Origin of the sequence: Streptomyces sp. NPDC094448 (assembly GCF_044763775.1) — a bacterium.
Lineage (GTDB): Bacteria > Actinomycetota > Actinomycetes > Streptomycetales > Streptomycetaceae > Streptomyces.
Genome location: NZ_JBIWGU010000015.1, coordinates 1 through 55,552, shown reverse-complemented (window position 1 = coordinate 55,552; position 55,552 = coordinate 1). Strand labels below are relative to the sequence as shown.

Genomic DNA, 55,552 nt, shown 5'->3' with positions numbered 1-55,552 from the left:
GCCGCGACGGGTCGGACTCCGTACCCCGGTGGGCACCGGTCCGGCCCCGGGACTGCCACCGGCCCGCACCCGGGACACCCGGGGTCAGGCCGGTGGCGGCCGGTCAGCCCAGGTTCGGGATGCGCCAGTCGATCGGCTCATGGCCCTGCGCCGCGACCGCCTCGTTGATCTGCGTGAACGGCTGGGATCCGAAGAACTTCTTGGCCGACAGCGGGGACGGGTGCGCGCCCTTCACGACCACGTGCCGGCCCTCGTCGATCAGCGGGAGCTTCTTCTGCGCGTAATTCCCCCAGAGGACGAAGACCGCGGGATCGGGCCGCTCGGCCACGGCCCGGATGACCGCGTCCGTCACCTTCTCCCAGCCCTTGCCCTTGTGGGAATTGGCCTCGCCGGCCCGGACCGTCAGCACGGCGTTGAGCAGCAGCACCCCCTGCTCGGCCCAGGGCATCAGATAGCCGTTGTCCGGGACGGGGAGGCCCAGCTCCGCCGCCATCTCCTTGTAGATGTTCCGCAGGGACGGCGGGATCTTGACGCCCGGCCGGACCGAGAAGCACAGCCCGTGGCCCTGCCCCTCGCCGTGGTAGGGGTCCTGGCCGAGGATGAGGACCTTGACCTTCTCGTACGGAGTGGCCTCCAGGGCGGCGAAGACCTCCTCACGGGGCGGGTAGACCGGCCCCCGGGCCCGCTCCTCCTCGACGAACTCGGTCAGCTCCTTGAAATAGGGCTTCTGCAGCTCGTCGCCGAGGACGCCGCGCCAGGACTCGGGCAGCAGGTCGGTGTCGGTCACGTCAAGAACCTCCGGAATGCGTTGCGTTGCCGAACACAGAACCTACCGGGACCCACTGACAACGGGTCCGGCCGCCCGGTGTTCACCACCCGGTGTTCACCGTCCGCCACCCCGGCGACTCACCACTTGCCCTTGCGGAACAGCTCCCAGACCTGCATCACGGTCTGCGGGTCGAGCGCCCGCTCGGCACCGCCGATCTCCGCCGTGGTGGCGAGGTACAGCTTGCCCTGCCAGAGCGGCAGCAGCCGGACGTCGGCGGCCAGGATCTGCTGGGCCCGGTGGAACTGGCGGGCGACCGCGCCCCGGTCGACCTCCTGCCGCGACTGCGGCAGCAGCTCCTCGGTGATCTCCGCGTTCCGGTACGGCGTGTTCAGGGCGTTCCGCTCACCGACGAAGGGGGCGATGAAGTTGTCCGGGTCGGGGAAGTCGGGGAACCAGCCGCGCCCGAAGACCGGGTACTGCCCGGCCGAGTACCCCTTCTGGAATTCGGCCCACGGCTTGCCCCGTACGGTCACCCGGAACAGCCCCGAGGTGTCGAGCTGCTTCTTGATCTCGGCGAACTCGGCCTCCGTCGCCGAACCGTAGCGGTCGGTGGCGTACCACAGCTCCAGCGGAACGGGCTCGTCGATCCCCGCATCCTTCAGGATCTTCCGGGCCTTGGCCCGGTCCGGCTCGCCGTAGACGTCGAAGAACTGGCCGGTATGTCCGGCGATCCCCTTGGGGACCATCGAGTAGAGCGGTTCGGCCGTGCCGCGGTAGACCGTGCGCACGAGTCTGCCCCGGTCGATGAGCTGGGCTATCGCCCGGCGTACGGCGAGCTTCCCGGCCACCGGGTCGTCGGCGTTGAAGACCAGGTAGCGGATGTCCGCACCGACCGACTCCACCAGCCGGAGATTCTTGTGCCGGGGCAGCCCCTCCTGGAAGGCGGCGACCTCCGGCGCGGTCAGCCCGCGGTAGGTCACGTCGATCTTCCGGTCCTCCAGGGCCTTGACCATCGAGGCCGAGTCCTTGAAGTACCGGATGGTCACGGAATCGTTCCTGCGCTGGGCGAACCCCTGGTACGAACCGTTCCTGCCCAGCTCGGCCCGGTCCCCTTTGGCGTACTTCTTGAGGACGTAAGGCCCCGATCCGGTGAGCTTTCCGTCGGTGCGCAGCCCGTCGGCGGGGTACTCGCCCGGCGGGACCAGCGAGAGCGCGGGCGTGGCCAGGATGAACGGGAAGGTGGCGTCGGGGACCCTCAGCCGGAAGGTCACACTCCGGCTCCCGCTGGTCTCCACCGAGGCCAGGGAGCCCAGCAGCGCCTGCGGGCCCTGCTTCGAGTTGATCGTACGGATCCGGTCCACCGTGTGCTTGACGGCCCTGGCGTCCAGCTTCTCCCCGTTGGAGAAGGTCAGGTCCTTGCGGAGTTCGCAGGTGTACGTCCTGTTGGCCGCGTCGCTGAACTTGCATTCCGCGGCGTCGGGCTGCGGGGTCGTGCTCCCGGTCGGAAAGCTGAGCAGCGTCTGGAAGACGTTCCGGTACAGCTCCCAGGAGCCGTCGTAGGCCGCGGCCGGGTCGAGCGTCGACGGTTCGCTGACCGTTCCGACGGTGACGTTCCCCTTGCCGTCGGCCTCGGCATCGGTGAACACGCCGCATCCCGCGAGCAGGGAGATGGACGCCAGGGCCCCGGCGCCTCGCAGAGAGTTCCGGTAGAACACGTGCGCACGCTCCTCTTTCGGCCGTGATCCGGCGGACCCTGCCGCAGTGCCCCACCGGGGTCGGATCCGGATCCCGGCAGGGCACTTGATCGGTCGGCGCCGCTCGGCGCGAGGTACCTCAATGCACTCCGGCTGTGAGGAAGATACCTCCGTCGACCACGAGCGTCTGCCCTGTGATCCAGTCCGATTGCGAAGAAGTGAGAAAAGCTGCCGCGCCGCCGATGTCCTCGGGCACACCGAGCCTGCCGAGGGGGTACTCCGCGGCCGCCTCGGCCTCCCGGCCCTCGTACAGCGCCCGCGCGAACTGCGTTCTGACGACGGCCGGTGCGATGGCGTTGACCCGGACCCCGGGGGCGAACTCGTGGGCGAGCTGGACGGTCAGATTGACCATGGCCGCCTTGCTCATCCCGTACGCGCCGACGAACGGCGAGGGGGCGAGCCCGGCGACGGACGAGATATTGACGATCGCCCCGCCGTGCTCGCGCTGCCAGGCGTGCCAGGTCTGCTGGGCGAAGCCGAGTGCGGAGATCACATTGGTGTCGTACACCTTGCGGACGACCCCGAGGTCCACGTCCGCGAGCGGTCCGTAGACCGGGTTGGTGCCCGCATTGTTGACGAGGAAGTCGATCCGGCCGAAGGCCTCCATGGTGCGGGCCACGGCCGTGGCCCGGTGTTCCTCGTCATGGGCCTTGCCCGCGACGGCGATCACCCGGTCCGGGCCGAGCCGCGCCACGGCGTCCCGCAGCGCGTCCTCGCCCCGGCCGGTGATGCAGACCCGGTCGCCGCGCGCGACCAGCGCCTCGGCGACCGCGTATCCGATGCCCCGGCTGGCGCCGGTGACCAGGGCGACCCGTCCGCTGCCGGCCGCCGGTTCCTTCGTCGTCCCGCTCTCCACGATCCGCCCCCGTCAGTCGAGCGGTCCGCCGGCCACGTACAGCACCTGGCCCGAGACGAAGCCCGTATCGTCGGCGGCGAAGTAGGCGATGGCCCCGGCGACGTCCTCGGGCCGGCCGACGCGCTGGACCGGGATCTGTGTGGCCGCGGCCGCCTGGAAGTCCTCGAAGTCCATGCCGACCCGGGCGGCGGTCTGCGCGGTCATCTCGGTGGCGATGAAGCCGGGGGCGACGGCGTTCGCGGTGATGCCGAACTTGCCCAGCTCCTTGGCGAGGGTCTTGGTGAACCCCTGGAGTCCGGCTTTCACCGCGGAGTAGTTGGCCTGGCCCCGGTTGCCGAGGGCCGACGAGGACGACAGCGAGACGATCCGCCCGAAACCGGCGTCCACCATATGCTTCTGGCACGCCCGCGCCATCAGGAAGGCGCCCTTGAGGTGCACGTTCATCACCGTGTCCCAGTCGGACTCGGTCATTTTGAAGAGCAGGTTGTCCCGTAGGACGCCTGCGTTGTTGACGAGGACGACCGGCGGACCGAGTTCGGCGGCGATCCGTTCGACGGCCGCCTCGACCGCGGCGGCGTCGGAGACGTCGCAGCCGACGGCGAGCGCCCGGCCGCCGGCCGAGGTGATCTTCTCGACGGTCTCGGCGCACGCGGCTTCGTCGAGGTCGAGTACGGCGACGGCGCGGCCGTCGGCCGCCAGCCTGACCGCGGTGGCCGCGCCGATGCCGCGTGCGGCTCCGGTCACGACGGCTACGCGCTGCTCGGTGGTGGACATGCTGCTTCTCCTCGCCCTGGGTGGGGGCTCGCCCGGGATGTCCCGGACCGGGTTCCGTCCCCTGTCCGAGGTGCACGACGCCCGGGTGAGCGACCGCTTAGTACCATTCCGCAGACGTGACGCTAGAAGCAGCGGCACCCGGTGTCAACGGTCCCCCGGGGGGTGCGGCGCACGGCCGGGTGCCCGTCGGCCCCGGGTCGGCTCACCGCACCAGCAGCTCGTGGAGGCGCGCCAGTTCGGCCGCGGGGTCGGCGGTCAGGCCCGTATGCACCGGGCCCGGCTGGACGACCGTGGAACGGGGCGCCACCAGCCAGCGGAACCGGCGGCCAGCATCGTCCCCCGCGGCCTGACCGGCGCCCGCGCCGCCGCCGCAGACGCCTTCGACGGCGTGCAGGGCCGCGCGTACCCCCGTCGTATCGGCCTCCGGGTCGAGGGCCTTCAGCTTCACCTCGTCCAGATGGGTGAGCGCGCCGACGAAGGACCGGGCCCGGCAGTACAGCACCACGCCCGCGTTGAAGTACTCCCCGCGCTCGACCCGCGGGACCACCCTCAGCAGCGCGTACTCGAAGACGACCCGCCCGCTCATGCGTCCGCGCCTTCCGTGCCGGTGCCCGCCGGGCGCTCGCCGCCCCCGGCGACCGGGAGCCGGCCGACCAGCCAGCCGGGCGCCTGCGAGGGACGGGGTTTCGAGGGTTCGTTCAACGTGATCCGTTCGTGGATGGTCGCCGCGCGCGGCAGCAGGGCGGCCACATAGGCGCGGCGCAGCTCGTCCGTGGTGTCGAAGCCGGGCTCGTCGACCAGCCATTCGTCCGGCACCTCGGCCGTGACCTCGGTCAGCAGCTCCTCGGTGACCAGAGGGGCGAGTTCGGCGGCGGCCGCCGCGACGTCCGGCCGGAAGGGGGCGAGGGCGTGGTCGGAGGCGTCGTACGGCTTGGCGGCGGACGCGGCGGCTCCCGGCCAGTTGTGGTGCCAGATCATGGTCGCGCCGTGGTCGATGAGCCAGAGGTCGCCGTGCCACACCAGCATATTGGGGTTGCGCCACGACCGGTCGACGTTGTTGATCAGGGCGTCGAACCAGACGACCCGGCCGGCCTCGGCCGGGCCCACCTCGTAGGCCAGCGGGTCGAAGCCGATGGACCCGGGCAGGTAGTCCATGCCCAGATTGAGCCCGCCGCTGGCCTTGAGCAGCTCCTGCACCTCCTGGTCCGGTTCGCCGAGCCCGATGACCGGGTCGAGCTGGACGGTGACCAGCTCGGGGATCCGCAGTCCGAGCCGGCGCGCAAGCTGCCCGCAGACGACTTCGGCCACCAGCGTCTTACGGCCCTGCCCGGCGCCGGTGAACTTGACGACATAGGTGCCGAGATCGTCGGCCTCGACGATCCCGGGGAGGGAGCCGCCCTCCCTGAGGGGTGTGACATAGCGGGTTGCGGTGACTTCGGTCAGCATCCGGCCAGGCTATACGGCACGATGCCGCCACCGCCGGGGCAGGAAGGGGGGGCGCGAGGGGACGTAGTGGTCGGCGAGGCCGCACAGCAGGGCGTCGGCCGCGCCGACCGGGTTGCCACCAGCCGGATGACCATCACCGGCGTCCGCCTCCGGGGACCGGACCAGCGGACCGGACCAGGGCCCGTCTGCGCGGAGACATCACAGCTCGCCCGGACGGGAAGCCATCCGCCCATGAGATCTCAGCCGCAACCCCGGTTCCCCATGCCGTTCCCGTCCCGTCTCAACCCCCACCTCGACCGGGCCCGTACCCGGGCCGGGGCATGGGCCCACCGCATGGGCATGTTCGACCCGGAGTACGGCGCCCGGCCGGGGCGGTGGAGCGAGCGGACGTTCGAACAGGCCGACTTTCCGCTGTTCATCGCCCTGACCCACCCGGACGCCGAGGCCGACGAACTCGACCTGGTCACCGCGTGGCACCTCGCGCTCTGGTTCCTCGACGATCTGTTCCTGCCTCTCCACCGCCACGACCACGCGTCGGACGTGGCACAGGTCGACCGGCTGATGACGTTCCTGCCCTTGGACGGGTTCACCCGACTGCCGCGACCGGGCACTCCCGTGGAACGGGCCTTCGCCGAACTGTGGCCGCGTACGGCCGCCACCATGGGCCCGGCCTGGCGCGAGCGGTTCATCGGCAGCGTACGGAGCTTCCTGGACGGGATGCTGTGGGAACTGGCCCATGTCGACCATGCCGTCACCGACCTGGTCGAGTACCTGGGCGCCCGCCGTGACTTCGGGGGCCTGCGGTTCACGGCCGTGCTGATGGAGCACGCCAACGGCGAGCTGCACCCGGGCCTGCTCTGCGACCGCGAGGTGCGCACCGCCGTGGACGCCTTCGTGGACGCGGTCAGCCTGCACAACGACATCGTGTCCTACGACCGGGAGCGAGGGGAGGGCACCGTGGGCAACAACGGCGTGGAGGTCGCCCGCCGTTCCCTCGGGCTGGGCCTGGCCGACGCGACCGCCCTCGTCAACGACCTGCTGACCGCCAGGGTCAACACCCTGGCCCGGGCAGGGGCGGCCGTGCCGCCCGGGGCGCGGCCGTTCGTCGCATCGCTCCAGGAAGCGCTGGCGGGATCGTACCGCTGGCACGAGCGGACCGGCCGCTTCCGGCAGCCACCGGACAGGGTCCCGGCCCCAGCCTGGGGAGCGCCCCAGGGCCTGGGCACCTCCGCGGTCCGTCTCTTCCAGCACGCTCCCCGGAACTGACGTCGCGCACGGACGCCGACCCCAGGCGCAGACACCCCGGTAATCCGACCGCGCAGCGGACTTGCAGCAGGGGATGCCCGGTTCACGAAATCGGGCATCCCCTGGACCATTGATGACTCCACTGTCACCCACTGTCCGCACCGCCGAGAGGCCACCGGCACGATCACCAGGCACAACAGCACACAGCCACGACGAACGCGCCCGGCCATAGCGCAGCCAAGCCCCCGCGTACGCCAGGCGGAACAGTCGGCTGCGCATCTCTTCCCTGCCTCCGCCCTCATCAACGGCGGGGTCGACCCCCCGGAGCCCTCCCGGCGGACGGCGCAGACTCCGGGCCGGGAGTCTCACGGAGCCACGGCCCCGGTGACCGGCGAAGCCCTTATTGCACATAGTTCGCAACTACACTTGGTTTGCGAAACCAGTGTGAGGGAGTGGCCATGTCCGAGGAGCGCATCGTGCTTGGCATCGAGTCGTCGTGCGACGAGACCGGCGCGGGCATCGTTACCGGCGGCAGACTGCTGGCCCATGTCGTGGCGTCGAGCATGGACGAGCACGCACGTTTCGGCGGTGTGGTGCCGGAGATCGCCGCCCGGGCCCATCTCCAGTCCTTCAATCCGGTGGTACGGGAGGCACTGGACCAGGCGGGACTGCACCTTTCCGATATCGACGCGGTCGCCGTGACGACCGGGCCGGGCCTGTCGGGCGCGCTCCAAGTCGGCCTCGCAGGCGCGAAGGGCCTCGCCTATGCGGCGGGCGTCCCGCTGTACGGGGTGCACCATCTCGCCGGACATGTGGCCGCGGACACCCTGGAGCACGGTCCGCTGCCCGACCCCTGCATGGTCCTGATCGTGTCGGGCGGGCACACCTCGCTGCTGCTGGTGCGGGATCTCGTCCGGGACCCGATCATCCATCTGGGTGACACTGTGGACGATGCGGCGGGTGAGTGCTTCGACAAGGTGGCGCGGGTCTTCGGGCTGCCGTATCCGGGCGGACCGGCCATCGACCGGGCTGCCCGGGAGGGCAATCCCTGCGCGGTCGCCTTCCCCCGCCCGCTGACCGGCCCGCGGGACGACTCGTACGCCTTCTCCTTCTCCGGGCTGAAGACCGCCGCCGCCCGCTGGGCCGAGAAGCACCGGCTCGACGGCACCGAACTGCCGGTGGCCGACGGCGCCGCCTCGCTCCAGGAGGCGGTCGCGGACGTCCTGACCCGTAAGGCGCTGGCCGCCTGCCGGGCCTACGGGGTCGCCACCCTTGTGGTGGTCGGCGGGGTCGCGGCGAACTCCCGGGTCCGGGCCCTGGCCGAGGAGCGGTGCGCGGCGGCCGGGGTGGAGCTGCGGGTGCCGCCGCTGACCCTGTGCACGGACAACGGCGCCATGATCGCGGCCGTTGGCGATCTCCTCGTCCGCGCCGGTGCCCCGCCTGCGCAGCTCAACGTCTCCATCGACCCCTCCGCCCCATTGGAGTACGCGGCCCTGCACCCCGTCGCCGAGTCTGCGGTACGCGCCGGATGAACGCCCCGTCCGTACGCCGGGTGCCGCCGGGCGAGCTGCTCGGACACCAGGCGGACCTGGAGCAGGTGTACACGGAAGCCTTCGCCGGACCGCCGTGGTACGAGGACGCGGGCCGGGCGTCGGATTTCGTGCGACGGCTGTCCGACGATGTCTCCCGGCCGGGTTTCGTGGCAGCGCTGGGCTTCGACGGCGATGGCGTGATCGGGCTCGCGACCGCTTGGACGACGCCATCGGTCTTCCCGGCGAACCGCTGCTATCCGGAGATAGCAGCGGCCCTGGGCACGGACTGCACGATGCGATGGCTGTGCGGCAGCCGGGAGGTCGACGAACTGGCGCTGGCCGGAGCGGCCCGGGGCCGGGGCACGGGCGCCGCGCTGCTCGAAGCGGTGACGGCTGACGCACCGGAGGGCCGGTGCTGGCTGCTGACCTCCGTACGGGCCCGGCAAGCCCTCGGCCTCTACCGGCGCCTGGGCTGGGCACAGGCCACTCATCCGGCACCCGGGGGCACCGGTCTCGTGGTCTTCCTCGGGCCTGCGCATCCGGACCGTGCGGCTGTCCCTCTCCCCCTCTGACCTTCCTCCGAGCGGCCGGGGCCCTCCCTTGCGTACCGCCGATATCCGCTCCCGCTTCCTGGGCTTCTTCGCCGCCCGGGGCCGTACCGTCGTCCCCGGTGCGCCGCTGCCCACCCCGGACCCGACGCTCCTCTTCGTCAATGCGGCATGGTTCCCTTCAAGCCGTATCCGACCGGCGAACAGGCCCCGCCGTGGCCGCGGGCGACCAGCGCACCGGCCCCGGTGGCGTCCGCCGCCGCCCCCGGCCGGTCGGCCGTCCTGGTCCCGGCCGTCAACAGGGCCGCCGGGACCTCGGGTCAGCATGCGGCCACCCCGGTCAAGCGGCTGCTCGCCGGGCGCGGTGGCGGCTCGGCGGACATCGCCCAGGGCGGCGGCACCGGCGGGCCGGGTCAGCGAGGTGCCGGCCGGCCTGCCCCACCCTGCTATCGGAGAGATGACACCGCCGGCAGAGGGAGCCGGCCGGCCGCATGCCAGTGGGATCAGCCGTCTTCCCACAGGCGTTCAGCCGTGCCGGAACTCCGGGGACCGCTTCTCGGCGAAGGCGTCCATGCCCTCCTTCTGGTCGGCGGTGGCGAACACCGCGTGGAAGAGCCGCCGCTCGAAGCGCACGCCTTCGGTGAGACTTGTCTCGAAGGACCGGTTGACGGCTTCCTTGGCCATCATGGCGACCGGAAGGGACATCTCCGCGACGGTCCGGGCAACCGCGCGGGCCTCGGTGAGGAGGTCGTCTGCAGGAACGGTCCGGGAGACGAGCCCGGCGCGCTCCGCCTCGGCGGCGTCCATGGTGCGGCCGGTCAGGCACAGTTCCATGGCTTTGGCCTTGCCGATCGCGCGGGTGAGGCGCTGGGAGCCGCCGATGCCTGGGATGACGCCGAGTTTGATCTCGGGCTGGCCGAAAACGGCCGTGTCGGCCGCGAGGAGGATGTCGCAGAGCATGGCGAGTTCGCAGCCGCCGCCGAGGGCGTAGCCGGAGACGGCCGCGATGGTGGGGGTGCGGAGCCGGCCGAGGCGGTCCCAGGCGGTGAACCAGTCGCTGAGGTACATGTCCATGTAGCTCTGGGGGCGCATCTCCTTGATGTCGGCGCCGGCCGCGAATGCCTTCGCGGAGCCGGTGATCACGATGCAGCCGATGCCCGGGTCGCGGTCGAGTTCCTCGGTCGCGGCCACGACCTCGTTCATGACGGTGAGGTTGAGGGCGTTGAGGGCCTTCGGGCGGTTGAGGGTGAGCAGCGCCACCCGGCCGGTGCGTTCCAGCAGGATCGTCTCGTACGGCGTGCTCATGCAGTGGCCCCGTTCTGTGCGCCGAGGGTACGAAGAGTGCGGACGATGGCGGAGAAGTCCAGATCGGCGCCCTCACCGGCGGCGAAGGCGGCGTACAGTTCGGCGGCCCTGCTGCCGAGCGGGGCTGCGACCCCGCCGGCCGCCAGGGCGTTTGCGGCGAGGCCGAGGTCCTTGGCCATGAGGGAGGCGGCGAAGCCGGGTCGGTAGTCGCGGTTGGCAGGGCTGGCCGGGACGGGCCCGGGGACGGGACAGTTGACGGTCAAGGCCCAGCACTGGCCCGACGCGGCGGAGGCGACGTCGAACAGGGCTTGATGGGAGAGCCCGAGGGACTCCCCGAGGACGAACGCCTCGCTGACGGCGATCATGGAGACGCCGAGGATCATGTTGTTGCAGATCTTCGCCGCCTGCCCGGCTCCCGCGCCTCCGCAGTGGACGACGCGTTTCCCCATGGCGGAGAGGACCGGTTCGGCCTCGGCGAACTCGGGTGCGCCGCCCCCGGCCATAAAGGTCAGGGTGGCGGCTTCGGCTCCGACGACGCCCCCGGAGACCGGTACGTCCAGGGCGCGGTGGCCGGCTGCCGTGGCGGCTTCGTGGGCGGTCCGGGCGTCGGCGACGTCGATGGTGGAGCAGTCGATGAAGAGGGTGCCGGGCCGGGCGGCGGCCAGCACTCCTTCGTCCCGGTACAGGGCGAGGACATGGTGTCCGGCGGGCAGCATGGTGATCACGATGTCCGCGTGGGCCGCGGCGTCGACGGCGGATGCCGCTCTCCCGGCTCCGGCTGCGACGGCCGCGTCCAGCGAGGCGGACACGAGGTCGTAGCCGATGACATGGTGTCCGGCCCGGACGAGGTTGGCGGCCATCGGGCCGCCCATGCGACCGAGTCCGATGAAGGCGATGACGCTGTTCACCAGGGCACCTCCTGAAGGGGGCCGTGGGCGGCGAGGCGCAGTTCGCGCTCGCCGAGGGGGGCGAAGAACCGGTCGACGTCATGCGTGCCGACCTCTTCGAGGGTGGGCGGGTGCCACCGGGGGGCACGGTCCTTGTCGATGACCTGGGCCCGGATTCCCTCCGCGAGGTCGGGGTGGGTCAGGGCGGCGCAGGAGACCCGGTACTCCTGTTCCAGTACGCGCTCCAGGGGGCCGAGCAGGCGTGCCCCCCGGAGGGCGGCGAGGGTCACCTTGAGTGCGGTCGGGGCCTTTGTCCTCAGGGTCCTGGCGGCTTCCCGGGCGGCGGGATCAGCGTGTGCTGTCAGCCGCTCGACGATCTCCTCCACCGTATCCGCGGTGTAGCAGGTGTCGATCCACGCCCGCCGGGCTCCGAGCTCACCGGGCGGTGCCGGGCGGACATGGCGGGTGAGCACCTCGTGTACGGAGGCGTGCGCGAGGCCGGCGAGGAGGGCCGGCAGGGCATGTGAGGGGACGTAGTGGTCGGCGAGGCCGCACAGCAGGGCGTCGGCCGCGCCGACCGGGGTTCCGGTCAGGGCGAGGTGGGTGCCGAGTTCACCGGGGGCGAGTCCCAGGAGGTAGGTGCCTCCGACGTCGGGCACGAAGCCGATGCCGGTCTCGGGCATGGCGATCCGGGAGCGTTCGGTGACGATCCGTACGGTGCCGTGGGCGGAGATGCCGACGCCGCCGCCCATGACGATGCCGTCCATCAGGGCGACGTACGGTTTCGGGTAGCGGGCGATCCGGACGTTGAGCCGGTACTCGTCGCGCCAGAAGTCGGCCGAGGCGGTGCCACCCGATACCGCGTCCCGGTGGATGGCGCGGATGTCTCCTCCGGCACACAGGCCCCGCTCTCCCGCGCCGGTGATGACGATCGTCTCCACGGCCGGGTCCTTCTCCCAGCGGTCGAGAGCGTCGGCCAGGGTTCGGACCATGTCGTGAGTGAGGGCATTGAGGGCCCTGGGGCGGTTGAGGGTGAGGTGGGCGGCGCGGCCTTCGGTACGCAGGAGGACGGGGTCGTCGTTCGGGGAGGTGGTCATCGGACCGCCTCGGTGATGCCCCGGGCCACGATGAGGCGCATGATCTCGTTCGTTCCTTCCAGGATCCGGTGGACCCGCAGGTCTCGGACGATCTTCTCGATGCCGTACTCGCTGAGGTAGCCGTAGCCGCCGTGGAGCTGAAGCGCGCGGTCGGCGACGGAGTAGCCGGTGTCGGTGGCGAATCGCTTGGCCATCGCGCAGAGCTGTGGCGCCCGGGGGTCGTCCCGGTCCAGGGCGTGGGCGGCTTGGCGGACGAGGGCGCGGGCCGCGGCGAGTTCGGTGGCCATGTCGGCGAGGCGGAACTGAAGCGCCTGGGCGTCGATGAGTCTCGTTCCGAACGCCTCCCGGTCGGCGAGGTGGGCGATGCTGCGGTCCAGCGCGGTCTGTCCGCCGCCGAGGGAGCAGGCGGCGATGCCGAGACGTCCGCCGTTGAGTCCGTTCATGGCGATGCGGAAGCCGTCGCCCTCGGCGCCGAGCCTGCGGTCGGCGGGCACCTGTACGCCGTCGAGGACGACCTGCCGGGTGGGCTGGGCGTTCCAGCCCATCTTGTGTTCGTTGGGCCCGAAGGAGAGTCCGGGGTCGTCCTTCTCTACGACGAAGGCGGAGATCCCGCCGGGTCCGCCCCCGCCGGTGCGGGCCATCACGATGTAGACGTCAGTGGCGCCGGCTCCGGAGATGAACTGCTTCACCCCGGTGAGCGTGTAGCCGTCCCCGTCCCGTTCGGCACGGGTGGTCAGGGCGGCAGCGTCGGAACCCGTGCCCGGCTCGGTGAGGCAGTAGCTGCCCAGGGTGCCGGCGGTGCACAGGGAAGGGAGCCAGCGGGTCCGCTGGGTGTCGTCGCCGTATCGGTCGATCATCCAGGCGACCATGTTGTGGATGGACAGGTACCCGGCAATGGACGGACAGCCGATGGCCAGCACTTCGAAGATCAGCACACCGTCGCTGCGGGTCAGTCCGGAGCCGCCGTGGTCCTCCCTGACATAGATTCCGCCGAGACCGAGTGCGGCGGCCTTGCGCAGGGCGTCGACGGGGAAGTATTTGTCCCGGTCCCAGGCGACGGCGTGCGGGGCAAGATGTTTCTGGGCGAAGTCGAGGGTGACCTCGGCGAGGGCGAGCTGGTCGCCGGTGAGGGTCCGGTCCCTGGTGAGGGTGGTCGTGGTCATGGCCGTCACCCCATGGTCGGGATCGTGAAGCTCGCGCCTTCCTTGACCCCCGAGGGCCAGCGGGAGGTCACGGTCTTGGCGCGGGTACAGAAGCGGATGGCATCCGGTCCGTGCTGGCCGAGGTCGCCGAAGCCGGACCGCTTCCAGCCGCCGAAGGTGTGGTACGCGACGGGGACCGGGATGGGTACGTTGACGCCGACCATGCCGGTGTCGACCCGGCGGGTGAAGTCGCGGGCGGTGTCCCCGTCGCGGGTGAAGATCGCGACTCCGTTGCCGTAGGGATGCTCGCTCGGCAGTCGCAGGGCGTCCTCGTAGCCGGCGGCGCGGACCACCGACAGCACCGGGCCGAAAATCTCCTCTCGGTAGATCCTCATCGACGGTGAGACCCGGTCGAAGAGGGAGGCGCCGGCGAAGAACCCGTCCTCGTGGCCCTCCAGGGTGAAACCCCGCCCGTCGACGACGAGTTCGGCGCCCTCATCGACTCCGGTGTCCACAGAGCGGCGGACCCGGTCGAGTGCGTCCCGGCTGACGAGCGGGCCGAAGTCCGCGGCGGGGTCGTCGGAGCGGCCGATCCGCAGGGTTCCGACCCGTTCCTTGAGACGGGCGACGAGCGCGTCGGCGGTCTCCTCGCCCACGGGTACGGCCACCGAGATGGCCATGCAGCGTTCCCCGGCCGAGCCGTATCCGGCGCCGATGAGGGCATCGACGGCCTGGTCGAGGTCGGCGTCGGGCATCACGATCATGTGGTTCTTGGCGCCGCCGAAGCACTGGGCCCGTTTCCCCCGGGCGGCGGCGGTGGCGTAGACATGGGCCGCTACGGGGGTGGATCCCACGAAGCCCAGGGCCTGCACCCGGGAGTCCTCCAGGAGCGTGTCCACGGCGTCTTTGGCTCCATTGACGACGTTGAACACCCCGGGCGGCAGTCCCGCCTCCAGGAAGAGCTCGGCGAGCCGGAGCGGGACCGAGGGGTCGCGCTCCGAGGGCTTGAGGATGAACGAGTTACCGCAGGCAAGGGCCGGTGCGGCCTGCCACAGCGGGATCATCGCCGGGAAGTTGAACGGCGTGATGCCCGCGATGACCCCGAGCGGAGCCCGAAGTGAGTGGACGTCGATGCCGGTGCCGGCGCTGTCGGTGAAGTCCCCCTTCAGCAGGTGGGGGATGCCGACGGCGAACTCCACCACGTCCAGTCCCCGCTGGAGGTCCCCCTGTGCGTCGGCGATCGTCTTCCCGTGCTCGGCGGAGAGCAGCCGGGCGAGGGCCTCGCGCTCGCCCTCCACAAGCTGGAGGAACCGCATCAGCACCCGGGCCCGCCGCTGCGGGTTCCAGGCACCCCACTCAGTCTGCGCCCGGGCGGCGTCGGCAACGGCCGCGCGGACCTCGTCCCGCCCGGCCAGGGGCACCTTCGCCTGGACCTGTCCGGTATTGGGGTCGTACACGTCGGCATAGAGTCCGGAGGTGCCGGGAGTTCGCTTGCCGCCGGTGAAGTGTGTCAGTTCACGGACCATGGAAGCCTGCTCTCGTCAGGTGGATCCGGGGATGGCACGGCGGAGCCGCGTCACGACGCCGCTCGGGCGGTGGTGGCGGGATCAGCCGTGAACGCGCAGACGGAGGCCGCGAGGGCTAATCACCGGTCACAGAGCGCGCGTGCTTCGCCGGATCAACAGGGCCATGGATACGGACCGTTGCCATGCGTGTCTGCTCCATCCTCGTGGACAACACGGAACAAACCCACGGCCGGTATCCTGACTCCCGGATCTCCGCACGCGTTCCGGCCTTCCCGACGGTCCTCCCGTCAGTGGCTCATCTCGCTGGAGCGCGCACTCCCCGGTCACAGTGGCGGGACCGTGCCGGATTCACACCGGCTTCCCTGCACCGCGGGTACTGCCTCCGACGATATAGTTGGACGTCCTAGCAAGTCCACCCCGCCACTCCCCCGGGGGACGTAAGGTCTGGCCATGCGTATCGTCTCGCTCCTTCCGGCCGCGACCGACATCGTCGCCGCACTGGGCCTCGCGGGTGATCTCGTGGGGCGTACCCATGAGTGCGACTGGCCTCCCGAGGACGTGGCGCCCGTACCCGTCGTCACCGCCGCGGAATTCTCCGCGGATGCGCTGACCAGCCGGGAGATCTCGGATGCGGTGGGCGGATCCCGGCACTCCGGCTCGTCGCTCTACAGCCTGGACACCGACGCGCTCGCCGGGCTCGCCCCCGATGTGATCCTCACCCAGGACCTCTGCGATGTATGCGCCGTCTCCTACACCTCGGTCTCGCGGGCGGTCCGCCTGATGGAGGGCGAGGCCCGCGTCCTCAGCCTCGAACCCCGGACCCTGGACGATGTCCTGGAATGCCTGGTCCGGGTGGGGGAACTCCTCGGAGTCGAGAGCGCGGCACGGCTGCGTCATACGGAGCTTTCCGCCCGGCTGGCGGCGGTACGCGAGGCGACGGCGGGCCGTCGCCGCCCGCGGGTCGTGGCCATCGAGTGGCTGGACCCGCTCTGGCCGGCCGGCCACTGGGTCCCCGAGCAGATCACCCACGCGGGCGGACTGCCCCTCCTGGCGGCGCCCGGCGAGCACACCAAGCCGATGACGTGGCAGGACGTGGTCGCCGCCCGGCCCGAGGTTCTCCTTCTTCTGCCGTGCGGCTTCAGCCCGGAGCGCACGGAGCGGGGGCGGGAACTGCTGACGGCGCTGCCGGGCTGGGCGGAGCTGCCCGCCGTACGCGGAGACGAGGTCTGGGTTCTCGACGGACCGGCGTACTTCAACCGCCCCGGCCCTCGTGTGGTTCGCGGAGTGGAGGTCCTGGCGCATGTCCTGCACGGATCAGCGCCCGGCGAGCCCGTCTCCGCGGCGGAGGCCCGCCGACTGGCCGACGTCCGGCCCATCGGACAGCGGACCACTCGTCTCAGATCATCATCCACATAATGGACGCGCCTCTGTCGTGAGGATCAGCGGCACCGTAAGCTGGCCGACGCGACTGGTTCGCCCTGTCCGCCAGGCAGGTGCGTCGTAAGAGGGAACCCGGTGGGAATCCGGGACTGCCCCGCAGCGGTAAGTGGGAACGACCGCCGTCATATGCACTGGACCCGGGACGGGTCTGGGAAGCGACGGCCAGTAGGTGTCCGCCGGAAGATTCCGGTGGGTGGGCCCACGAGTCCGAAGACCTGCCCGTTGCCCGTGCACGGACCATTCCGTGTGCGGATATCCCGGTGACCTCGAGGGCGGGTCGGCGAACATACCGAGCGGAAGGCCGCGCATGCCGCGCGAGGCCCTTGTCCGTCCGGTCCGTCGCCCCTTCGCGCTCTCGTCCCCGCCTCCGGGATCTCAGGGATTCATCTCGCGAAGGAGATCTCCGTGACATCGAAGTCCGCAGCCGCGGCAGCACGGTCCACCGTGTACGGCTACCCCCGCCAGGGCCGGCACCGGGAACTCAAGAAGGCCATCGAGGGCTACTGGAAGGGCCGTATCACGGCCGATGCCCTGACCGCCGCCGCCTCCGACCTGCGCCGCCGGAACTGGCAGGAGCTGGCCGACGCCGGTATCGACGAGGTCCCGACCGGTGACTTCTCTTATTACGACCACGTCCTCGACACCACCGTCCTCGTCGGCGCGATCCCCGCCCGGCACCGGGCCGCTGTCGCCGCTGACGCGCTGGACGGCTACTTCGCCATGGCGCGCGGCACGCAGGACGTCGCCCCGCTGGAGATGACCAAGTGGTTCGACACGAACTACCACTACCTCGTCCCCGAGCTGGGCCCGGACACCGTCTTCACCGCCAACCCGGCCAAGCAGGTCGGCGAGCTGACCGAGGCGCTCGCCCTCGGGCACACGCCCCGCCCGGTCCTGGTCGGTCCCGTCACCTATCTCCTCCTCTCCAAGCCCGCCCCCGGGGTGGCCGCGGACTTCGACCCGCTGACCCTCCTCGACCGGCTCCTTCCGGTGTACGCGTCGGTCCTCGCCGATCTACGGGCCGCCGGGGCCGAGTGGGTCCAGCTGGACGAACCCGCTCTGGTGCAGGACCGCACTCCGGCCGAGCTGAACGCCGCTGCCCGGGCCTACCGTGATCTCGGCGCCCTGACCGACCGTCCGAAGCTGCTGGTCGCCTCCTACTTCGACCACCTCGGCGAGGCCCTGCCCGTCCTCGCCAAGGCGCCCGTGGACGGCCTGGCACTGGACTTCACCGAGTCGGCTGCCGCCAACCTGGAGAAGCTGGCCGCCGTCGGCGGACTGCCCGGCAAGCGCCTGATCGCCGGAGTCGTCAACGGCCGCAACATCTGGATCAACGACCTGGGCAAGTCGCTGGCCACCCTCGGCACCCTTCTCGGCCTCGCCGACCGGGTCGATGTCGCCGCTTCCTGCTCTCTGCTGCACGTCCCCCTCGACGCTTCCCTCGAACGGGACATCGACCCGCAGATCCTCCGCTGGCTGGCCTTTGCCCGGCAGAAGACCACCGAGATCGCCACCCTCGCCAAGGGCCTCGCCCAGGGCACCGACGCCATCACCGGCGAACTCGCCGCCAACCGGGCCGCCCTCGCCTCCCGTACCGTGTCCCCGATCACCCGGGACCCCGCGGTCCGCGCCCGCACCGGGGCGATCACGGACGCGGATGCCCGCCGCTCCCAGCCGTACGGCGAACGGACCGTGGCACAGCGCGAGCGCCTCGGGCTGCCCTACCTGCCGACGACCACCATCGGCTCCTTCCCGCAGACCGACGAACTGCGGGTGGCGCGGGCCGATCTGCGGGCCGGCCGGATCGACACCGCCGGGTACGAGGAGCGCATCCGGGCCGAGATCGCCGAGGTGATCTCCTTCCAGGAGAAGACCGGGGTCGATGTCCTGGTGCACGGCGAGCCCGAGCGCAACGACATGGTGCAGTACTTCGCCGAGCAGCTCACCGGCTACCTCGCCACCCAGCACGGCTGGGTCCAGTCCTATGGCACCCGCTACGTCCGGCCGCCGGTCCTCGCGGGCGACATCTCCCGACCCGAGCCGATGACGGTCCGCTGGACTTCTCACGCGCAGTCCCTCACCGACAAGCCGGTCAAGGGCATGCTCACCGGCCCGGTCACCATGCTTGCCTGGTCGTTCGTCCGCGACGACCAGCCCCTCGGCGACACCGCACGCCAGGTCGCCCTCGCCCTGCGCGACGAGGTGAACGATCTGGAGGCCGCCGGGACCTCCGTCATCCAGGTCGACGAACCGGCCCTGCGCGAAACCCTCCCGCTGCGCACCGCCAACCACGCCGCATACCTCGCCTGGGCGACGGAGTCCTTCCGCCTCACCACCAGCGGTGTCCGGCCGGACACCCAGATCCACACCCACATGTGCTACGCCGAGTTCGGCGACATCGTCCAGGCCATCGACGACCTCGACGCCGACGTCATCAGCCTGGAGGCCGCCCGCTCCCACATGCAGGTCGCCCATGAACTCGCCGCCCACGGCTACCCCCGCGAGGCCGGACCCGGTGTCTGGGACATCCACTCCCCCCGCGTGCCGTCTGCCGAGGAGGCCGCCCGCCTCCTCCGTACTGGTCTCAAGGCCATTCCGGCCGAGCGGCTCTGGGTCAACCCCGACTGCGGTCTGAAGACCCGGGGCTGGGCGGAGACCCGGGCCTCCCTGGAGAACCTGGTCGCCGCCGCCCGTACGGTGCGCGGCGAACTTCCCACGTCCTGACGGGGATCCCCGTCGGGGGCGGCAGGGCGCATGCCCTCCGTCCCCGACGGGGTCGGGATGCGGTCGTCCACGATGCCCAGGGGGGTCCCTACCGATGAAGCGCGAGCCGCAGCACGTTGTCGTCAACGGCAGGCGCATGGTGGTGGTGACGATGCGGGAGTTCGAGGCCCTGCACGCACTCCGCAGGCAGCTGGGCGCACAGGGCAAGCGGATCCGAACCAGCCGGCCGGTGACCCGAGTGCCGGCCCCGGCAGGGTCCGGTGGGGCCGGCGAACGGGGACGGCCCGGCCCGGCAGTAGCCTCACCGAAGTTGAGACGAGTTCGGGCAGCCGACCGGACGGCGGATGCGGCGGAATGCCGGCCTTTCGAGTTCTTGCCGGACTCAGCCGGCGGCGGCATGGAACCATCGGCCAGGAAGAGGCCGGGCGCTCCCCGCGAGTGCGGGGTGGCCCTACGTACCGTACGTACGGCCTTATCGCGCCATCTCCTGCCGCAGTTTGAGACATCCGGTTGGTCCGCCCGCCGAGGGAACTTCGCTGATCATCGACGGCTCCCCGCGGCCGCACTCCCCTGCCACCGCCCCGGCGCATAGCGGCCTGATCTTTACGGGTGCCCTTCCGCCACGCCGGAACGCCTGGCGACGCTCAAGGAGCGGGGGTGACGAACCGTTCCCCCGTTCTCGAAGGGGGACGCATGACAGCGCACACGAAACCACCGAGGGTTTCGCGCACCAAGGGCAAGCTGCTGCTGGGGGTCCTGGCGGCGGCGTCCCTGGCGATGGGCGGCCTGACGGCCGGCCCCGCCTCCGCGCAGGCCCCGGCTCCGGAGCCGAAGGAGGCGGGCGCGACGGGGACGGGCACGTCGGAGCACGCCACCGGCGTGGACACCCCGGCCGAGGCCCGGGCGGTGGAGGAGTACCACATGAAGGACCCGCCGCTGGCCGGCGCCGCCGACTACGCCCAGTGGCTGCCGACGTCCGGTGCGGCGTCCCCGGCAGGCCCCGCGCCCTCCACACCCGGCCCCGCGCCCTCCACACCCGGCTCCGTACCGCCCGCGTCCGCCACCGGCCTGGTGACGGCCGAGGAGTGGGCGAGGGACCTGCCGAAGGAGGCGGCGAAGGAGGTCAGGAAGGCGTTCCCGGCCAACCTGCCGCTGGCCCGTACCGTGGGCAGGGTCTGGTACACCAACCCGCGCGACGGGAAGACCTACGGATGTTCGGCGGCCTCCATCAACAGTCCGTCGAAGATGATGGTGGCAACCGCGGGCCACTGCGTCGCCATCGGGGGCAGCGGCGCGGGCGGCAGCGACCCCGGCAAACGGGTGTGGATGAAGAATTGGATGTTCATGCCCGCCTACAACACCGGTGGCCAGGAGGCCCCCTACGGCAAGTTCGTCGCCAAGTACATCCGCGCGTTCGACTATTGGCTGGACGGCGGGGGCTTGCCCTACGATTTCGCGCTGGTCACCGTGAACCCCAATGCTCAGGGGCAGCAGGTGGTCAACGCGGTCGGCGGCAACGGCCTGTCCTACAACTACGGCGACACCGAGGACGTCACCATGGTGGGCTACCCGGTGAATCACGGCGGGGGCTACACCCAGAACCACTACGCCGGTCGCACCAAGACGTCCGACCGCGACTTGACCCTGATCATGATGGAGGGGTCCGGCTTCAACGAAGGGGGCAGCGGGGGACCCTGGTTGCGCAAGTACGACCCCTTGACCGGCAAGGGGTTCATCAACGGCGTCACCAGCGTCATCCGCAACGGCACCAGCAACAAGAACGACAGTCCGCACTTTGGCAGCGCCATGAAGCTGATGTGGGACGAGCAGGGGTCCCGCATGTAGGAGCCGTCGGCGGGCGGTCACGGACGGACCCGTGGCCACCAGCACGGGGAACATCCTCCGGACCGTACGACGACCGGCCGACCGTCAGTGGCCGGTCCACGGCCCGGAGGGCCGCCGCTCGCGCCCGGTCCGGCTCGGCCCGGGGCGAGCGCTCCAGGCCCACGGAACTTCTTGACCCAGTCGCAGGTGGCGAGGTTGTTGGCGACAGCCGGGACGACGCTGGGGTCGGCGCTGCAGTCAGAATCGGAGAGCCGCTTCCGGCGAGGGCAGCTGGCCGCCCTCATGCGTCGTTCCGAGCGTCGCCGGTCGCGGTCCTCGCACTCGAACATCTGCAACTCGGCCGGGAACCCCCGGTGAGGAGAGCCATTCGCGTTCGGCGGGCGACGAGGTCGGGGAACCGGACTCGCATGGTGAGCAGCCGTAGGGCCCGGCAGGCGGTGTCGATCGCCGCGTCGGAGGCGGTCCGGGTCAGTTTGTGGCGCAGGCCGGTCATGGCGCGTCCTTCCTGGAGCGGTTCAGCAGCTGGTCCCAGCGGTCGAGAGAGGGCAGGGTACGGCCCGGCACGGGGGCACCGTCACCGCGGTCATCACGCCGTCATCACGCGGTCATCACCCGGCCGGAACCACGATCGCGTACAACCATTGCCGGTCCGCCGGAGTCCTGCTCACACATGCCGTTGGCATGTGCATTTGCCTAGGGGAAAGAGGACGCATGGCTGTGAACCGGAGGCTCTTCCTGGGCGGATTCACCGCGGGTGCGGTGACCGTGGCGGCGGGCACGGCGACGCCCGCGGCGGCCGCGGCGACCCAGGGGCCGACGACGACGTTCGACGGACCCGTGGTGGCCGAACGCTTCAGCACGAACTCGACGGCCAACTCCGCCTTCCTGAAGACGACGTCCACGACCGAACACGCCGCGACCGTCTACCAGGCCGGGACCTCGGGCAGCGGGGTCGCCCTGAACATCGTGTCGGACAATCCGGATAACTCCGCCGTCTACCTCACCGGCCGGGAGAAGACCCGCGGCACACTGAAGATCTCGCACATCGGCCACGCGGACGGGTCCGATGCGGACGCCGCCGCGGTGTCCATCGACCTCAAGACGGCCGGAACAGCCACCCAGGGCATCTTTCTGACCGCCACGGACGGGGCCACGACGGGCAATCTGATCTGTCTGCGCAACAACGGCCGCGACGATTTCGTCGTCAAGGGCAGCGGACGCGTCGGCATCGGTCTCGCGGTGGGCTCCGCCCCCTGGTCCCAGCTCCATATCGTCCAGCGGCCGGGGGCCAACTCCGCGCTGATGGTCGAGGGGGCGGTACGGGTCGTCGACGCCGCGACCGTGCCGACGGCCGTCGACTCCAAGGGCGGCGGCGCGCTCTACGCCCAGGCCGGCGAGTTGCTGTGGCGCGGCGCGAACGGCACCGTCACCCGTATCGCCCCGGCCTGATCAGCGACAGGGACGGACGACGACCGTGCAACTGACACCCGAGGAACTGGTCGCGGAATTCCATGACGCCGTCATGGAACTGTATTTCGCCCGCAAGCGCATCGCGCATCTGGAGGCGGAGAACGAAATGCTCCGGATACGGTCGGCGGAGGCCGGGCCGAACAGTGCGGAGCAGACGGAGGCGGCCGCCGACACCGCGCCCTGACCCCGCCGCCCGGTCCACTGCCGGAGCGCCCCCACCGGCGCTCCGGTTCAGCGGGCCCGGACGGCCGTGACCGTGTAGTAGTCGAGGATCCCGCGCTCGTAGGCGCGCAGGAAGTTCCGCGGCCAGGTTCCCTCGTCCCACCACCGGCTGAGCCACCGGTCCCACTCCGGCCAGACGTATGCCCCGATCGGCTCGACGCGCACCTCCGTGAGCCCGGCCGCCGAGAACGCGTCCGCGAGGGCCGCCACCGGGCGGGCGAGGTCCAGCCCGTTCGCGAAGGTCTCCAGCAGCTCGGCCAGTTCCCCCGGCCGGGTGGGCTCGTCGTCCACGGTGAAGAAGCCGGCCACGGCCGTACGGCCGCCGGGCCGCAGGACCCGCGCCGTCTCCCCGGCGAAGGCGGTGAGGTCCGGGAAGTGCTGGGCCGCCTCGACGCTGACGACCACGTCGTACGCATCGTCCTCCGACGGGATCCGCTCGGCCGCTCCCCGGACGAACCTCAGCCGGTCCGGCATCCGGCGGAGCAGGTCCGGGTGGAGGTCGCGGGCGCGCTGCAACTGCTGCGGATGGATGTCCAGACCGGTCACCGCTGCGGGTCCGTACTCCTCCAGGGCCAGCGCGCAGCCCCGGCCGAGTCCGCAGCCCACTTCCAGGAGCCGGTCCGGCGCCCGCAGGGCCGCGGCGTCCAGAACGTGCCGGTACAGATCCTGCTGGCTGCGGATCCGCTCCGGCTCCCCCGGCGGCCGGGCCGAGTCGATCGCCCGCCAGTAGCCGAAGTTGATGAAGCCGCCGCCGAAAATCGGCTCCGCGCCCAGATCGGCCGGACCGTACGTCTCGCGCACCACGGAGCGCATCGGGGCATCCGCCCCCGGAACACCGTCCGTCACCCTTGCCTCCCTCGACGCCCGCACCCCCCTCATCATGCCCGGATCCGCGGTCGGTACCCGGGGCGGAGTACACCCCGGCCGGAACCGGCGATCGGAGGGGCGGGGCCTTTCGGCGGATGACCGGGGGGCGCGGGCCTTTCGGCGGAGGGCCGGAGGGCGCGGGCCCTTCGGCGGAGGGCCGGGAGGCGCGGCCCCGGCGTGCCGCGGTTCAGTACCGGCCGACGCCGGATCCCGTCTCAGCGGCGGTCTTCAGATCGCGCAGCCATGCTTCGAGGCCCTGCCGGAGGATCCCGGTCGCGATATCGGGGACCGCTTCGACCTGGGGGCCGGTGTGGGTCTCCTCGGTGGCGACCCGGACACCGCCCGGCACCTTGGTGAAGGTCCACACATGGATGCCGTCGATGCGGAGCCCTTCGGCGGTCGCGGGGCCGGCCCACCGGATGCAGGAGCCGGGCTTGAGCTGGCCGACGGTCGAGGTGATCTCCATCTCGGTGGCGGGAGTGACCGGATTGGGAGGTACGGGGAGGGTCCAGCGGAAGGCCGAATCCTTCCGGAAGGGGCCGTGGTCCAGACGTTCGGCGCTGGTGGCGGAGCCCTTCCAGGACGGCCAGCGGGCGATATCGGTCTGGAGCTTCCAGATGGTGGCCGGCGGGGCGTCGATCACGGTCTCGGTCCGGTGGCGAACGCTCGCACCGGGGTCGACGCCCTTGCCGCGGCAGGTGAGGGGCGCGCCGGGGCGGTCGGGACCGGCCGCGGCGGGCGCGGCCGCGGTGCCGAGGACACCGAGGAGGAGGGAGGTGGTGCACAGGGCGGCACGGATGCCGGTGCCCAGGAAGACGGACATGTCGTTCCCCTTGTCAGTTACATGATCTCATGACTGTAAGAAGTTATAACGGTTCGCGAAGCGGGCGGTCAACCAGTTGAGTGATAACCTCTAACGAAATCTTGGAGCCGTAACGGAAAATCGGGAGAGGTGGCCGTCGATGGGGGACGCGGATCCGGGGACGCCCCGGGAGCGGTACCGGGCCCAAGTGCGCTCGGAGATCAAAGAGCGCGCCTGGGAACAGATCGCCACGGCGGGGGCGTCCGCGCTCTCCCTCAACGCGATCGCCAAGCAGATGGGCATGAGCGGGCCCGCGCTCTACCGCTACTTCGCCGGCCGCGACGATCTCATCACCGAGCTGGTCCGGGACGCGTACCGGAGCCTCGCCGATACCGTCCGCACGGCCGCCGGGGCCGGTGCCGACCTCGCCGGGCTGGCGCACGTACTGCGCGACTGGGCCCTCGCACACCCCCAGCGCTACCTGCTCGTCTACGGCACCCCCGTCCCCGGCTACCACGCGCCCGAGGACATCACGGGCATCTCGTCCGAGATCATGGACGTCCTCCTCGACGCCTGCGCGGCACTCGCCCCGGCCGGGCCGCCGACACCGTTCGACGGCCATCTCGCGGACCACCGGGGCTGGGCCGGGGCACACCCCGCCCCGCCCGCGGTCCTCCATCTGGCCCTGGCCTTCTGGACCCGGGTGCACGGCCTGCTCTCCCTGGAACTCGCGGGCCACTTCGCCGGAATGGACTTCGACCCCGCCCTGCTCTTCGCGGCCGAGGTGGACGTGCTCACGGCGCGCGGCGCCTGATCCGGATCCGGATCCGGTCGGGTGCCGGCAGCGCACCCTGCGGACCCGAAACGGTGAACCTGTGCGCGACCGGGCACGTACTCCCCCGCAGAGGCCGGACGATCCTGGTGGACCCGGCCCACGGGACCGCGAGCAGAAGGAGCACACAGATGTCCGGATCACAGCGGGAGCACCCCATCGTCTGCCGCAGGACCGTTGTCGCCGCGGTGGGCGGGGCCGGTCTCGCGATCGCGCTGACGGCGTGCGGCTCGGACGACGAATCGTCGGGGAACGGCAAGAAGGACGCCGGGAGTACGGACCCGGGCACCGGCGGCACCTCGGGCGGCGCCACGGACGGCGGCGGTACCGACGGCGGCGGCAAGGTACTGGCCAAGGCGGCCGACATCCCCGAGGGAGGGGGCAAAGTGGTCGGCGATGTGGTGATCACCCAGCCTGTGAAAGGCGAGTTCAAGGCCTTCTCCGCCAAATGCACCCATCAGGGCTGCGCGGTGCGGAGCGTGGCGGACAACGTCATCGTCTGCCCCTGCCACGACAGCCGGTTCGACGCGTCGGACGGCAGCGTCAAGGGCGGCCCGGCGCCGCGCCCACTGCCGCCCACCGCGGTACGGCAGGAGGGCGATTCCATCGTGCTCGCCTGATACCCGCCCGTGGCGCGGCGTCCGCCCGGGCCAGGGGACGGGCCCGGGTCACGGGGCGGGCCGGCGCCAGATGTCCAGCACCGCCCGGCTGGTGGTGATGGTGGCCACGGGCGCCAGGGTGTGACGGATCATCGCGGGGGTGTAGTCGGCGGGCACCCCCGCGATCGCGTCCCGCGGTACGACGGCCGTGTAGCCGAGGTTGACCGCGTCGAACACGGTGTTGGGTACGGCGACGTTCGCCGACACTCCGGTGATCAGGAGGGTCCGGCAGCGGAGATTGCGCAGCAGCGGGTCCAGCCCGGTCCCGGCCAGGGGCGACAGACCGTGCAGCCGCCGGACGACGAGGTCCTCGGGCGCGGCCTCGACCGGGGGTTCGGGTTCCACGGCCGGGGTGCCGGGATGCTGCTGTACGGGGAGGCCCGCGAGGGCCCGGAAGAGCGGGGCGTTGAGATTGGCTCCCCGCCCGTCGGGGCGGCGCTCGGCCACCGCGTGGACCACTTGGACTCCGGCCGCACGCGCGGCGGCGGCCAGCCGGGCGATCCGGTCGAGGACTCCGGAGCGCCGCGCCTCGGCGGCGAGTTCGGGCAGGGCGCTCCGCATCCCGACGACACCGCGCTGGCATTCGACGGTGAGCAGGACGGTGGTGGCCGGGTCGAGCAGCCGCGACAGACGGTTGCGCGCCGCGGACCCGGGCCCGGTCTCAGTTCCGGCTTCGGGCCGGGCTTCGGCTTCCGTTCCGGTTCCGGTTCCGGTTCCGGTTCCGGATGAGGGTTCGGGTTCGGGTTCGGATACGCCGGACGGCATCTCGGGGTCCTTCCGCCGGGTACGGAGTCACCGCGTCCACCCCGCGGCATCCGGCGCCTCGCGGCACCCTTGCGCCATGGAGGCGTACCATCCATCCTTCCTGACAGACCGTCAGGTAACAAGTCCGTGCGGGCACTCCGTACCGACCGGGAGGGGGTGGCGGCAGTGCCGGAGCGGCACCGGCCCACGGCCGCACAGCGCCGGGGCCGCCGGATCATGATGACCCCCGGGGAGATCGACGCCTTCCTCGCCGGACAGCGGACCTGCCGGGTCGCAACCGTCTCACCGGACGGCCGCCCGCACGCGGGTGCGCTCTGGTACGCCTGGGACGGCACGTCCTTGTGGCTCTACTCCGTCGTCCGCAGCCGCCGCTGGGCGGATCTGCGGCGCGATCCCCGGATCGCGGTCCTGGTGGACGCCGGGGAGCAGTACGGCGAGCTGCGCGGCGTGGAGCTGTCGGGGACGGTGGTCGCGGTCGGGGAGTCCCCGCGCACCGGCGAACCGTGCCCGGAGCTGCGCAAGCCGGAGAAGCTGTTCGCCCGGAAGAACTTCGGCCTGGACGCGATGCCGCACGACGGGCGCCACGCCTGGCTGCGGCTCACCCCGGACGCGGTCGTGTCCTGGGATTTCCGCAAACCGGGGCGCCCGGCCCCGGCCTGATCACGCGCCGGGCCCGCGCATCCCGGATCAGGGCGCCCCGGCCGGGCCCGCCTGCGGAGCCGCGCCGACGACCGCAGCCGCGTCGGCCAGGGCTCCCACGGCCGCCCGGACGGACGGACGCCCGTCGGCATCGGTGCGCCACACCGCGTACACATGCCGCATCACCTGCCGGCGTACGGGAACGAGCACAACGCCCTCCGGCACCGGCCCGCGGCCCAGCCGGGGCGTGACACAGACCCCGCAGCCTGCCGCGACCAGCGCCAGCTGGGTGTGCTGCTCGCCCGCCAGATGCGGGATGCGCGGTTCGATTCCGCGCGAGCGCAGGGTGAACGTCAGCCATTCGTGGCAGAACTCGCCCTCGGGCCACGACACCCAGTCGTCGTCCGCGAAATCCTCCGGATCGACCTCCGCCCGGCCCGCGAGGGGGTGTCCGGCGGGCATGGCCACATCGGGCGCGTCGTCGAGCAGACGGGCCTGGGTCAGCCCGCCGGGCACGGGCAGCCGCTTATTGCTCCAGTCGAGGACGACGGCGAGGTCGTAGTCGCCCCGGACGACGCCCCGGATACCGTCCTCGGGCTCCGTCTCGCGGGTGCGCACCCGCAGCTCGGGATGGCCGGTGCGCAGGGCGGCGAGCATACCGGGGAACAGCCCGCGGGCCGCCGTGGGGAACGCGGCGACCTGCACCTCCCCCACCACCTGTCCGCGCTGCGCCTCGATATCGGCCTGCGCCACTTCGACCTGGGACAGGATCCGGGCGGCGTGACCGGCGAGCAGTCTGCCCGCGTCGGTGAGCCGCACGCCCCGCCCGTTCTTGGCGAGCAGCTGCTGCCCGACCTCCCGCTCCAGCTTGGAGAGCTGCTGGGAGACGGCGGAGGTCGTGACATGCAGCCCCTCGGCGGCGCCGCTCACCGAACCGTGGCGGGCGAGGGCGTCCAGGGTCCGCAGGCGCTCCAGATTCAACATGTAAGGAATGCTAATCCATTCACGGAAGAAAATCTCACTTGTGCTACGAGATTCTGGAGGTGACAGTAGACGTTATGACCACCGCCGCCCGGGCCGCTGCAGCCCCCTCCGCCGCCCTGCCGGCCGCGCCCCGCCGCTCCCGGGTGGACTGGCGCCTGCGCTTTGCCTTCCTCTCCGTCGTCTGGGGTTTCAGCTTTCTGCTGACCAAGGTCGGCACCCATGGGTTCGCCCCGTTCCAGGTGACCCTCGGCCGTCTCGTCTTCGGTACGGCGGTGCTGGCCGTGGCCCTCGCGGTGCGGCGCGAGGGCCTGCCGCGCGGGCGGCGGACCTGGCTGCATCTGACGGTCTCCGCGTTCCTGCTGAACGCCCTGCCGTTCTCCCTCTTCGCCTACTCCCAGGAGACGATCCCCTCCGCGCTGGCCGCGATCTGCAATGCGACGTCACCGCTGTGGGGCATGGCCCTGTCCCTGGTCGCCCTCTCCGAGGACCGGCCGACCCGGCGCCGCGTCGCCGGGCTCGGCATCGGCTTCCTCGGGGTGCTCACGGTGCTCGGCGCCTGGCAGGGATTCTCCGGAATCGCCCCGGGCGGTACCGCGATGGCGCTGCTGGCCTCCCTGAGCTATCCGGTCGGCTGGATATACATCCGCCGGACGCTGGCGGGGAGCAGCTACTCCCCTCTGTCGCTGACCACAGGCCAGTTGACGATCGCCACGGTCCAGCTCGCCGTCGTCACCCCGCTGTTCGCCGGTTTCCCGACCTCGTTCCCGGTGGTGCCGCTGCTGTCCGTCGCCGCGCTCGGAGCACTGGCCACCGGCCTCGCGATGCTTGTGCAGTACGGGCTGGTCGCCGAGATCGGGCCGACGACGGCCCAGATGGTCACCTACTTCACCCCGGTCATCGCGACGGTCGCGGGCGTGACGGTCCTCGGCGAGCATCTGAGCTGGAGCACTCCGGTGGGCGCCGTCGTGATCATCGCGGGTGCGGCGCTCAGCCAGTCCCGGCCCAGGACCCGGGCCCGGGCCCGGGCCCGCCCTGCGCCACCGGTGGCGCAGGGCGGGCCCGTCGCCCCGTCCGCCCGGGGTCCGTTGTCCGCGCAGGCTCGGGGCGCCGGGGTGGACGGAGAGGTTCCGGCAGCCGGAGCGAGCGCCCCGGCCCCGGCTCGGACCGTGGCGGCCGGACGGGCCGAACCGGTACCCGTCCGCGCCCCGGCCCCGGGATGCGCAGCTTCGGACGGCCCCGGGGAGATATGAGGCCGCTCCGCTTCCGGCCCGGCGCCCAGGGGCCGTGGGAAGCGCGGCGCGGGAGGCCGCAAGCGGTGCCCGGAAGGCGCGGGGCGTGGCAAGGCGTGGCCCGGGAAGCAGGGCCCGGGAAGCAGGGCCCGGGTGCCGTCAGCCGTAGCTCCGCCGCCTTACGGGCCCCACGGCCTCGGCGACAGCTTCGGCCAGCGGGCCGATATCGTCCCCGGTGAGCGTGGAGACGGTGAGCCGGATACCGGGCGGGGCCGCGATCCGGAAGCGCGCCCCGGGCGCGACCGCCCAGCCCGCGTGCAGCAGCCGGGCCACCGTCCCGGTCTCGTCGGCGACCGGTACCCAGACGTTCATCCCGCTCCGCCCGTGGGCGGGCACGCCCCGCCGGGCCAAGGCCGCGACCAGCGCGTCCCGACGGCTGCCGTAGGCCGCCGCCACCTCGGCCGGGTCGATCGCCTCCGTGGTCCACAGCCGGACGACGGCGAGCTGGAGCAGTCGGCTCACCCAGCCGGGACCGACGAACTGCCGTCCCGCCACCCGGTCCACGGTGACCGGGTCACCGGTGAGCACGGCGGTCCGCAGATCGGGGCCGTAGGCCTTGGCCGTGGAGCGGACGAACGCCCAGCGGTCCGTGGTCCCCGCCAGGGGGTGCAGTGGCAGATCGACGATGCCGTGCCCGTGATCGTCCTCGATGAGCAGGGTGCCCGGGAAGCGGGCAAGGACGTCCCGCAGCGCCGCGGCGCGCTCCGCGCCGACCGCGGCGCCCGTCGGATTCTGGGCGCGGGCGGTGACGACGACCGCCCGCGCGCCTGCGGCGAGCGCCCGGGCCACACCGTCCGGCAGCGGCCCGTCGTCGTCGACGGGGACAGGGACCGGCCGCAGCCCCAGCGCCGGGACGAGGTCGAGCAGATTGCCCCAGCCCGGATCCTCCACGGCCACCTGGTCCCCGGGCCGCAGATGCGCGGCAAGTACCCGTTCGATGGCGTCGAGGGAACCCGAGGTGACGGCAAGGGGTCCGGGCGGCACCCCGCCGGCATCCAGCGCCGCGCGGGCGAGACGGGCCAGCTCGGGCTCGACGGTGGGACCCCCGTAGAGACCGTGATGGGGGGTCTGCCGGTTGCTCCGCGCGGCGTGGACAAGGGCGTCCTCCAGCGGAGGCAGCAGCGCCGGGTCCGGGTTGCCTTCGCTCACATCCCGTACACCCGGGGGCGCTTCGACCCGCAGCGCCCCCCGCGCGGTACTGACCGGCCGGGGCAGCACCCGGCTGCCCCGGCGGCCCGCCGTCTCGATGATCCCGCGCTCGCGCAAGGTCCGATAGGCGGCGGCGACCGTATTCGGGTTCACCCCGAGGGCCTCGGCCAACTCCCTCATGGGAGGCAGCAGTTGTCCGGGCTCCAGCGCGCCGTCGGCCACCCCGCGCTCCACGCTGGCCGCAATGTCCGATGCGCGACGCCCCACGATCCGATACTCTCCTAGCACAAAACACATTATGCACTAGTGCAATGGAGTTGTCATGTCGGATGCCGCGCCCGATGTCGTCCCGGCGGTCCCAGACGCCTATGCCCCGACCGAGCGGACCGTGCCCACCCGCAGCCGGGAACGCGCCGCGTACGACCGCGAGACGGTCCACGCGATACTCGACCAGGAGTACGTCTGCCATCTGGGCTTCGTCCGCGACGGCCGCCCGGTTGTGCTGCCCACGCTGTACGGACGGGTCGGTGAGCGGTTGTACGTCCACGGTTCGACCGGCTCGCGTCCGCTGCGGATGGCGGGCGGCGGGGACCCCGGTCTCGCGGTCTGTCTGACGGTCACCCACCTCGACGGTCTGGTGCTGGCGCGCTCGGCCTTCCACCACTCGATGAACTACCGCTCGGTGCTGGTCCACGGCATCGCCCACCAGGTCACCGATGCCGAGGAGAAGCTGGCCGCCCTCGATGCGCTGGTCGACCACGTGGTGCCCGGCCGGTCCGCCGACTCCCGCCCGGCGAACGCCAAGGAGGCGGCGGCCACGGCCGTCCTCCGGCTCGACCTGGACGAGGTGTCGGCGAAGATCCGCACCGGCGGCCCCAACGACGAGCCGGAGGACCAGGATCTGCCGTACTGGACCGGCGTGGTCCCGGTGAGCAGGGTGTACGGCACCCCACTGCCCGCCGACGACCTCGACCCCTCCGTCGCGCTGCCCCCCTATCTCCAGGGGTACTGAGCCCATCGGGAAGCCCTGGCACCGACTCCGGCCGCAGCTCCCCCGGCCCGGTGCCGGGCTCCGCCCGGCCGGGCGGAGCCCGGCACCGTATCGGTGTCCAGGCCGTCTCTTTCGGATCTTGCCGGACCGGTCCGAAAGAGAATTTCTAGGTGTGCTGTTCGGGCAGCTCGGAGACGCGGTCCGGGCGGGACTCCGCACGGGCGAGTCCCACGACCGCCGCGAGCAGGAGCAGGGTGCCCAGCACGGTTGCGCCGGTGAGCCGTTCGCCGAGGAAGACGGTGGCCACGACCGCCGCGCTGACCGGCTCCAGCAGCATCACCACCGAGACGGTCGCGGCCCGGACGGCGGCCGCGCCGACGAAGTAGAGGACGTACGCCAGCGCCGTCGGCACCGCCGCCACGTACGCCAGCAGCATCAGCACGCGCAGCGGATCCCCGCTCGCCGGGAAGAGGCCCTCGGCCAGCGCGAGCGGCAGCAGGCAGACCGCGCCGATACCGAACGACCAGGCCGTGGTGGTCACCGCGTCGGCCGCCCCGCCGCGGCCGAGTCCCCGGGCGATCAGGGTGATTGCCGCGTAGCCCGTCGCGGCGAGCAGCGCGAGGAGCACCCCGGGGGTGCGTACGGTGCCGTCCTCGCCGCCCAGGACCAGGACCGTCAGACCGGCGAGCGCCCCGGCGACGGCGACCGTCCCGCCCCCACCGAGCCGCTCCCCCAGCAGCAGCCGGGCACCGGCCGCGATCAGGACGGGCCCGGCCCCGAGGGTGACGACGGTGGCGACCGCCAGCCCGGTGGCGTCGACAGCGGCGAAGTACGCGCTCTGGAAGACGGTGAGTCCGGCGCCGGCGCCCAGGACCCGCAGCAGCCTGCGCCGCCGGGGCTCCGGCCGGACGGTACGGACGGCGCCCGCCGCTCCCGGACGGCGCCGCACCGCCAGCACCGCGAGAAGCAGGAGCAGTCCGCCGGCGCAGCGCCAGAAGGAGAGGGACAGCGGTCCCGGCCCGCCCGCGGCGAACACCAGGGAGGCGGCCGCACCCGCGGTCCCCCAGGCGAGGCCCGCGACGATCAGACAGAGCAGGCTCCGCCCGACGGGCGGGGCGGCCGCGCCGCCGGGAAGGGACGACGGCGCCGGGCCGGGCACGCCGAGGGAAGGGGTGGACGAGGGGTTCGACACGTGCGGTCTCCGTGGAGGAAGTACGGGAAGGGGTCGTCGCTCTGCGCGGGACGCGGGCAGCGACGGACCGCCCGGGGACACCCCGGGCCCGGTCCTCGTCGGAGAAGGGCGCCGCCCGCGCTAGCGGGCGGGAGGCGGAAGCACGGTCGAATGCATGATCGGGACCCTATGTCGCGGAACGGCCGGCCGACAACTCCCCTTCGACAGCGGGCCGCAGCCCGGCCGGGGCCGGATCCCCGGTGTGTACGCCGTCCCGGAAACCGGCCGGATCCCCGGTGTGTACGCCGTCCCGGAAACCGGCCGGATCCCCGGCGCGGGCGTCGCCGCCGGAGGCGACCGGCTCGGACGGGGCCTTCGGCGCCTGGGACTGCGCGATGAACGCGCCCGTCAGGACCAGCGCCCCGCCCACGATCTGCGGCAGCGACAGATGTTCCCGCAGCAGCACCCAGGCCAGCACGGTGGCCACGACCGCTTCCAGACAGGCCACCACCCCCGCGACCTGCGGCGACAGTTTCCGTACCGAGACGACACCGGTCACATAGGCGAAGACGGTCGCGATCAGTACGACCCAGCCGAGCAGCAGCCACGCCTGCACCTCGCCGCCGCCCATCGTGACCGTGTCGCCGAGCAGTCCGGCGTCCATGGTCCAGGGCCGGGCGACGATCGTCAGTACGGCCGCGCCGACCAGCAGCCCGTAGGCGATCACCCCGAGCGGATCCGCCCGGGTCTCCTCGTCGCCGCTCCCGTGGTCCGCGAGAATGAAGTAACAGGCCTGGCAGCAGGCCGCGCCGAGGGCCAGCAGCAGACCGAGGACGTCGAAGCTCAGCCCCGCCCACACCTCGACCACACAGGCGAGACCGGTCACCGCGAGCACCACGCCGACGGCAGCGGCGCGGGTGACGGGCCGCCGCTGGACGAACCGGATCCACCCGAGGACCAGCGCGGGGCCGAGATACTCGACGAGCAGCGCCACCCCGACCGGGATCCGGGAGATGGAGGCGAAGTAGAAGGCCTGCACACCGGCGACGGCGAGCAGTCCGAAGCCGAGCAGCAGCACCGGTTTGCGCCGCACCAGATCACGGTGCCGCCAGGCGAGCGGCAGCATCACCAGCGCCGCGCCGGTCACCCGTAGCCACACCACGTGCAGCGGGTCCAGCCCCGCTTCGATCAGCGGCTTGGCCGCCACACCCGAACCGCCGAACGCAAGGGCGGAGGCCAGGGCGATGCCCAGGCCGCTTTTTCTCCCGGAAGTCGCCTGCATCGGCACATCATGCCAGCAGCCGTCATGAGCGTCGACCGGGTGACGCATGTCGAGACGGTACGGAATCCGAGGGCCGCAAGGGCCCGGCACCACCGCCCCGGCGGAACCCCGACCAGCGCGCCCCGCCACGGACGCGACCCGCTCAGGACGCGTCGGCGACCTCGCCGCCGGTCCGCTCCCGGAGGGATTCGGGATCCGCCCCGGCCCGCCTCAGCCCTTCCGCGGCCCGGCACCGCGGGTCGGCCGCCAGGGCGGCGAGCAGATCGACTCCGGCGGCCCTCCCCGCTCCAGCGCACCGCGCACCGCACCGGCCGCCGAGTGCGACCAGGCCCCGCAGTTGGGCACACCTGGCCTGCTACCCCTCCTTGCGGATGAGATCGCGACACCTTCCCTGGGGCCCGCGCGCCGCCTTGCCCGCGCGCGCCCCTTGCGCCCCGTATGCCTCGTGAGAGTGCCTCAGGCAAGCAACCGCGCCCGGCGAAATCACGTCACCCCGGGCATGTTCTGGTTGGTCGCCCTGCCCGCCGCGGATGGACGGGAGTACGTGTACCGGGTGTACGCACCCGCCGAGGCGCTGCGCGCGGACGTGTTCTGGGCGGCCTTCCACTGCCACGACGAGGGCCCCCACCCCCGGGCATCCGACCGCTTCGACGCCGCCGAGATCCGGCGCCACGCACTGATCGAACAGCGCTGACCCCGCTGCGCATTGAATGTTCGGGACGATCCGGCTACCTTCCGCGCACCGTGACCGACAGGGAGGGGTGGCCGCATGGCCGAAGTCAGCGCCGAGGCCCGGATCGGGGCACCGGCCGAACAGGTCTGGGCCCGCATGACGGATTTCGCCGGGTACGGACGGTGGAACGTCCTGCACACCGGTTTCCCCGAGGGTCCGCCCGCCGCACTGGAACCGGGGACCACCTACCGGGAGAACATGAAGCTCATGGGCTTCCCCGCCGAGGTGGTGTGGACGGTGGCGGAGTTCGAGCCCGGTCTGGTGCTGGACGTCCGCGGCCGGGGTCCGATGGGAGTGGACATCGGCAACCGCTACTCGCTGACTCCGGACGGCGCGGCGACCGTCGTCAGGATCGTGGGGGAGTTCACCGGGGCGGCGGTCTCGCTGATGGCGGGCAGGCTCCAGGATTCGGCGACGGCCGCGCTCAACGAGTCGCTGGAGAAACTGGCCGGGCTGGTCGCCGGAGAAGGCCGGCCCGGGGCGGCGCACACCCCGTGATTCCCGGCCCGGCACCCGGGCCCCGCCCGTCCGCGTGTCCGGCCGCCCCGGCACCGGGTGGCCCCGCGGCTGCCGGACACGCGGACGGGTCCCGCGCAACGCGCGCAGGACCCGTCCGCCCTTCTCCCCGGCCCCCGGCGCCTCCGGGCGCCGGGGGCGGTGTCAGCTCTCGTCGGCGAGGATGAGGTAGAGCTTCTTCCGGCTCTCGTTGATGACCTCGACCGCCTTCTGGCGCTGCTCGGCGCTGCCGGTCTTCCAGACCTGGCCGAAGGCCTCCATCAGCCCCCAGCCCGCCTGCCGGATCTCGTTGACCGTGTCCCAGTCGACCCCGCGGCCGACCTCCTGCCACGGAGCCTCCGGCCCGGCCTCGGCCTCGGTGCGTCCGGCGTCGGTGAGCGTGAACAGCTTCTTGCCGCCCTCGCTCGCGCTGACGATCAGACCCTCGTCCTCCAGCAGCTGGAGGGTCGGATAGACCGAGCCGGGGCTGGGCTTCCAGGCGCCGCCGCTCCGCTCCCCGATCTCCTGGATCATCTCGTAACCGTGCATCGGCCGGTCCCGCAGCAACGCCAGGATCGAAGCCCGCACATCACCGCGCCGGGCCCTTCCCCGGCCACCGCCGCCTCCGTGGCCCCGGCCGCCGAACGGGCCGCCGAAGGGCGGACCGAACTGCCCGAAGGCTCCCCGGCGCCCCTCGCCGCCGCCCCAGCCCCGATGTCCGGGGCCGCACTGACGGCCGTGTTCGTTGTCGTCCCGATAGGAACCCATCACGACACTCCTTCCATCGTTGATCCATCGCGATGCTTCAACGATATATCGGAACCTGTCGCCGAACAAGCTCACCGACATGATCCTTCGCTCGGTCCACTGCACATCGCCACAGAATCGGGGTTCGCCGGGATCCCTCCGGACCCGCCGGGAAAACAGAGGCCGCCGACCGACGATTGGCCTTGGCGAGCACGGACGGACCGCCCGTACGGTCGCCCCATGAGAATCCGATTCGTCGACGCCTTCACCCCCCGGCCCTTCGGGGGCAACCCCGCGGCCGTCGTCCTCCTGCCCGACGCCCCGGCGTTCCCCGACGACGGCTGGCTGCAGCAGGTCGCCGCCGAGGTGAACCTCTCCGAGACGGCCTACGCCCACCCGCTGCCCGAGGGCACATCCGACGCCGACTGGGCCCTGCGCTGGTTCACCCCGACCACCGAGGTCGACATGTGCGGGCACGCCACCCTGGCGACCGCCCATGTCCTGCACACCACGGGTACCGCCACGGGCACCATCCGCTTCGCCGCCCGCTGCGGGATCCTCACCGCCACGGCACACGACGACGGCACCATCACGCTCGACTTCCCCACCGCTCCCCTGGCCCCCGCCGCTCTGCCCGACGGCATCGACCGGGCGATCGGAGCCCCGGTGCTCTCGGTCCACGACACCGGGCCGACCGTCGGGGATCTGATCGTCGAGGTCGCCGACGAGCGGACCGTACTCGCGCTCTCCCCCGATCTGCCGGCCGTGGCCCGGCTCTCCCGGCGCGGCATCGTCGTCACCGCGGCGGCCGACGGCCCGGACAGCGGATACGACTTCGTCTCCCGCTGCTTCTTCCCCAACTCGGGTATCGACGAGGACCCGGTGACGGGCAGCGCCCACACCGCACTCGCCCCGTACTGGTCGGCCCGCCTCGGCCGCACCGAACTCACCGGCCGGCAAGGCACCGCCGCCCGCTCCGGGCTGGTCCGGACCGCGCTGCGCGGCGAGCGGACGCTCCTGACGGGCAGTGCGGTCACCGTGATCGACGGGGAACTGCTCACCGCGCCCTGACGGCCCCCGCGCCCCGGGCCGGGCAACCGCGCCAGGGGCGTACGGCCCCGTCCCGTACCCCCTCCGGCACCACCGGGCACACCGTCCTCACGCCGTCGGCAGCCAGCCCACTTTCCCGGCCAGCAGCGCGTATCCGACGAACGCCACGATGTCGAGCAGCGCATGGGCCACCACCAGCGGGCCGATCCGCCCCCAGCGCCGGTACAGCAGGACGAACACCACGCCCATCACCACATTGCCGATGAAACCGCCGATCCCCTGGTAGAGGTGGTACGAGCCCCGGAGCAGCGAACTCGCCACCAGCGCGGCCATCGGCGTCCAGCCCAACTGCCCCAGCCTGCGCAGCAGGTACCCGACGACGATCACCTCCTCCACCACGGAGTTCTGGACCGCCGAGAGGATCAGTACGGGAAACTTCCACCACACCTCGGGCAGGGACTCCGGCACCACGGTCAGATTGAAACCGGCCGCCCTGGCCCCCAGATAGAACGCCAGCCCGGCGCTGCCGATCCCGGCGGCGATCAGCGTGCCGCGCCCCAGATCGGACCAGGTCCGGGTGCGGTCGAAACCCATCGACCGCAGTCCCCCCGCCCCCTCCCGGGTCAGCAGATGGGCCACCAGCAGCACGGGCACCAGAGCGGTCGCGATACCGAAGAGCTGCCAGGCGAGGTCCAGCCACGGCCGCCCGGGGGCGTACGAGCCGTTCAACGTCGCCGCCTGCTCCTTCAGACCACCCGGCCTGGTCAGCGAACCGACAAAGCTGATCAGCGACGACAGCGCGCTCGCTCCCAGCGAGAGCGCCAGCACCAGAAGGAGTTCGGACCGCAGCGTCCGGCGCGCCGGCGCGCCCTCCCGGGGTCCCTCCCCCGCACCACCGGAGGGCAGGGATTCGGCCACCCGTCCCGCTTCCGTCCGCACCGTTGCCTCCCGTCGGGCGCCACCGCCTGTTGTTCCGGCTCATCCCATCACAGACGGCGGCCGTACCGGCCGCGGCACCGGCACGGCCGGCCCGCTCTCCCCCGGCGGTACGGAGCCGGGCCCGGGGAGGCCCGGCCCCGGCTCAGCCGCCAGGGCCGGGAAAGCCGACGGGCCAGGTGTGGACCGGGTCGCCGCGGTGCATCAGCTCGCAGTAGCGCCGGGTGGTGGCGGCGAGGGCCGCCTCCCGCTCCAGACCGGCCTCCCGGGCCCGGTGATACGTCCCCGCCTGCCAGGACGCGCCGTTGACCCGCCGTTTGCAGCGCTCCTCGATGACCCCGAGGTAGTGGTCCCGGTCGGCGGGCGCCACATTCCAGGCGTCGAGACCGGCCGCGGCCAGCGGCAGCAGTTCCTCCCGGACCAGATCGACCACCGGTACGGTCGCGATCCCGCCGTTCCGCCCGGGGCGCGGCCAGCGCAGCCGGGCCTCGATACCGTCGCGGCACGCGGTGTCGAAGTTCTCCGCGGCGGCCTCGAACGGCAGTCTCGTCCAGACCGGTCGCGCCTCCTCGGCGAGAGCACGTACCAGCCCGTAGTAGAAGGCGGCGTTGGCCACCACATCGGTGACGGTCGGGCCCGCCGGCAGGACCCGGTTCTCCACCCGCAGATGGGGGACGCCGCCGGCGACCCCGTACACCGGCCGGTTCCAGCGGTAGACCGTGCCGTTGTGCAGGACGAGTTCGTGCAGCGACGGCACCCCGCCCTCGTCGATGACCCGCAGCGGATCCTCCTCCTCGTCGCAGATCGGCAGCAGGGCCGGGAAGAACCGCAGGTTCTCCTCGAAGAGGTCGTACGCGGAGGTCACCCAGCGTTCGCCGAACCAGGTGCGCGGCCTGACACCCTGTGCCTGGAGTTCGGGCGGGCGGGTGTCGGTGGCCTGCTGGAAGAGCGGCGGCCGGGATTCCCGCCACAGCTCCTTGCCGAACAGGAACGGAGCGTTCGCACCCACCGCGACCTGCACCGACGCCACCGCCTGAGCGGCGTTCCAGACCGCGGCGAACCGGCCGGGGGTGACCTGGAGGTGCAGTTGTACGGAGGTGCAGGCGGCTTCGGGGGCGATCGACGCCGACGAGCAGTTCAGCTTCTCCACGCCCTCGATGTCGAGGACGAACTCCTCACCCCGCGCGGCGATGATCTGCTCGTTGAGAAGCGTGTAGCGGGGGTCGTCCGACAGGTTGCCGCTGACCAGATCGGACTGCTCCAAGGTCGGAAGAATGCCGATCATCACGATTCCGGCGCCGACTTCGTTCGCTTTGCGGTGGGCATATCCCAGTCCGGCCCGCAGCTCTTCGGCCAGCTGGTCGAGAACGCGTCCGCCGAGCCGGTGCGGAACGATGTTCACCTCCAGGTTGAACATTCCCAGTTCGGTCTGGAAATCATGGCTGGCGATACGCTCCAGAACTTCCGCATTCATCATGCGCGGCTGGCCGTCGCCACCCACCAGATTCAGTTCGATCTCCAGTCCCATCAGATTCCTGGGCCGGTCGAACCGTTCCTCGGCCAGCAGCCGCTCCAGCCCCGCCAGGCACTGCTGGAGCTTCCGCCGATACCGCTGGCGATCGGACAGCGCGAAACTTTCTGTCGCGACCTTGTCCCCCATCGAAGTGTCCTTCCTCGGGTGGATGCCACAGAGCCCCGGCCGCCGTCCGGGGGCGGCGGCTCGGCGAACTCCGGGACGATAATGCCCAGACTGGTTGATCCATAACGCAGCGGGGGCGGCCGGGGGCCGCTAGTGTGGCATCCGTCACCAAAGGCTTCACGCAGTCGGCCCCAAGGAGGGCCGGACGGCAACAGGATGCAGCAGGCACCTAAAAACCGCCGGGAGTCCGGTGAAAAATGCCGACAGGTTTCGGCCTACCGGCCGGAGGGCAAAACAACCGGCTATCGGCCGGTGCCCTCCCGAAATCCGGTGCAACCTCCCGCGGAATAAGACCTGAACCCGCCTTGCCGGGATCCGTGCGAAGCGCTAGCGGAATCACCGTACGAACGTGAGTGTTATAAACTCTGCAAACGGGCAGCGAGTTGGCCAGGCGGTCCTTCCGGTCCCCCGAGGCCGCCGTACGCCGCGAACCGACAGCGCCGTCGGAGCCGACGGCACCGGCACCACTGACAGCACCGACAGCACGGTCGGCGCGCCGCCCCGGTTCACCGTGTCTCCCGAGCGAGAGGCGACCCACCATGCCGCTGCATGTCCTCCCGGCCCCCGCGCCTGCCCTCCGCAGCATTCTCGCGGCACTCAGTTCCCCACCCGCCGCCCTTGAGTACCGTCCCCCGGCACTCAGGTCCGTCCAGGGGCCCGTGAGCCCCGAGTCACCTCTTCCCGTGCACGTTCTCGACGACCTGGGCGGCCTCGGCAGTCTCGACAGCCGCGGCAGTCTCGGCGACCTCGAAGGGACCGAGGTCCTGGACCACGCGGGGCCGGACGGCTCCGGCCTCCGCACCCGTCTCACGGGCTGGCGCTTCCTGCTGCGCGGCGACGACGGCCCGGTCGCGGCGGCGGAGACCGTACTCACGCCGGACGGCTGGACGTTCTCCCACTTCTTCGAGGGCCCGTACCTCGGCTCCACCGAACTCGCCCTGCGCCGGGCGGAGTCGTCGTCCGTCGCCCTCTTCCAGCCACGGCTGCTCTCCGTGCCCGCGCTCTACATGCTGACCCTGTGGCTCCATGCCGATCCGGAGGCGGACGCCTCCACCACCGCCCTGACCCCCGCCGATCTTCTGGTGCCCCTGGCGCCCGCCCCGCCCGGTATCACCGCCCACCGCCCGTACCGGATCGGTGAACTTCTCCCGGTGATGACCCTGCGGCTGTCCCCGGAACCGCTCCTCGGTTCGCCGGCCTGACCCCTCTGCCACTCCTCCCGCCCGGCCGGCCCGCCCCCGTGCCGCGGCGACGGTGCGCCCCGCGACCCCTGTAACCAGGGGGTTACGGGGCGCACTGCCGTTCCGCCGGGCCATGCCGGCCTAGTCGGCTCGGGCCAGGGGTGAACCACCCGAAAGGACAGTCCTGTTGGGCTGAACCATCCGGCTGGGTGATACGTCTTTCACCGCACAGACGAGCTGTCGGGAAATCCCTGCGGATCGGCGCTCGTGGGGCAACACTGGGATCGGACCGAGAGATACGGGGGGCGGCCATGAACACCTCATCGAGCCGCAGGAAACTGATCACACCACAGCGAAAGAACCTGCCCATGTGCCAGCACCAGCCTTCGTGCCCGACATCAGATTCAGCCGACCGGGATGCCGCCCGTCTGGTGGCCCACCACCCGGAGCAGGGCTGGAGCCTGCTCTGCAACGGCGTTCTCCTGTTCGAGGACACGGGCGAGCTGCTGCCGGACGGACAGATCATCGCACCGCACCGCCCGCTGGTGGCGGCGCGGGCCGCCTGAGCGCACCGGCGGAAACGACCGGGGGCCGGACGGTGTGCGGACGCACGCTCCGTACCGGCCCCGGGACCTCGGCCCTCCGTCAGCCTTCGTAGGCGTCCAGCGGTGGGCAGGAGCAGACGAGATTGCGGTCGCCGAAGGCACCGTCGATCCGGCGCACCGGCGGCCAGTACTTGTCCGCCGCGCTCACCCCGGCCGGGAAGACGGCCTCGTCACGGCTGTACGGGTGCTCCCACTCGCCGCCCAGCGCGGCCGCGGTGTGCGGCGCGTTGCCGAGCGGGTTGTCGTCCGCGGGCCAGCCGCCCGAGGCGACCTTCTCGATCTCGCCACGGATCGCGATCATGGCTTCGCAGAAGCGGTCGACCTCGGCCAGGTTCTCGCTCTCGGTCGGTTCGATCATCAGGGTGCCCGCCACCGGGAACGACATCGTCGGCGCGTGGAAGCCGTAGTCGATCAGCCGCTTGGCGATATCGTCGACGCTGACCCCGGTCGCCTTGGTGAGCGGACGCAGGTCGATGATGCACTCGTGGGCGACGAGCCCGCCGGGGCCGGTGTAGAGCACCGGGTAGTGCGGTTCCAGCCGCTTGGCGATGTAGTTGGCGGCGAGCACCGCCACCTGGGTGGCCCGCTTGAGCCCCTCGCCGCCCATCAGCCGGACATAGGCCCAGGAGATGGGCAGGATGCCCGCCGAGCCCCAGGGGGCCGCGGAGATCGGGCCGACACCGGTCGCCGGACCGGCCTCGGGCTGGAGCGGGTGGTTGGGGAGATAGGGCGCCAGATGCGCCCGGACGGCCACCGGGCCGACACCGGGGCCACCGCCGCCGTGCGGGATGCAGAAGGTCTTGTGCAGGTTCAGATGCGATACGTCGCCGCCGAACTCTCCCGGCTTCGCCAGCCCCACCAGCGCGTTCAGATTGGCACCGTCGACGTACACCTGGCCGCCGGCCTCGTGGACCAGGGCGCAGATATCGGCGACGTGCTCCTCGAACACGCCGTGCGTGGACGGGTAGGTGATCATCAGTACGGAGAGTTCGTCGCGGTACTGCTCGATCTTGGCGCGCAGATCGTCGAGGTCGACCTCGCCGTCGTCGGCAGTCTTCACCACGACGACCTTCATGCCCGCCATCACCGCGCTCGCGGCGTTGGTGCCGTGCGCCGAGGACGGGATGAGGCAGACGGTACGGGCGGTGTCGCCGTTGGCCCGGTGGTAGGCACGGACGGCGAGGAGCCCGGCCAGTTCGCCCTGGGAGCCGGCATTGGGCTGGATGGAGACCTTGGCGTAGCCGGTGACCTCGGCCAGCCGCTCCTCCAGCTCCCGGATCAGCGTCAGATATCCGGCGGCCTGGTCGATGGGGGCGAAGGGGTGGATCCGGCCGAATTCGGGCCAGGTGACCGGCTCCATCTCGGTGGTCGCGTTCAGCTTCATCGTGCAGGAGCCGAGCGGGATCATGCCCCGGTCCAGCGCGTAGTCGCGGTCCGCGAGCCGGCGCAGATAGCGCAGCATGGCGGTCTCGGAACGGTGCTGGTGGAAGACCGGGTGGGCAAGGAAGTCGCCGGTCCGCTCCAGCGCGCCGGGGAGGGCGTCGGCCCCGGCCGCGTCGAGGGCGTCGATATCGGCGTCGACGCCGAAGGCGGCCCAGACCGCGGTGACCGCGGCCCGGTCGGTGGTCTCGTCACAGGCGACGGAGAGATGGGCGTCGTCCACGAGACGGAGGTTGACCCCGCCCTCGCGGGCGGCGGCGACCACACCGGCGGCCCGCCCGGGTACGCGTACCGTCACCGTGTCGAAGTACTGACCGTGGACGATCTCGACACCGCCCGCCGCCAGACCCGCGGCGAGCACGGTGGCGTAGCGGTGGGTGCGCCGGGCGATGGACCGCAGCCCGTCGGGGCCGTGGTAGACCGCGTACATCCCGGCCATCACCGCCAGCAGCACCTGGGCCGTACAGATGTTGCTGGTGGCCTTCTCGCGGCGGATGTGCTGCTCACGGGTCTGGAGGGCGAGGCGGTAGGCCTTGTTCCCGTCCGCGTCGACGGAGACGCCGACAAGGCGGCCGGGGAGGCTGCGGGCGAACTTCTCGCGGACCGCCATAAAGCCCGCGTGGGGACCGCCGAAGCCCATCGGGACGCCGAAGCGCTGGGTGGTGCCGACGGCGATATCCGCGCCCAGCTCCCCGGGGGAGGCCAGCAGGGTGAGGGCGAGCAGATCGGTGGCGACCGTGACGACGGCCCCGAGGCCCTGTGCCTGCTCGATGACCGGCCGCGGATCGCGGACGGCACCGGAGGCGCCCGGGTACTGGAGCAGGACGCCGAAGACACCGCGTTCCGCGATCTCCGCCGGGATGCCGTCGCTCAGATCTGCGGTGACGACCTCGACCCCGGTCGGCTCGGCGCGGGTCTCGATGACGGCGATGGTCTGCGGCAGGACATCGGCGTCGACGAGGAAGACGCCGTCCTTGACCTTGCCGACGCGCCGGGAGAGCGCCATCGCCTCGGCGGCGGCGGTGGCCTCGTCCAGGAGGGAGGCGCCGGAGGTGGGCAGGCCCGTCAGCTCGGCGACCATCGTCTGGAAGTTCAGCAGCGCCTCCAGCCGGCCCTGCGAGATCTCCGGCTGGTACGGCGTGTACGCGGTGTACCAGGAAGGGTTCTCCATGACATTGCGCAGCACGACCGGCGGGGTGAAGGTGTCGTAGTAGCCGAGGCCGATCATCGACCTCAGGACCGTGTTGCGGTCGGCGAGGGCGCGCAGCTCCGCGATGACCTCGGGCTCGGTGCGGGCGTCCGGCAGCCCCAGCGCCCCGGCGCTCTTGATCGCGTCGGGCACCGCGGCGGCGGTCAGCTCGTCCAGCGAGCCGTAGCCGACCTGCGCCAGCATTTTGGCCTGGGCCTCGGCATCGGGACCTATGTGGCGCTGCTCGAAGGGCGTTCCCTGCTCCAGGCTCCGGAGCGGGATGCGGTTGGCGGTCATACAGGCGGCCTCCTGGTCTGCTACGACCCGGTGAGGGGCACCCCGGCGGATGCCCGGGACGGCCTCCCCCTCTGTCATCTCAACCTGAGAGCTTCACCGGTCCGCCCATGGCGGGGGCGCGCCGGCTTTCACCGTCGGTGAGAGCGGCTGCCGTACGGCACCCGCTCCACTTTCCAGAGTGACCTCGCCCGTGCGGTACAGGTGCCTGAGAGATTCCGGGGAGGATTTGCTCCTTCGGCGCCACCGTCGTTGTGCCGGTGGACTCTCCCGCGCGGGGTCAACAGCCGCTGCCAGCCTACCAGCGCACTCTTCGGCCGGAGTGGCTCGTGATCGCTCAAGTGGCCGACGTCCGTGTTGTGCACTTTCGTGGATTTTGAACGTGTTGGGCACAGCAGTTGCGACCTGGAGGAGGGACCGTGCAGACCGATATGGATCCGCGCAGCCTGATCGGCCGCAAGGCTTACGACCGCGACGGCGTGAAGATAGGAACCGTCGACGAGGTGTATCTGGACGACGCCACCGGGTCACCCGAATGGGCGGCCGTCCGCACCGGGCTGTTCAGCCGGGACGCCTTCGTCCCCCTGGAGCCGAGCACAATGGTCGGCGACACCCTGCGCGTCCCCTACGAACGCACCCTGATCAGGGGCGCGCCGGGCTTCGGCGTCGGCCGCCATCTCTCCCCCGAGCAGGAGCTTCAGCTCTACCGCCACTACGGGATCGAGCTGTCCGCAGCTCCCGATCCATCCGTCCCGGACCGCTCCTTCGGCTCGGTCGCCGGCGAGGAGGACTGATCCTCCGGCGGCATCATGGGATCGGCGGGATCGGGGGGCGCCACGAGCGGCAGCGGCTCGGAGGGCGTCAGCCCGGGATCGTCCACCCGGAAGGTCCGTACCCGCCCGATCTCGCCCCGGGGCACCTCGAACCGGACGGTGACCCGGCCGACGCCGCTGCCCTGCACCCATCCGGGTCCGTGCTCCGCATGCCGTACATCCTGGCCCGGGGACCACTGCCGTACGGCGGCGCCGCCGGGGCCGCTCAGGACGTCCGGGGCGGCCCCGGAGGGTCCGGCGGGCTCCGCCGGGCGCCCGGTGTCCGTACCGGTCGCGGCGTCCTGTCCCGGACCGGGTGCCACGCCCGCGATCAGGCCCGCGGCCTGGGCGAACAGATCCTCCTGAGTCCAGTCGGCGAGCCCCGAGACCCCGACTCCGAGCAGTCTCACTCCCCCGGTGGTGTCCACTCCCTCCAGCAGCCGTGCCGCGGCCTCCCGCACCACCACGGGGTCGTCCGTGGGCCCGCGCAGCGTCTCGGAGCGGGTCAGCGTCGAGAAGTCGTACCGCCGCACCTTCAGCACGATCGTCCGCCCCGAGTGTCCGGACGATCTCAGCCGGCGGACGCACCGGTCGGCGAGCCGCTCGACCTCCAGCCGGATCCGCAGCCGGTCGTGGAGATCGGTGTCGAAGGTGTCCTCCACGGACACCGATTTCATGTCCCGCTCGGCCACCACGGGCCGATCGTCGTGGCCGAGGGCCATCCGGTGCAGCGAAACCCCCTGGGCCCGGCCCAGCAGCCGCACCAGCTCGTCCTCCCCGGCCTCCACCAGTTCGGCGCAGGTCGTGATCCCGGCGCGCCGCAGATGTTCACCGGTGGCCGGGCCCACGCCGGGGATGGTCCGCACCGACAACGGCCCCAGCAGCGCGCGCTCCGTCCCGGGCTCGATGAGGACCAGCCCATCGGGTTTGGCCCGCTCCGACGCGACCTTGGCGATCATCTTCGACGCGGCCAGCCCCACGGAGCCGGTCAGCCCCGTGACCGCTGCTATGTCCGCCCGCAGCCGCTCCCCGACCGCACGGGCCGACGCGGCATCACGGGCCGCGCCGCCCGCTTCCAGATCGACGAAGGCCTCGTCCAGGCTCAACGGCTCCACCAGCGGCGACAGCGCGCCGAGCAACCGCATGACCTGTTCGCTGATCGACCGGTAGAAGGAGAAGCGGGGCACCAGATAGGCGGCGTTGGGCGCGAGCCGCCGGGCCTGGGCCATGGGCATGGCCGAGTGGACCCCGAAACGCCGGGCTTCGTACGACGCCGTGGCGACCACTCCGCGCGGGCCGAGCCCGCCCACCACGACCGGCTTTCCGCGCAGACTCGGCTTCGCCGCCTGTTCGGCGGCGGCGAAGAACGCATCCATGTCCAGATGCAGAATCGTCGGCGCGGATCTCACAGCTCCGATGCTGCCTTACGCCACCGACAACGACGCGGCGGACCGCCCGGTCACACCGCCCGGTCGCGCCGCCGCCGGGCCAGCTCATCGGCCGGATTGTGGCCGACCAGCGTCTCCCCGGTGTCCACGCGCTCGCCGTGCAGTTCGGAGAGGTCCGCCTCGACGTCCCGCCAGACCACCCCGACGGCGATCCCGAAGACGCCCTGGCCTCCCTGGAGCAGATCCACGACCTCGTCGGGCGATGAGCACTCGTAGACCGTCGCGCCGTCGCACATCAGCGTCATGCGCTCCAGATCGGCGAGTTCCCGTCCGCGCAGATGCTGAACAGCGGCCCGGATGTTCTGGAGTGCGACCCCGGTGTCCAGGAACCGTTTGACGATCTTGAGGACCACGATATCGCGGAAGCTGTAGAGCCGCTGGGAGCCCGATCCGTACGCGGGACGGACACTCGGCTCGACCAGTCCCGTACGCGCCCAGTAGTCGAGCTGACGGTAGGTGATCCCGGCCGCCGCACACGCGGTCGGCCCCCGGTATCCGACCGTCTCCTCCGACGCCGGCTGTCCCGCCACGCTCCTTGCGCTCCCACCCCCGTGGAGCGGATACGGCCCACTCTCCATCGGACTCCGTCCGGGAGCCCCCCCCACCGCACCGTCGCCGCTGCTTCTCACGCCGACCCTCCGTCCTCGACCTGCCAACTCGACGGTAGGCAGTCACCAGGGGTGCGTCAACGATCGCCACACTCGGCACGCCGAGTGATAATCACCCTGAGAGTGGTTTGCCGTGCCCTTGTCCGGGGTAAGGCTAGCCGAATGGGCGAAATCGGCCCGTCGCGGCGGTCACTGACTGTTGGTCCCGAAGTCCTCCGGGGAGATCTGGTCGAGGAACTCGCGGAACTTCTCCACCTCGTCCTCCTGCTCGTCGGGGATGGCGATCCCCGCATCGTCGAGGACGTCGTCACTGCCGTAGATCGGTGCACCGGCACGGAGCGCAAGCGCTATGGCGTCGGAGGGACGGGCGCTGACCTCGACCCCGCCGGAGAACACCAGCTCCGCGTAGAAGACACCTTCCCGCAGGTCGGTGATGCGCACCTCGGTCAGCTCCTGACCCAGCGCGTCCAGCACGTCCTTGAAGAGGTCATGAGTCAGCGGTCTGGCCGGTGCCATGCCCTGCTGGCCGAGGGCGATCGCGGTCGCCTCCCCGGGGCCGATCCAAATGGGGAGGTACCGATCGCCTCCCACTTCTCGCAGGAGCACGATCGGTTGATTGGAGGGCATCTCCACCCGGACACCCACAACGTCGAGCTCGTTCACACAGCAACCCTAGGCCGTGACCGGTCCCTTTGGATAGTCGGGCTGGGCCGTGATCAGTCGATGCGCACGCCGAGGGAGGTCTCCATCAGAGCGGCATGGAGCCGTACGGACAGGGTCGCCAGCTCCTTGGCCGTGGCCTCGGCCCGGGCTCTGGTCCGCGGATTGGGATGCCGCCGCAAGGGTGCCACCACCTGCTCGACGAGCCCCGCCTCCCGGTCGGCAGCGGCCCGCATGGCCCGCAGATGGCGGGGTTCGAGACCGAACCGGCCCAGATCGGCTACGAGCCGGGCCACCGTGACGGCCCCGGCGTCGAAGGAACCGTCGGCCGCGGCCGTGAGCAGTCCGTAGGACTCCCAGGCCGCCAGTTCCTCCGGGCCCACCCCGGCGGCGGCCAGCAGCTCGACCCGGCCGATCCGGGCCGCGGTGGGCCGATCGGCCTCCGCCGGCGCTCCCGGGCCCGCAGGGCCCGGACCGCCCCCGGAACCGTCGGCCGCCTCCGGCTGCGGCCCCGGGGCGGGCAGCAGCGGCTGCTCCCCCCGGGCCACGGCGTCGAGATGCTCCCGGATGACCTTCAGCGGCAGATAGTGGTCCCGCTGCATCCGCAGCACCTGGGCCAGCCTCTCCACATCCGCCCGGGAGAACTTTCGGTACCCCGATGGGGTACGCCGGGGCTCGACGAGCCCCTCCGCCTCCAGAAAGCGGATCTTGGAGATGGTGACCTCGGGAAACTCGTCCTGAAGCCGGGTGAGCACCGTGCCGATGCTCATCAGCCTCTCTCCCGCGCCGGCGGCGCCGTTCCCGGCGCCGCCCGTCGGTGTTCGCAGCATGTGCCTTCCCACGGATGAACCGCGACGGCCGGCGATCAGTAGCCCCGCTGGCTCGCGTGGCTCGCGTAGAAGACCAGCCGGTACTTGCCGATCTGAACCTCGTCACCGCTCGTCAGATACACGGAGTCGATGGGCTCACGGTTGACGTACGTGCCGTTGAGGCTGCCGACGTCGGCGACGCTGAAGCTGCCGTCCTGGCCTCTGCGGAACTCCACATGACGGCGGGAGACGGTCACGTCGTCGAGGAAGATATCGCTCTGCGGGTGACGGCCCGCGGTCGTCAGGTCCCCGTCGAGCAGGAAACGGCTGCCCGAGTTCGGTCCGCGGCGCACCACCAGCAGCGCCGATCCCAGCGGCAGGGCGTCCACCGCGGCCTGGGCCTCCGGCGACAGCGACGGCAGCTGGGTCTGACCGGTCGTCTCGGAGTCGTACGCCTCCAGACCCGAGATGGAGATCGTCGACGTCGTCTCCGAGGACCGCTCGGCCACCACACCGGGCTTCAGCGGCGCACCGCAGTTGGAGCAGAACCGGCTGGACTCGGGGTTGCGGTTACCGCACCTCGTACAGACCGTCACACCCGCCATGGAAGGATCCTCCTGCCGCGGCTGCCCCCCACGGGGGTTGGTCGCATAGGGGTCGGGGGCATACCCCCCACCCACACCCGAGGTCGATGATTCACCGAAACCTATGCGCCCGGCACCGGCAGGGTCAACCGACGACGCGCCAGGGCCGGGGGGAACCTCTCCGCCCCCCTGACCACCCACCTCGTCCCGGAACAGCGGCCGCCGGCCGCCCTGCTCCTCCTCCTGCTGACCCTGACGACGCGCACGGTGCCTGGCGTTGCCGCCGTCCTCGCGTGCGCTCTTGCCGAACAACTTCGAAAACAACTTCACGGGCGATTCCCCTTGACCGAAATAGACCCGCCCGCGGGGCAGGACGCACTCTCAGCGACGCCTGCCGACCCGGACATCCTCACAACGTCCGTACCCACCGGACAGTTTCCATCACACCGCGCGAAGTCGTCGTACCGACCTCCCACGGCTTCGTGCCCCGGTATCCGGAGCACCGTTCCCCGGTGACTCACCGTGCTGACGACCGAGCGTAGTCAGGCTGCTTCTCGGGTCGCAAGGCGTCCACGACGATCTTCTCGGAGCGGACCACCGTGGCCGTGGCCTGCTCCTTCTCCAGTGTCCGCACGATCCCCCCGGGAATGTTCAGGGCCGGCTCCAGATCCTGCGGCTTTCCGATCACCTCGAACCGGTACGGCGCGTCGATCTTCCTGCCGCCCACTTCGACGTTCCCACCGGAACCGGTGAAGTACGTGTCCGCGACGACGCGGTGGCCGTTGACCTCGATCGCCTCGGCGCCCGCGGCCCGCAGCTCCTGCACGGCGTCGAGGAGCATGTCCGGCTCCACCGTGCCCGACCGGTCGTCGACGGTGAGCGTGATACCCGGTCCCTGTGCCGCAACCGTACCGGCGAGGATGCCGAGCTGCTGCTCCTTCTGCCGGGTCTGCCGGCGGGCCTCCTCCGCCTGGTCCGAACTGGTCTCCAGTTCGGTCCGCTGCTGCTCCAGCCTGCGCTTCTCGTCCTCCAGCCGTTGGGTACGGCTGTCCAGCTCGTCCAGGATCCTCACCAGGTCCTCCTGGCGGGCGCCGCGCAGCGCACTGTTGTCGCTGGTGGAACGGACCTGGATGGCGAGCCCCAGACCGAGGACGAAGAGCAGCAGCGCCACCGTGAGTTGGGCCCGGGTGATCCGCGGCGGCCAGAGTCCGGCCTTCAGCCGCTGCCGCCCGGTCGGCCGTCCGCGGCCCGCGGTACCGCTGCCGGGTGCGGCCCCGGGGGTGGCAGCCGCGGAACTCTCCCGCCCGTCCCGTCCGCCGAACCCGCCGGGGTTCCGGTCGCTGTCCACCGGCCTCACGCCTGGAAGACGTGGCGGCGGATCGCGGCCGCGTTCGAGAAGATCCGGATACCCAGCACGACCACCACGCCCGTCGACAGCTGAGCGCCGACGCCGAGCTTGTCGCCGAGGAACACGATCAGCGCGGCGACCACCACGTTCGACAGGAACGAGACGACGAAGACCTTGTCGACGAAGATCCCGTCGAGCATGGCCCGCAGCCCCCCGAACACGGCGTCGAGGGCCGCCACGACGGCGATCGGCAGATAGGGCTCGACCACCGCCGGTACCTCGGGCCGGACCAGCAGGCCGGCCACGACTCCCACGACGAGGCCCAGTACGGCGATCACGATGTGCCCTTCCCTGTGTCGATCCGCCCCTGCCCGCTCCCCTTCGGGGCTTCGGGGGTTCCCGGTTGCGCTGTACGTACGATCAGGCTCGGAGCAGCCGGAAGCCGCACCCTGTCCTCAGTGGAGATGCTGAAACGGATCCCGAAGTTCTCCTTCAGCGCGTGAAGATAGTGTCCGTCCGCGCTGTCCTGGAACGTCGTGTTCAGCTTCTTGCCGTCCCCCACCGCGAGCACCGTGTACGGCGGCACCAGCGGTCTGTTGTCGACCAGTATGGCGTCACCGGCGGCCCGGATCGCCGACAGGGCGGTCAACCGCTGTCCGTTGATGGCAACGGACTCCGCGCCGGACTCCCACAGCCCGTTGACGACGCGCTGCATATCGCGGTCCCGGACCCGGCCGGTGTCGCTGAAGCCGCTGCTCTCGCGCGGTCCGTCACCGCCCCCGGCGGTGCCCTTGGCGTCGTCGACGACGAGTTTCACCCCGGGGCCCTCGACGTCCGTGGCCCCGGCGAGCAGGGAGACCGCCCGGCCCCGGTCGTCTTCGTCGGCGCTCAGGGCTTTCCGCTGACGCTCCCCCACTTCGGTGCGGAGCTTGTCGACATCGCGTTCCAGCGCATCCACATCGGCGGTCTCGGTGTCGATGCGGCTGATCAGCTTCTCGCGTTCCTTGGCGACCACGGGTGCCGATATCCGGGCCTCCGCGGCCCCGACGGTGACGATGCCGGCGGTGAGCACCAGGCCCGCTCCCAGCCACAGTTTCGCCCGGAGGGTACGGGGCAGCCCGCCTCCCTCGGCACGGCGCGCAGCCGCCTCCGCGTACCCGTCGTCGAGGCTGTGTTCCATCACATTGGTCAGCAGCGACATCGACGCATCGGGGCGCGCGGGCGCCGGACCGGGACGCGGACCGGTGCTCCGAACGGGGGGCTGCTGCGGCATGCCGCACATCGTCGCACGTCGTCGGCGATACCGCCGAATGGCCCCACCGGCGGGGGGGGGGGGGGGGGGGGGGGGGGGGGGGGGGGCCGGCCCGGGGGGGGGGGGGGGGCCCCCGCCCCCCCGGGCGCCCCGGGGGGAAAAACCCCCCGGGGCGCCCCCCGGGGGGGGGGGGGGGGGGCCCGGGGGGGGCCCCCCCCCCCCACCCCGTGGTGCGTCAGTGACCTGCGCTGTCGACCACGGCGGCCCATTCGTCGAGGAGGGCCTTGGCGGAGGCGTCGTCGGGCCCTTCGGCCCACAGCCGGGTGACGGCCTCGGCCGGATCGGGCAGCACCATCACCCAGCGCCCGTCGGTCTCCACGACCCGTACGCCGTCGGTGGTGTCCACCTGCCGTTCCCCGGCGGCTTCGACGACGCGCCGCATCACCAGGCCCTTGACGGCCCACGGGGTCGCCAGATCGCGTTTGAGCACATGTGCCCGGGGAATCCGGGCGTCGATCTGGCTGAGCGTCAACTGGGTCCGGGCGACCAGTCCCACCAGCCGTACGAGGGCGGCGGTACCGTCGAAGACGCTGCTGAACTCGGGGACGATGAACCCGCCGCGGCCGTCGCCGCCGAATACGGTGGTCTCCTCACGGCCCACCCGGGTCAGATCGTCGGGCGAGGTCGTGGTCCACTCCACCTCGGTGCCGTGGTAGGCCGCCACCTGTTCCGCGATCCGGGTGGTGGTCACCGGAAGGGCGACTCTGCCGCTGCGCCGCTCGGCGGCGACCAGGTCGAGGAGGACCAGCAGGGCCCGGTCGTCCTCGATGATCCGGCCGCGTTCGTCGACGAGGGAGAGCCGTTCGCCGACGGGGTCGAATCTGACTCCGAAGGCGGCGCGGGCGGAGGCCACGATCTCGCCCAGCCGGACCAGTCCCGCCCTGCGGGTCTCCGCGGACTCCGTCGGGCGGGCTTCGTCGAGACCGGGGTTGATGGTCAGCGCGTCCACGCCGAGTCGGCCGAGCAGGCTGGGCAGAACGAGGCCCGCGCTGCCGTTGGACGCGTCGACGACGACCTTGAGTCCGGATTCGGCGACCCCGGTGGTGTCGACGTTGCGGAGCAGGGAGCCGGTGTACGAGTCGAAGACGCTCGCCGGGAAGTGCAGGTCCCCGATCTCGCCGGGGAACGCCCGCCGGTACTCCTGCCGGGCGTAGACCCGGTCCAGCTTGCGCTGTCCGGCCTGGGAGAGGTCGGCGCCCCGTTCGTCGAAGAACATGATGTCGACGGAGTCCGGTACACCGGGCGACGTACGGATCATGATGCCGCCGGCGCTGCCGCGTGCCGTCTGCTGCCGGGCGACGGGCAGCGGGACGTTCTCCAGGTCGCGTACGTCGATCGCGCTGGCCTGGAGTGCGGAGATCACCGCGCGTTTGAGGGCGCGGGCGCCGCGGGAGTGGTCACGGGCGGTGGTGACGGTGGCACCCTTTTTGAGCGTGGTCGCGTAGGCGCCTGCCAGCCGGACGGCCAGCTCGGGGGTGATCTCCACATTGAGGATTCCGGAGACTCCGCGGGCACCGAAGAGATGTGCCTGACCCCGGGACTCCCAGATCACCGAGGTGTTGACGAAGGCACCGGCTTCGATGGTCTTGAACGGGTAGACCCGTACGTTGCCCTGGACGATCGACTCCTCACCGACGAGGCATTCGTCGCCGATGACGGCGCCGTCCTCGATGCGGGCGGCCCGCATGATGTCGGTGTTCTTGCCGACGACGCAGCCCCGGAGATTACAGTGCTCCCCGATGTACACATTGTCGTGGATCACGGCCTTGTGCAGGAAGGCGCCGCTTTTGACGACGACGTTGGAGCCGACGACCGTATGCTCCCGGATCTCCGCGTCGGCTTCGACCTTGGCGTAGTCGCCGATGTAGAGGGGACCGCGCAGGACGGCCTCGGGGTGGACTTCGGCGCCTTCCGCGATCCATACGCCGGGCGAGATCTCGAAGCCGTCCAGCTCCACCTCGACTTTTCCTTCGAGGACGTCGGCCTGGGCCTTCACATAGCTTTCGTGGGTGCCGACGTCCTCCCAGTAGCCTTCGGCGACATAGCCATAGATCGGCTTGCCGTCCTTCATCAGCTGCGGGAACACATCACCGGACCAGTCGACCGGGACATCGGCTTCGACGTAGTCGAAGACTTCCGGTTCCATGACATAGATACCGGTGTTCACGGTGTCCGAGAAAACCTGGCCCCAGGTCGGTTTCTCCAGGAAACGTTCGACTTTTCCGGCCTCGTCGACGATGGTGATGCCGAACTCCAGAGGGTTCGGCACCCGGGTCAAGCAGACGGTGACCATGGCACCCTTCTCCTTGTGGAAGGAGATCAGGTCGGTCAGATCGAAATCGGTGAGGGCATCACCGGAAATGACGAGGAATGCATCGTCCCTGAGCGCTTCCTCGGCATTCTTCACACTGCCCGCGGTGCCGAGTGGCTTCTCCTCGTTGGCATAGGTGAGCTCCATACCGAGTTCTTCGCCGTCACCGAAGTAATTCTTGACGAGGGAGGCGAGGAACTGCACGGTCACCACGGTTTCGGTGAGTCCGTGCCGCTTGAGCAGCCGCAGCACATGCTCCATAATCGGCCGGTTAGCGACCGGTAGGAGCGGCTTGGGCATGCTGGAAGTCATGGGGCGAAGCCGGGTTCCTTCGCCACCGGCCATCACGACGGCCTTCATGTCGGAAGCGTCCTCCTTGGGAGACGACGGCCCAGCCGACTGCGCTCGTCCTAAGAGGCCCTCTTGGCGTCATACGCGGCCGGCCACACTGCACAGCCGCGCATCAACGAGGTCAATCGGCCGCTGTATCCGCCTTGACGAGACGGCGGACCTGGACCACATACAGGATCCCTGCCCACCAATACAGAGTTGTACCCCATCCGGCGAAGGCCCATCCGAAAACGGCGGCAAGTGACGCAAGCCACCCCGACCCGTCACTCAGGAGGAGCAGTGGGAACGCGTACATCAGGTTGAACGTGGCGGCCTTGCCGAGGAAGTTCACCTGTGGCGGGGGATAGCCGTGGCGCCGGAGGATCCACACCATCACCAGGAGCATCGCTTCCCGTGCCAAAAGGGCCGCGGTGAGCCAGATCGGCAGGATCTCCCGCCAGGTGAGTCCGACCAGAGTGGACAGGATGTACAAGCGGTCTGCGGCGGGGTCGAGGAGCCGGCCCAGGCTGCTGATCTGGTTCCAGCGGCGGGCGAGTTTTCCGTCGAGATAGTCGGTGACTCCGCTGAGCATCAGTACGAGCAGTGCCCAGCCGTCGCTCTTGGGTCCACCGAACTCGGGGCGGAGGATCAGCCACAGGAACAGCGGCACTCCGGCCAGCCGGGCCATGCTGAGGATGTTGGGGATGGTGAGCACCCGGTCCGTCTGAACGCGGGTCTCCTGGACCTCCACCCGGAGCCTCCTGGGGAACGTGATGACGATGCCCCCCGACTTTACCGTCAGCGGTGCCTCATCCCGCGCACAGGGGTAGGGGTTCGATCGGGAATATGTGCCTGGAAATGCAGAAAGGCCCCGCACAGTGTGCGGGGCCTTCCCATCAAAAATTGTTCGGCGGCGTCCTACTCTCCCACAGGGTCCCCCCTGCAGTAC

51 protein-coding genes, 1 pseudogene and 3 riboswitches are annotated in these 55,552 nt (G+C 71.3%); of the genes and pseudogenes, 20 read left to right on the top strand and 32 right to left on the bottom strand.

The window, feature by feature from the left end:
- Positions 1–103: 103 nt before the first annotated feature.
- The 6 genes from ACIQ9E_RS26200 to ACIQ9E_RS26175 form a co-directional block, all read right to left on the bottom strand.
- Positions 104–787, bottom strand: a complete 684-nt coding sequence (locus ACIQ9E_RS26200) for a uracil-DNA glycosylase (protein WP_403711016.1) — start codon at positions 785–787, stop codon at positions 104–106.
- A gap of 119 nt (positions 788–906) precedes the next feature.
- Positions 907–2,484, bottom strand: a complete 1,578-nt coding sequence (locus ACIQ9E_RS26195) for an ABC transporter substrate-binding protein (protein WP_403711014.1) — start codon at positions 2,482–2,484, stop codon at positions 907–909.
- 118 nt (positions 2,485–2,602) lie between these two features.
- Positions 2,603–3,379 carry an SDR family oxidoreductase gene (locus ACIQ9E_RS26190; RefSeq protein WP_403711012.1) on the bottom strand — a complete coding sequence of 259 codons (777 nt, stop codon included), beginning with the start codon at positions 3,377–3,379 and terminating at the stop codon, positions 2,603–2,605.
- Positions 3,380–3,391: 12 nt separating this feature from the next.
- Positions 3,392–4,153 carry a 3-oxoacyl-ACP reductase FabG gene (fabG, locus tag ACIQ9E_RS26185; protein WP_403711010.1) on the bottom strand — a complete coding sequence of 254 codons (762 nt, stop codon included), beginning with the start codon at positions 4,151–4,153 and terminating at the stop codon, positions 3,392–3,394.
- A 202-nt stretch (positions 4,154–4,355) separates the two neighbouring features.
- A complete protein-coding gene (locus ACIQ9E_RS26180) occupies positions 4,356–4,739 on the bottom strand; it encodes a DUF3037 domain-containing protein (RefSeq protein ID WP_403711008.1) in 384 nt (127 codons plus the stop codon).
- A complete protein-coding gene (locus tag ACIQ9E_RS26175) occupies positions 4,736–5,599 on the bottom strand; it encodes a HipA family kinase (RefSeq protein ID WP_403711006.1) in 864 nt (287 codons plus the stop codon). Before ACIQ9E_RS26175 ends, ACIQ9E_RS26180 begins: the two co-directional genes overlap by 4 nt.
- Before the next feature lie 231 nt (positions 5,600–5,830).
- Here ACIQ9E_RS26175 and ACIQ9E_RS26170 point away from each other — a divergent pair, with 231 nt between their 5' ends.
- From ACIQ9E_RS26170 to ACIQ9E_RS26155, 4 genes and pseudogenes are all read left to right on the top strand, one after another.
- The gene (locus ACIQ9E_RS26170) at positions 5,831–6,865 is read left to right on the top strand and encodes a terpene synthase (protein WP_403711004.1); all 1,035 of its coding nucleotides are present in this window, start codon (positions 5,831–5,833) and stop codon (positions 6,863–6,865) included.
- Between the two features lie 437 nt (positions 6,866–7,302).
- Positions 7,303–8,376, top strand: a complete 1,074-nt coding sequence (gene tsaD, locus ACIQ9E_RS26165) for a tRNA (adenosine(37)-N6)-threonylcarbamoyltransferase complex transferase subunit TsaD (protein ID WP_403711002.1) — start codon at positions 7,303–7,305, stop codon at positions 8,374–8,376.
- Positions 8,373–8,948, top strand: a complete 576-nt coding sequence (locus tag ACIQ9E_RS26160; protein ID WP_403711000.1) for a GNAT family N-acetyltransferase — start codon at positions 8,373–8,375, stop codon at positions 8,946–8,948. The genes tsaD and ACIQ9E_RS26160 overlap by 4 nt, the downstream gene beginning before the upstream one ends.
- Before the next feature lie 28 nt (positions 8,949–8,976).
- Positions 8,977–9,158, top strand: a pseudogene (locus ACIQ9E_RS26155) (alanine--tRNA ligase-related protein); the annotation flags it as partial.
- Positions 9,159–9,449: 291 nt separating this feature from the next.
- Here ACIQ9E_RS26155 and ACIQ9E_RS26150 read toward each other — a convergent pair.
- From ACIQ9E_RS26150 to ACIQ9E_RS26130, 5 genes are read right to left on the bottom strand one after another with little or no spacing between them, the layout of a single operon-like run.
- Positions 9,450–10,229 carry an enoyl-CoA hydratase gene (locus tag ACIQ9E_RS26150; protein ID WP_403710998.1) on the bottom strand — a complete coding sequence of 260 codons (780 nt, stop codon included), beginning with the start codon at positions 10,227–10,229 and terminating at the stop codon, positions 9,450–9,452.
- Positions 10,226–11,137 (bottom strand): 3-hydroxyisobutyrate dehydrogenase, encoded by a 912-nt coding sequence (gene mmsB, locus ACIQ9E_RS26145; protein ID WP_403710996.1) that lies wholly within the window; start codon positions 11,135–11,137, stop codon positions 10,226–10,228. Before mmsB ends, ACIQ9E_RS26150 begins: the two co-directional genes overlap by 4 nt.
- Positions 11,134–12,213 (bottom strand): enoyl-CoA hydratase/isomerase family protein, encoded by a 1,080-nt coding sequence (locus ACIQ9E_RS26140; RefSeq protein WP_403710994.1) that lies wholly within the window; start codon positions 12,211–12,213, stop codon positions 11,134–11,136. The genes mmsB and ACIQ9E_RS26140 overlap by 4 nt, the downstream gene beginning before the upstream one ends.
- Positions 12,210–13,376, bottom strand: coding sequence for an acyl-CoA dehydrogenase family protein (locus tag ACIQ9E_RS26135; protein WP_403710992.1), 1,167 nt, complete (start codon positions 13,374–13,376; stop codon positions 12,210–12,212). Before ACIQ9E_RS26135 ends, ACIQ9E_RS26140 begins: the two co-directional genes overlap by 4 nt.
- A gap of 5 nt (positions 13,377–13,381) precedes the next feature.
- Complete coding sequence (locus ACIQ9E_RS26130) at positions 13,382–14,881, bottom strand: CoA-acylating methylmalonate-semialdehyde dehydrogenase (RefSeq protein WP_403710990.1); 1,500 nt, start codon at positions 14,879–14,881, stop codon at positions 13,382–13,384.
- Positions 14,882–15,090: 209 nt separating this feature from the next.
- Positions 15,091–15,277: riboswitch (cobalamin riboswitch) on the bottom strand.
- Positions 15,278–15,331: 54 nt separating this feature from the next.
- Between ACIQ9E_RS26130 and ACIQ9E_RS26125 the strand changes: the two genes are divergently transcribed.
- The 5 genes from ACIQ9E_RS26125 to ACIQ9E_RS26105 all read left to right on the top strand — a co-directional run bounded on the left by ACIQ9E_RS26125 (position 15,332) and on the right by ACIQ9E_RS26105 (position 22,544).
- The gene (locus ACIQ9E_RS26125; RefSeq protein ID WP_403710988.1) at positions 15,332–16,297 is read left to right on the top strand and encodes a cobalamin-binding protein; all 966 of its coding nucleotides are present in this window, start codon (positions 15,332–15,334) and stop codon (positions 16,295–16,297) included.
- Positions 16,298–16,333: 36 nt separating this feature from the next.
- A riboswitch (cobalamin riboswitch) is annotated at positions 16,334–16,559 on the top strand.
- A gap of 167 nt (positions 16,560–16,726) precedes the next feature.
- Complete coding sequence (gene metE / locus ACIQ9E_RS26120; RefSeq protein ID WP_403710986.1) at positions 16,727–19,045, top strand: 5-methyltetrahydropteroyltriglutamate--homocysteine S-methyltransferase; 2,319 nt, start codon at positions 16,727–16,729, stop codon at positions 19,043–19,045.
- A 693-nt stretch (positions 19,046–19,738) separates the two neighbouring features.
- Positions 19,739–20,890 (top strand): trypsin-like serine protease, encoded by a 1,152-nt coding sequence (locus tag ACIQ9E_RS26115; RefSeq protein WP_403710984.1) that lies wholly within the window; start codon positions 19,739–19,741, stop codon positions 20,888–20,890.
- Positions 20,891–21,601: 711 nt separating this feature from the next.
- Positions 21,602–22,339 carry a hyaluronoglucosaminidase gene (locus ACIQ9E_RS26110; RefSeq protein WP_403710982.1) on the top strand — a complete coding sequence of 246 codons (738 nt, stop codon included), beginning with the start codon at positions 21,602–21,604 and terminating at the stop codon, positions 22,337–22,339.
- 25 nt (positions 22,340–22,364) lie between these two features.
- A complete protein-coding gene (locus ACIQ9E_RS26105; RefSeq protein WP_403710980.1) occupies positions 22,365–22,544 on the top strand; it encodes a hypothetical protein in 180 nt (59 codons plus the stop codon).
- A gap of 47 nt (positions 22,545–22,591) precedes the next feature.
- Here the strand turns inward: ACIQ9E_RS26105 and ACIQ9E_RS26100 are convergent, their stop codons facing one another.
- On the bottom strand, positions 22,592–23,428 hold the full coding sequence (locus ACIQ9E_RS26100) for a class I SAM-dependent methyltransferase (RefSeq protein ID WP_403710978.1): 837 nt from the start codon (positions 23,426–23,428) through the stop codon (positions 22,592–22,594).
- A gap of 208 nt (positions 23,429–23,636) precedes the next feature.
- Entirely contained in the window at positions 23,637–24,272 is a 636-nt protein-coding gene (locus tag ACIQ9E_RS26095) for an SRPBCC family protein (RefSeq protein WP_403710976.1), read from the bottom strand.
- A 139-nt stretch (positions 24,273–24,411) separates the two neighbouring features.
- Between ACIQ9E_RS26095 and ACIQ9E_RS26090 the strand changes: the two genes are divergently transcribed.
- Both ACIQ9E_RS26090 and ACIQ9E_RS26085 read left to right on the top strand, forming a co-directional pair.
- Complete coding sequence (locus ACIQ9E_RS26090) at positions 24,412–25,065, top strand: TetR/AcrR family transcriptional regulator (RefSeq protein ID WP_403710974.1); 654 nt, start codon at positions 24,412–24,414, stop codon at positions 25,063–25,065.
- A 149-nt stretch (positions 25,066–25,214) separates the two neighbouring features.
- Positions 25,215–25,703, top strand: a complete 489-nt coding sequence (locus ACIQ9E_RS26085; protein ID WP_403710972.1) for a Rieske (2Fe-2S) protein — start codon at positions 25,215–25,217, stop codon at positions 25,701–25,703.
- 48 nt (positions 25,704–25,751) lie between these two features.
- On the opposite strand, the gene ACIQ9E_RS26080 is transcribed toward ACIQ9E_RS26085, so the two are convergent.
- Positions 25,752–26,507 (bottom strand): isochorismatase family protein, encoded by a 756-nt coding sequence (locus tag ACIQ9E_RS26080; protein WP_403710970.1) that lies wholly within the window; start codon positions 26,505–26,507, stop codon positions 25,752–25,754.
- 216 nt (positions 26,508–26,723) lie between these two features.
- Here ACIQ9E_RS26080 and ACIQ9E_RS26075 point away from each other — a divergent pair, with 216 nt between their 5' ends.
- A complete protein-coding gene (locus ACIQ9E_RS26075) occupies positions 26,724–27,167 on the top strand; it encodes a pyridoxamine 5'-phosphate oxidase family protein (RefSeq protein ID WP_403711255.1) in 444 nt (147 codons plus the stop codon).
- 27 nt (positions 27,168–27,194) lie between these two features.
- Here the strand turns inward: ACIQ9E_RS26075 and ACIQ9E_RS26070 are convergent, their stop codons facing one another.
- A complete protein-coding gene (locus ACIQ9E_RS26070) occupies positions 27,195–28,130 on the bottom strand; it encodes a LysR family transcriptional regulator (protein WP_403710968.1) in 936 nt (311 codons plus the stop codon).
- A 74-nt stretch (positions 28,131–28,204) separates the two neighbouring features.
- On the opposite strand from ACIQ9E_RS26070, the gene ACIQ9E_RS26065 reads away from it, so the two are divergent.
- Complete coding sequence (locus ACIQ9E_RS26065; protein WP_403710966.1) at positions 28,205–29,380, top strand: DMT family transporter; 1,176 nt, start codon at positions 28,205–28,207, stop codon at positions 29,378–29,380.
- A 138-nt stretch (positions 29,381–29,518) separates the two neighbouring features.
- Here the strand turns inward: ACIQ9E_RS26065 and ACIQ9E_RS26060 are convergent, their stop codons facing one another.
- The gene (locus tag ACIQ9E_RS26060; RefSeq protein ID WP_403710964.1) at positions 29,519–30,856 is read right to left on the bottom strand and encodes an aminotransferase class I/II-fold pyridoxal phosphate-dependent enzyme; all 1,338 of its coding nucleotides are present in this window, start codon (positions 30,854–30,856) and stop codon (positions 29,519–29,521) included.
- A 34-nt stretch (positions 30,857–30,890) separates the two neighbouring features.
- Here ACIQ9E_RS26060 and ACIQ9E_RS26055 point away from each other — a divergent pair, with 34 nt between their 5' ends.
- On the top strand, positions 30,891–31,580 hold the full coding sequence (locus tag ACIQ9E_RS26055) for a pyridoxamine 5'-phosphate oxidase family protein (RefSeq protein ID WP_403710962.1): 690 nt from the start codon (positions 30,891–30,893) through the stop codon (positions 31,578–31,580).
- A 145-nt stretch (positions 31,581–31,725) separates the two neighbouring features.
- Here ACIQ9E_RS26055 and ACIQ9E_RS26050 read toward each other — a convergent pair whose 3' ends face one another.
- Together ACIQ9E_RS26050 and ACIQ9E_RS26045 are read right to left on the bottom strand one after the other, a co-directional pair.
- Complete coding sequence (locus ACIQ9E_RS26050) at positions 31,726–32,718, bottom strand: DMT family transporter (protein WP_403711253.1); 993 nt, start codon at positions 32,716–32,718, stop codon at positions 31,726–31,728.
- Positions 32,719–32,917: 199 nt separating this feature from the next.
- Entirely contained in the window at positions 32,918–34,012 is a 1,095-nt protein-coding gene (locus ACIQ9E_RS26045; RefSeq protein WP_403710960.1) for an EamA family transporter, read from the bottom strand.
- A 499-nt stretch (positions 34,013–34,511) separates the two neighbouring features.
- On the opposite strand from ACIQ9E_RS26045, the gene ACIQ9E_RS26040 reads away from it, so the two are divergent.
- Positions 34,512–34,706: a hypothetical protein gene (locus ACIQ9E_RS26040; RefSeq protein WP_403710958.1), complete on the top strand. Its 195-nt coding sequence runs from the start codon at positions 34,512–34,514 to the stop codon at positions 34,704–34,706.
- Between the two features lie 75 nt (positions 34,707–34,781).
- On the top strand, positions 34,782–35,243 hold the full coding sequence (locus ACIQ9E_RS26035) for an SRPBCC family protein (protein WP_403710956.1): 462 nt from the start codon (positions 34,782–34,784) through the stop codon (positions 35,241–35,243).
- A gap of 162 nt (positions 35,244–35,405) precedes the next feature.
- Here ACIQ9E_RS26035 and ACIQ9E_RS26030 read toward each other — a convergent pair whose 3' ends face one another.
- Positions 35,406–36,008: a PadR family transcriptional regulator gene (locus ACIQ9E_RS26030; RefSeq protein ID WP_403710954.1), complete on the bottom strand. Its 603-nt coding sequence runs from the start codon at positions 36,006–36,008 to the stop codon at positions 35,406–35,408.
- A gap of 219 nt (positions 36,009–36,227) precedes the next feature.
- On the opposite strand from ACIQ9E_RS26030, the gene ACIQ9E_RS26025 reads away from it, so the two are divergent.
- Positions 36,228–37,058, top strand: coding sequence for a PhzF family phenazine biosynthesis protein (locus ACIQ9E_RS26025; RefSeq protein WP_403710952.1), 831 nt, complete (start codon positions 36,228–36,230; stop codon positions 37,056–37,058).
- 87 nt (positions 37,059–37,145) lie between these two features.
- Here ACIQ9E_RS26025 and ACIQ9E_RS26020 read toward each other — a convergent pair whose 3' ends face one another.
- Both ACIQ9E_RS26020 and ACIQ9E_RS26015 read right to left on the bottom strand, forming a co-directional pair.
- Positions 37,146–37,976, bottom strand: a complete 831-nt coding sequence (locus ACIQ9E_RS26020; protein WP_403710950.1) for a CPBP family intramembrane glutamic endopeptidase — start codon at positions 37,974–37,976, stop codon at positions 37,146–37,148.
- A 142-nt stretch (positions 37,977–38,118) separates the two neighbouring features.
- A complete protein-coding gene (locus ACIQ9E_RS26015; protein WP_403710948.1) occupies positions 38,119–39,633 on the bottom strand; it encodes a glutamate--cysteine ligase in 1,515 nt (504 codons plus the stop codon).
- 578 nt (positions 39,634–40,211) lie between these two features.
- Here ACIQ9E_RS26015 and ACIQ9E_RS26010 point away from each other — a divergent pair.
- Together ACIQ9E_RS26010 and ACIQ9E_RS26005 are read left to right on the top strand one after the other, a co-directional pair.
- Positions 40,212–40,874, top strand: a complete 663-nt coding sequence (locus ACIQ9E_RS26010; RefSeq protein WP_403710945.1) for a hypothetical protein — start codon at positions 40,212–40,214, stop codon at positions 40,872–40,874.
- Positions 40,875–41,221: 347 nt separating this feature from the next.
- The gene (locus tag ACIQ9E_RS26005; RefSeq protein ID WP_403710943.1) at positions 41,222–41,419 is read left to right on the top strand and encodes a DUF5999 family protein; all 198 of its coding nucleotides are present in this window, start codon (positions 41,222–41,224) and stop codon (positions 41,417–41,419) included.
- A gap of 79 nt (positions 41,420–41,498) precedes the next feature.
- On the opposite strand, the gene gcvP is transcribed toward ACIQ9E_RS26005, so the two are convergent.
- Positions 41,499–44,384 carry an aminomethyl-transferring glycine dehydrogenase gene (gcvP, locus tag ACIQ9E_RS26000; protein WP_403710941.1) on the bottom strand — a complete coding sequence of 962 codons (2,886 nt, stop codon included), beginning with the start codon at positions 44,382–44,384 and terminating at the stop codon, positions 41,499–41,501.
- Positions 44,385–44,567: 183 nt separating this feature from the next.
- A riboswitch (glycine riboswitch) is annotated at positions 44,568–44,664 on the bottom strand.
- A gap of 136 nt (positions 44,665–44,800) precedes the next feature.
- Here gcvP and ACIQ9E_RS25995 point away from each other — a divergent pair.
- The gene (locus tag ACIQ9E_RS25995) at positions 44,801–45,175 is read left to right on the top strand and encodes a PRC-barrel domain-containing protein (protein ID WP_403710939.1); all 375 of its coding nucleotides are present in this window, start codon (positions 44,801–44,803) and stop codon (positions 45,173–45,175) included.
- Here the strand turns inward: ACIQ9E_RS25995 and ACIQ9E_RS25990 are convergent.
- The 10 genes from ACIQ9E_RS25990 to ACIQ9E_RS25945 all read right to left on the bottom strand — a co-directional run bounded on the left by ACIQ9E_RS25990 (position 45,094) and on the right by ACIQ9E_RS25945 (position 55,354).
- The gene (locus ACIQ9E_RS25990; RefSeq protein ID WP_403710937.1) at positions 45,094–46,602 is read right to left on the bottom strand and encodes a DNA polymerase IV; all 1,509 of its coding nucleotides are present in this window, start codon (positions 46,600–46,602) and stop codon (positions 45,094–45,096) included. The two genes, ACIQ9E_RS25995 and ACIQ9E_RS25990, sit on opposite strands and share 82 nt — an antisense overlap.
- Positions 46,603–46,652: 50 nt before the next feature.
- Positions 46,653–47,219 (bottom strand): MerR family transcriptional regulator, encoded by a 567-nt coding sequence (locus ACIQ9E_RS25985; protein WP_403710935.1) that lies wholly within the window; start codon positions 47,217–47,219, stop codon positions 46,653–46,655.
- Between the two features lie 219 nt (positions 47,220–47,438).
- Positions 47,439–47,912 carry a bifunctional nuclease family protein gene (locus ACIQ9E_RS25980; RefSeq protein WP_006350448.1) on the bottom strand — a complete coding sequence of 158 codons (474 nt, stop codon included), beginning with the start codon at positions 47,910–47,912 and terminating at the stop codon, positions 47,439–47,441.
- A gap of 53 nt (positions 47,913–47,965) precedes the next feature.
- Positions 47,966–48,739, bottom strand: coding sequence for a MerR family transcriptional regulator (locus ACIQ9E_RS25975; protein WP_403710933.1), 774 nt, complete (start codon positions 48,737–48,739; stop codon positions 47,966–47,968).
- A gap of 35 nt (positions 48,740–48,774) precedes the next feature.
- Positions 48,775–49,674: an FHA domain-containing protein gene (locus ACIQ9E_RS25970; protein WP_403711251.1), complete on the bottom strand. Its 900-nt coding sequence runs from the start codon at positions 49,672–49,674 to the stop codon at positions 48,775–48,777.
- A 145-nt stretch (positions 49,675–49,819) separates the two neighbouring features.
- Positions 49,820–50,650, bottom strand: coding sequence for a DUF881 domain-containing protein (locus ACIQ9E_RS25965; RefSeq protein WP_403710931.1), 831 nt, complete (start codon positions 50,648–50,650; stop codon positions 49,820–49,822).
- 5 nt (positions 50,651–50,655) lie between these two features.
- The gene (locus ACIQ9E_RS25960; protein ID WP_006350443.1) at positions 50,656–50,988 is read right to left on the bottom strand and encodes a small basic family protein; all 333 of its coding nucleotides are present in this window, start codon (positions 50,986–50,988) and stop codon (positions 50,656–50,658) included.
- Positions 50,985–51,923 carry a DUF881 domain-containing protein gene (locus ACIQ9E_RS25955; RefSeq protein WP_403710930.1) on the bottom strand — a complete coding sequence of 313 codons (939 nt, stop codon included), beginning with the start codon at positions 51,921–51,923 and terminating at the stop codon, positions 50,985–50,987. The genes ACIQ9E_RS25960 and ACIQ9E_RS25955 overlap by 4 nt, the downstream gene beginning before the upstream one ends.
- 214 nt (positions 51,924–52,137) lie before the next feature.
- Positions 52,138–54,633, bottom strand: a complete 2,496-nt coding sequence (locus tag ACIQ9E_RS25950; protein WP_403710928.1) for a sugar phosphate nucleotidyltransferase — start codon at positions 54,631–54,633, stop codon at positions 52,138–52,140.
- 112 nt (positions 54,634–54,745) lie between these two features.
- Positions 54,746–55,354: a CDP-alcohol phosphatidyltransferase family protein gene (locus ACIQ9E_RS25945; protein WP_040916877.1), complete on the bottom strand. Its 609-nt coding sequence runs from the start codon at positions 55,352–55,354 to the stop codon at positions 54,746–54,748.
- Positions 55,355–55,552: the final 198 nt, after the last annotated feature.

Bases quoted from the DNA above. Each gene is read 5' to 3' on its own strand.
- ACIQ9E_RS26135 (WP_403710992.1), bottom strand. From the start codon at position 13,376: ATGACCACGACCACCCTCACCAGGGACCGGACCCTCACCGGCGACCAG.
- ACIQ9E_RS26090 (WP_403710974.1), top strand. From the start codon at position 24,412: ATGGGGGACGCGGATCCGGGGACGCCCCGGGAGCGGTACCGGGCCCAA.
- ACIQ9E_RS26005 (WP_403710943.1), top strand. From the start codon at position 41,222: ATGTGCCAGCACCAGCCTTCGTGCCCGACATCAGATTCAGCCGACCGG.
- ACIQ9E_RS26035 (WP_403710956.1), top strand. From the start codon at position 34,782: ATGGCCGAAGTCAGCGCCGAGGCCCGGATCGGGGCACCGGCCGAACAG.
- ACIQ9E_RS25955 (WP_403710930.1), bottom strand. From the start codon at position 51,923: ATGCCGCAGCAGCCCCCCGTTCGGAGCACCGGTCCGCGTCCCGGTCCG.
- ACIQ9E_RS26140 (WP_403710994.1), bottom strand. From the start codon at position 12,213: ATGACCACCTCCCCGAACGACGACCCCGTCCTCCTGCGTACCGAAGGC.
- ACIQ9E_RS25950 (WP_403710928.1), bottom strand. From the start codon at position 54,633: ATGAAGGCCGTCGTGATGGCCGGTGGCGAAGGAACCCGGCTTCGCCCC.
- tsaD (WP_403711002.1), top strand. From the start codon at position 7,303: ATGTCCGAGGAGCGCATCGTGCTTGGCATCGAGTCGTCGTGCGACGAG.
- ACIQ9E_RS26160 (WP_403711000.1), top strand. From the start codon at position 8,373: ATGAACGCCCCGTCCGTACGCCGGGTGCCGCCGGGCGAGCTGCTCGGA.
- ACIQ9E_RS26115 (WP_403710984.1), top strand. From the start codon at position 19,739: ATGACAGCGCACACGAAACCACCGAGGGTTTCGCGCACCAAGGGCAAG.
- fabG (WP_403711010.1), bottom strand. From the start codon at position 4,153: ATGTCCACCACCGAGCAGCGCGTAGCCGTCGTGACCGGAGCCGCACGC.
- ACIQ9E_RS26130 (WP_403710990.1), bottom strand. From the start codon at position 14,881: ATGGTCCGTGAACTGACACACTTCACCGGCGGCAAGCGAACTCCCGGC.
- ACIQ9E_RS26030 (WP_403710954.1), bottom strand. From the start codon at position 36,008: ATGGGTTCCTATCGGGACGACAACGAACACGGCCGTCAGTGCGGCCCC.
- ACIQ9E_RS25975 (WP_403710933.1), bottom strand. From the start codon at position 48,739: ATGCTGCGAACACCGACGGGCGGCGCCGGGAACGGCGCCGCCGGCGCG.
- ACIQ9E_RS26075 (WP_403711255.1), top strand. From the start codon at position 26,724: ATGATGACCCCCGGGGAGATCGACGCCTTCCTCGCCGGACAGCGGACC.
- ACIQ9E_RS26085 (WP_403710972.1), top strand. From the start codon at position 25,215: ATGTCCGGATCACAGCGGGAGCACCCCATCGTCTGCCGCAGGACCGTT.
- ACIQ9E_RS26065 (WP_403710966.1), top strand. From the start codon at position 28,205: ATGACCACCGCCGCCCGGGCCGCTGCAGCCCCCTCCGCCGCCCTGCCG.
- ACIQ9E_RS26180 (WP_403711008.1), bottom strand. From the start codon at position 4,739: ATGAGCGGGCGGGTCGTCTTCGAGTACGCGCTGCTGAGGGTGGTCCCG.
- ACIQ9E_RS26150 (WP_403710998.1), bottom strand. From the start codon at position 10,229: ATGAGCACGCCGTACGAGACGATCCTGCTGGAACGCACCGGCCGGGTG.
- ACIQ9E_RS26070 (WP_403710968.1), bottom strand. From the start codon at position 28,130: ATGTTGAATCTGGAGCGCCTGCGGACCCTGGACGCCCTCGCCCGCCAC.
- ACIQ9E_RS26175 (WP_403711006.1), bottom strand. From the start codon at position 5,599: ATGCTGACCGAAGTCACCGCAACCCGCTATGTCACACCCCTCAGGGAG.
- ACIQ9E_RS26040 (WP_403710958.1), top strand. From the start codon at position 34,512: ATGTTCTGGTTGGTCGCCCTGCCCGCCGCGGATGGACGGGAGTACGTG.
- ACIQ9E_RS26055 (WP_403710962.1), top strand. From the start codon at position 30,891: ATGTCGGATGCCGCGCCCGATGTCGTCCCGGCGGTCCCAGACGCCTAT.
- ACIQ9E_RS26080 (WP_403710970.1), bottom strand. From the start codon at position 26,507: ATGCCGTCCGGCGTATCCGAACCCGAACCCGAACCCTCATCCGGAACC.
- ACIQ9E_RS26010 (WP_403710945.1), top strand. From the start codon at position 40,212: ATGCCGCTGCATGTCCTCCCGGCCCCCGCGCCTGCCCTCCGCAGCATT.
- ACIQ9E_RS26045 (WP_403710960.1), bottom strand. From the start codon at position 34,012: ATGCAGGCGACTTCCGGGAGAAAAAGCGGCCTGGGCATCGCCCTGGCC.
- gcvP (WP_403710941.1), bottom strand. From the start codon at position 44,384: ATGACCGCCAACCGCATCCCGCTCCGGAGCCTGGAGCAGGGAACGCCC.
- ACIQ9E_RS26170 (WP_403711004.1), top strand. From the start codon at position 5,831: ATGAGATCTCAGCCGCAACCCCGGTTCCCCATGCCGTTCCCGTCCCGT.
- ACIQ9E_RS26015 (WP_403710948.1), bottom strand. From the start codon at position 39,633: ATGGGGGACAAGGTCGCGACAGAAAGTTTCGCGCTGTCCGATCGCCAG.
- ACIQ9E_RS26125 (WP_403710988.1), top strand. From the start codon at position 15,332: ATGCGTATCGTCTCGCTCCTTCCGGCCGCGACCGACATCGTCGCCGCA.
- ACIQ9E_RS26095 (WP_403710976.1), bottom strand. From the start codon at position 24,272: ATGTCCGTCTTCCTGGGCACCGGCATCCGTGCCGCCCTGTGCACCACC.
- ACIQ9E_RS25985 (WP_403710935.1), bottom strand. From the start codon at position 47,219: ATGGAGAGTGGGCCGTATCCGCTCCACGGGGGTGGGAGCGCAAGGAGC.
- ACIQ9E_RS26110 (WP_403710982.1), top strand. From the start codon at position 21,602: ATGGCTGTGAACCGGAGGCTCTTCCTGGGCGGATTCACCGCGGGTGCG.
- ACIQ9E_RS26025 (WP_403710952.1), top strand. From the start codon at position 36,228: ATGAGAATCCGATTCGTCGACGCCTTCACCCCCCGGCCCTTCGGGGGC.